Below are 57,671 nucleotides of genomic sequence, written 5' to 3' on the forward strand. Positions count from 1 at the left end.
TTGTTAAAGCGACAGTTTAACGTTGAAGCAATAAATCAGGTTTGGTGTGGTGACGTGACCTATGTTTGGTCTGGAACCAAATGGCTCTATTTAGCGGTGGTAATGGATTTATACGCGAGAAAGATTGTGGGTTGGGCGTGCTCTGACAGTCCGAATACTGATTTGACTTGTGCAGCATTAAGAATGGCATTTGAAAGCCGTGGGCGTCCAAGAAACGTAGTGTTTCACTCTGATCAGGGTTGTCACTACAGTAGCCTTCAGTATCGACAAATGCTGTGGAAATATCAGATAACTCAAAGCATGAGCCGACGAGGAAACTGCTGGGATAATGCGGTAATGGAACGTTTTTTTAGAAGCTTTAAAACAGAATGGATGCCTAAGTATGGCTACAACAGTTTTGATGAAGCAAAGCATGATGTGCTGAATTATATATTGAAGCACTACAATATAAAACGGGGTCATAGTTATAACAATTATATGACGCCAACAGCAGCCGAAATGGCAGCGTAAAGACGCAACTCCTGTTGGTGTACAGATTTAGTTGACCACATCAAACGCTTCCGATGGTACATCCTGTACCGCGCAAGCTAAGCTCACATCTGATAGGCAGGATGCCTGAATGCCTTGTAGCACATGGATGTGCGAGAAAGGCCATGTGAGCTTCACGCTATTTTCTTCAACGTCCTCAAGTTCAGAGTTGAACCCGTCCATTTTAAATTATAGCTGGCTGACTCATTTCTGCCCCAAAGTGCGTTAGAGCTTTAACTAAACCGCGATATATCCTGATCGATTTGCCATACATTTTCTCATGTTAGGAATAGAAGTGTTTTGTCATATCACAACTACTCACATTAACCCGATTGCGAACCTGCCAAAATTAGGTTGGATATTGCAAAGACGCTTTCGCCCCCATAGTGCGACGTGCATTCAATTGTCCTATTAATTCAAACCTAAAACTTACCCTTTACCTGTGCATTTTTTGCATAAGTGATATGCAACCTTGCTAGTTTTTCAATTAATTATTTTCTCTATAATCCACCTCAATCGCAAAGACGAACAAGTTATAAAGTTAAATACAGAGGAAATCGCTATGACAGAGAATAAATACAAAAATGCAGTATTAGATGACCAAGCACTTATCGCAGGCCTTAAATCAATTAACCCAGTTTGGGGCGATTTAACTGTCCGTGTTGCTGGGGAAGCATTTGCAATGCCGCTTATTAACCAAAAAACTAAAACGCTTATCACCATTGTCATCGACCAGATGGCTTTAAATGTTACCGGTGATGGGAATCCCTTCGGTGCCCATGTAGATATGGCACTAAAACAAGGCGCTAGCTATGAAGAAATTGAAGAGTTGATTGTATTTGCTTCTGTGTACACAGGTTTCAATAAAGGCGCGACTACGATGGGTGCATTAAACAAATTACGTCATGAACGAGGAGACATCTAATGGCTATTCCAGGATTAAAAAAATCAGATTATATCGGCTTTACTGTACCAAACATTGATGAGGGGATTGCGTTTTTTAGTCAACACCTTGCTTTCGAACTTACTTATGAATTCGATCCCTTTATTGCTGAAGATAACTGGATGGCGGAGCACTTGAATGTAAACCCTCGCGCTGAAATAAAAAAAATTGCAGTGATGAGTGCTAGCAGCATAAATCTAGAAATTTTTGATTACGCTGACAACATACATCGTAGTAAAACAGCACCAAACAATGCCGATATTGGTGGTCACCACATGGCATTCAATGTCGACGATATGGATAGCGCTGTTGCTTACTTAAAAGAACAAGGCATCGAAGTTTTAGGCTCGCCAAATGTAATGACTGATGGTCCAACGGCAGGTGAAAGCTGGGTTTATTTCATGTCGCCATGGGGAATGCAACTTGAGTTGGTCTCTTACCCTAATGGTAAAGCTTACGAGCATTCTTCATCATTGTCATTATTTGACCCACGATGAGAATTATAGTCATATTATTGGTAGTTTTTGCAGGCATGGGGCTATCTTTTGAGGCTGGACTGCTTGGGCCATTAGGGCATCAAGTTGGGCATCTATGGGCTACGTTAAGTATCTTTGGTGTTGGTGCCGCTTTACTTTGGTTGATCAGTATTTTCACCTCTACGGGTAAAAATCAAGACATGCGATCAATCCCTAAATGGCAATTAACGGGTGGCCTACTTGGACCTATTTATGTGGTGGTATTAACGCTTGCTACGCCCGTGTTAGGGGTGGCAATGACAATGATTGGAGTGCTTGTTGGACAAGTAGGGAAGAGCTTTGCCATTGATTACTTTGGTTGGTTTGGCACCTCAAAGCAACCTGTTGACCGCTTAAGAGTCACAGGCATGTTGTTTGTTATTGCTGCTCTTGTGTTAACTTATTTAGGAGTGCAATCATGATGTTATTTATGCTGCTTGCTGTTATCTCTGGTATGGCATTAAGTGCACAGGCTGCCATTAACGGTCAGCTAGGGGCAAAAGTAGGGGTTATACGCAGTTCATTACTGACGTTTTCTGTCGGAACGGTAGTGACTTTATTATTAATATTTTTCTTTGAACCCAGCTATGAAGCAAATCTACTCACGGTACCTAAATGGCAACTGATTGGCGCACTGTTTGGCATTGTTTATATGGTTGTGATGGTCGCTGCGGTGCCAAAAGTGGGTGTTGCAATTGCTACTGTAGCCACAGTGTTTGGTCAAATGGTAATGAGTTTAGTCATCGATACCCAAGGGTGGTTAGGCAATGCACCGATTGAGCTTAACTATTGGCGTCTAGCGTCCATGATTTGTATTGCATGCGCACTTATTTGTATTTATTTATCTAACAAACAACAGGAAAAATATAATGTCTCAACAAGCTAGAACATTGATTGTCTTTTTTAATCTTAAAGAAGGCGTAAAAGAGTCTGAGTACCTGAAATGGGCAAAATAAGTTGACTTGCCAATAGTCAGTAAACTCAATAGCGTGAGTTCATTTGAAGTGTTCAAAGGCATTGGCGTTTTCGGTGAGCAAAAAGCATCACCGTGGGACTTTTTTGAAATGATCAAAATTAATTCAGAAGACGAATTTTTAGCTGACATTCAAACAGACGTAATGTCGAAGGTTGTTGAACAATTTCAAGTATTTTCTAAAGATGACACGTTTGTATCAACGCAAGATATTACCACTCTTTAATCAAGTAAACGATTAGGGCCGTTATTATCATGCCGCAAAGCCGATATTATTGATGATACATTAAATATGAATATAAAAAATAGTAATGAAAATTATGGCATGATAGCTAAGGCACTTCATTGGTTTACTGCTTTTCTATTTTTAGGTGCCTACATAAGTGTTTATTATCGGCATTGGTTTACTGATGCAAAAACACTGGAAACTGGAATACGTTGCAACTGCATTTGCCCTTTGGGATATCTATTGGTGTTTTAGTACTATTAAGAATTATATGGCGATTGGTAAATATCCAGCCATCCAAGAAACCAGGAACACGATTGGAGCATAAACCAGCGAAGGTTGGGCATTACTTACCTTACGCAATAATGATTGCTATGCCAGTGACAGGGTATTTGGGTACGGGTGTTGTTACTGAATTCTTCTTTCTTTTTGATATAGCTAAATTTCCAGATACATGGGGGTTTACTTATTTTATTGAATAGGGGATGGGAGTAAACTTTTTAGATTTTGAAAAACCAATTGATTTTATACATAAAGAGATACTTGGAGCTTGGCTCGTTTGGATGCTTATTTTGGGTCATGTTTTCGCAGATTTCTATCATCATTTGGTTAAGAAAGATCGTACATTAAAGAAGATGTTCTTTAATGATTAAAATTTGAATTACGTATATCTCACCATGAGACATTTCCATTTTTAATAGAGTAAACGATTAAGGCAAGCTATTTATATGGTTTGCCTTTTTTAATTGATAATTAACACCTTAGCGATTAAATTCATGGGGAATGCTTATGAACTACGATGTCTCTCTTCTCGAGATTAAACTTTTTTTGATGACAAACCAGTTTGGAAATTTTTCTGAAGTCGCAAGACGACAAGATATGACACCGTCGTCGGTTTCTAGAAAGATGGCGCAACTGGAAAATAAGGTGGGAACCAAATTGCTCCACCGTCATACAAGAGCTATATCACTGACAGAAGAAGGCGTGGTTTTTGTTAAGCACTGTAGTGAAATAATCAGACAGTATGAGCAAGTGGCAGAACGGATCGAGCAAAAAGCCGATACGCCTCGTGGTACCGTTAAAATTAGTGCGCCAGTGGCATTTGGCCGGCTACATATTGCCCCTTACCTCCCTGAATTATTGGATATATATCCACTACTCAAAGTTGAGATACATCAAACAGACAACTTTATAGATCCAGTTCAAGAAGGTATTGATTTATTAATTAGGATCGGTGTGCTGCAGGATTCTTCAATGCGAATGAAAAGGTTTGGACAACAAAACTACGTTATAGCGGCTAGTCCAACTTACATTAAGTTGCACGGTGCCCCTGAGATACCAGAACAACTTGAAGGACACAACTGCCTGGTTTTTAAAGGAACAAAGGGCTTACAACGTTGGTTTATTGGTAAAGAGCAGCTAGCACCTTTTGAGGTAACCGGTACACTATATAGCAATAACGCAGAAACACTGGTATCAAGTGCCGTCGGTGGTGCTGGGATCGTGATGTTTCCGACGTGGTTAATAGGCGGGGAATTAAAAACAGGTAAGCTAATTCCAATTATGGGCGATCACAAAGTATCAACCACCGCAGAGACTCAAACGATTAATGCGCTGTATCTTGATTCGGATAACTTAGCACCCAAAGTGCGAGTAGTTATCGATTTTTTGACAAAAAAATATGGCACGCCATGTTACTGGGATACCGTTTGATTTAGCTAAATAGTTTGCTAGTCAGTTTATTAAGCATCGGCATAAAAATAAACACAGCCAAGCCAACTATAACAATATCGACTAACAGAATAGCGATGGGCGATGAGGCAGATAATCTCAATAGCTTCTTAAGTATTTCAGAACTTAGCCATACTTATCATCATCTGAACTTAATACTTAAGACTTTAGTGCTTCAGTTCTAACAAGCTTTGGTTAAAGTACGTCTGAGGGGATCAACCTAAGACGTTTCTGTCCAAAAGCGAGCTAGTTACTGCTTGAAAATGTCTAAATTCAGCTTTGAACTTGAGGCCGTTTAGACTGTTTATACAAGAATGCGTGAGCCTGACAGGACGTCTGGCTAGCTTTCGCGGTACAGGTCGTTCTTTGGCATCTGACCCATATGGATATGGGGAATGTCATTATGATGTCGGGAACATCATTGACCTTGCCATCACGACATTCGTGAATCCATTCACATCAGATTCCATCGGAAGCGTTAGCATTTTCACTCTTTATTACAAGACGGGCCGAAGACGGTTATAAACGAAGTCCAAAGCTGGATTACATTTCCGTCGCAATTTTTCGCTATTGTTGTTTGGTAAAAATGCGAAAATGTTGCCGGAACGCTGAGGGTTTGCAAAGGCTGATTCATAAACAAGAATGCACTTTACCCCTTTGGTCTGGTGTGGGCGACGCGCCAAGACGTTAGTGGCCGCAGGCCATAAATACCATAAGTACAATACAAAACAAACACCTGGATCCCGGCTCAAAAGCATTACCGGGACGACGTGAGAGTTGCGACAACGTGAGAGTTGCGACGACGAGAAGGGGTTAACAAGTTTTGTACAATAGTGAGTTTGATACTAATCAAAATTGATTATCAAAAAAGACATACATTCTCTGAAAAATTATCAAACGTTACCATGGTCGTAGAGTTAAAGCATAACGCATAGCTTTTATTGCTTGGTATAACTAATCCGATACACGGCATTGGCAAAGTCATCTGATACCAAGATAGAGCCATCTGCCAGGGTCATCACATCTGCAGGGCGGCCCCAGCTTTGTTCGCCTTCAAGCCAACCCGTGGCAAACGGCTTATAATCAATCACCTTATTCCCCTCAAGTGCCACCTGCATAATGCGATAACCCACTTTGTTAGTGCGGTTCCACGAGCCGTGCTGGGCAATTAAGATTGATTGTTTATAAGTAGCAGGGAATTGATTAGCTTGGTAAAACTCCATGCCTAATGCAGCAACATGTGCACCTAAGGTTAATACCGGAGGGGTGTTGAGTTTGGCGATTTTTGGGTTAGTAAAATCTGCATCGGCAATATCTGTGTTGTGAATATAAGGAAAACCAAAGTGTTGGCCTTTTTTGCTCACACGATTAAGCTCATCATCGGGTAAATCATCGCCCATCATGTCGCGGCCATTATCGGTAAACCATAACTCACCTGTTTGTGGGTGAAAATCAAATCCGACACTGTTGCGTACACCTTGAGCGACGATAGTGGTTTGTTTTGTTTCAAGATCTAATTGTAAAATACTGGCAAAGGGAAGCTCACTTTCACACACATTACAAGGCGCGCCGACGGGGATATACAGCTTTCCATCCGGGCCAAAAGTGATAAATTTCCAACCGTGATGGGACTTATTTGGCAGTTTGTCGTATACCAATTCTGGTTTAGGAATAGTGGGTAATGATTGTTCAATATCAGGATAACGCCAGACTTTATCCACCTCAGCGACATATAAACTGCCATTATGGTACGCAAGGCCGGATGGCATAAATAAATCCGTTGCGATAATGATTTTCTTATCAGCTTTAAAATCATTATCACTGTCTATCAGGGCATAAACATTGCCTGCTTTGCGACTGCCTACAAAAACAGTTCCGTTGTCACCAAGCGCCATCTGGCGAGCATTTTCAACATTTTCGGCATACACTTCAATGGTAAACCCAGCCGGTAATTGGATCTTATCCAGTGGTAATGCAAATGATGGATAAGAGACACCCATAGTTATGATTAAGGTTGAACATAAACTAATTGGTTTCATCATATTGGTGCCTCTTATGTAGATTTATTGTTAGCTATTGTTGAGCCAGTACTAAGGTCATTACCAGTCTTTAATGATCTGTTTGACCATATTGGCGGTATTTTCCGGTTGTTCTAGAGGGAACATGTGACCACCATTAGGGAGTGTCATTAACTCAATGTCATTCAGTTTTGCAAATCGAACAAAATGTTTAATCGGGAATATATTGGTATTTTCACCGTAAATCAGTTTTGCTGGCACGGTCAGTTTGTTTTTGTATTTAACAAGGTTGGTCGGTAAATGCCTAAAGATGTCGGCTTCGACGGCAGGAGAGAAGCTGAGCTCTAAACGTTTATTGCGTAGCACCACACTTGATGATGCATAGTCTTGTAAGCAACGAGAATCAAAGTTTTTAAACAATGTTTTCTGTGAAAAATAATCAACTAAGTTAGTGTTTTCCGGCCAGTGATTTTGGCGAGTGTTGGCTTTTCCTGCAGGAGAGAGCTTATCAATATAAGGTGTTCGCTTAATAAATCTCAGTAAATGCGAGAATGCGCCGGTGACGACAGGTGGATCGAGCATCACTAAACCTCGAAAAAGCTCAGGATGTTGGCAAGCAGCGATAAACGATATAACACCGCCGAATGAATGCCCAACACAAATGACTTTTTCATCTTGCTTCTTAATAAATTCAACAAGTTCAGTAACAAGGTGTTGCCAGTTATTGTGTATTGGATACAGAACATTATGGCCAAATTGATTATGGGCAACGGTACGGTAGTCGTTATCAAACTCTTGTAGAAATGTTTTATAGCTGCCAGCGGGGAAGCCATTGGCATGCACTAGGTTTATCAAAGGTTTTGTCATAGTTCACTCTAAAGGGTTAGCACTATTTGTGATTAAATTATTTCACACATAATTTGGTCTATAGCAAATAGTGCAATGATGCCCAATGCTTAGAATATTTTCAAAGGATCAATTTGAGTTAACTCTTCAAATTCTGGTTCACGGTTTTGCGCTTTTGCTTTGAAGATTTCCATCATGTCGTTCTGGGGTTGGAACATGCCGCTTTGCCATACCGACATGTAATGTAAACTGTCGGCGACACTGTGGTCACGTGCATAGTTGATCATCTCTTTGCAACCGGTAACGGCTAAAGGCGAGCGGGCGGCAATGTCTGCAGCAATGCCTAATACAGCAGTTAGCATTGATGCTTGGTCTTCATATACATGATTGACTAATCCGGCTGCTTTGGCTTCTGCTGCAGGCATTCTTCGGCCCGTGTAGGCTAACTCTTTAACTAATCCGATTGAAATCAATTTAGGTAAACGCTGTAACGTACCCACGTCGGCAGTCATGCCGAGTTTGGTTTCTTCGATGCTAAAAAAAGCGTCGCTGGTGCAATAACGGCAATCTGCCGCGGTGACCATATCTACAGCACCACCAATACAGCCACCTTGAATGGCCATGAGTACAGGCATACGTGCCGTCTCAAGCACGTTAAAGCAATCTTGTAGCTTGAGAACCAAGCGGCGTAATTGGTCGTGTTTACGGCCTAATTCGATATTCTCGTCGCGGTTACTCGCACTGAATACGGCTAAGTCCATACCCGCGCTAAAATGCTTGCCAGTTGAAGAAATGACAATGGCGCGAGCCGCCGATTGATTATTGATATCGTGTATTACGCTTGGAAATTCATGCCAAAAATCGACGTTCATTGAATTTAACGCGTCAGGACGATTAAGGATAATGTGAGCCACTTTATCGGTAATGTCGACAGTGAGCGTTTGATAGGTCTTTTGCGATATCATATTTATATCCTTATAATTTCAATGAAATTTGCTTATCTTGCTCGATGGCTGCATCCAATGAGGCGAGAATAGTCTTACGCTCTTTTAATTTGGTGCCTAAATGCGCAGCCATATTCAGCGTTTGCATATGTTTAGCCACGGCATGTGCAGTGTCCATGAGTTGTTCTGGCTCAACCACTTGATCGAGAAAACCTGCCATTACTGCTTGTTCTGGTGTAAATAACTCAGCATTGATTACCGCGCGCGACAGATAATTTTGCGGAATACGATTACGCGCGATTTCAATGCCTGCCTGATGCATAGTCATGCCAATAGCCACTTCGTTAAGGCCAATTTTAAACGGACCTGCGCTGCCAATACGGTAGTCGCAGCTGAGTAGTAAAAATGCGCCTTTGGCGATTGCATGGCCTGAACAGGCACCGATAATAGGCGTTGGGAATGCGAGCATTCTGCGGGCTAACGTTGAGCCTGCAGTGACCAAAGCAATTGCCGCTTCAGCGCTTTGCTTCATGGTTTTAAGGTCATAGCCACCAGATAAAATACCAGGTTGACCAGTTATTATTACCACTGCATTTTGCTGCTCTGCATGGTCCTATGCACTGTTGATTTGGGCGATGACTTCAGGCGATATTGCGTTCACTTTGCCATTGCTAAGGGTAATAACATGCACATTGTTTTCAATTACTACGGTGATCAGTTCCATTGTTTACCTTTTTTATTTTAATGATTAGTTTCGTCTAGGCGTTATCGGCAACCACTTCGCCATTATTTTTCGATTTAAAATACTTGGAATTTAACATACCCGCTAGAATCCCTGCGGTAAAGAGCATTGTGAGGGTGTAAATCGCCGGCGTGAATGACATCTTGTAATTAGCCAACAATGTTAACGCCATAAACATGGATAAGGTACTGTTTTGTAGGCCGACTTCAATGGTAATGGACGTTCTTTGAGCAAGATTTAATCCAAACCATTTACTTGAATAATATCCTAATAGCATGGTTGAAATATTAAGAATAATCGATACCGGTCCTGCGGCGATAAGTGCAGGAATAACGATATCTTGCTGAATATACGTTAAAAATATAATTAACAACGTCAGAAACAATATGCCAAAGCGTGATACATGGACTTGAGTACTTTCAGCAATTTTGGGAGCGTAACGTCTGATCAACATGCCCAGCAAAATAGGCACAATGGTCAGCTTCATTAAGCTAAACATGGTTGCCAGTATTGGTAACTGGAATTCATTGCCTTGCCCCATGAAGTGAATTAATGAGTAATTAAGCACCACGGGAATAGTAAACACGGTAATTAAACTGGCCACCGCCGTCATGGTGACCGACAGTGCCACATCACCTTTCGCTAAATGAGAAAACATATTGGATGTTGTGCCACCTGGACACAGTACCAGTAACATGACTCCTACTGCGTATTCTGGTTCTAATGGCATGATATTGGCTAATGCAAAGCCAATAATAGGTAACAAAAGTAGCTGGTTAGTTAATCCAATTGCAACTGCTTTAGGGTATTTAAGCACGCGTTTAAAATCGTCTGTCACTAAAGATAGCCCCATGCCCATCATAATTAAAAAGATGCACACTGGGATAACTTGCGAATTAACAAATGTCACTAATTCAATATCTTCCATAATAACCTCATTCAGATATGACCTTTATTGGGCCGATAACGTCCATTTTTATTTTTTAAACACGAGCTTGTTGATTGAGAGTTTGCCTATTGCTTACTTGGTTTGAGTGTATTTGGGTCTAACGATATGATTTGTCCAACAGATGCATCAGCTGTTCCGGCTAAAACCTGTTGGTAAATATCATTAACGTGGTGAAGATCATGGGTGTGGGAAATGGTGATAATGGATCTACAAAAGTCTATATAACGGAGTAACGATTGATTCATTTGTTTCATGGTTTCGCCAACCCCCCATTCAAGACTGCGTTTTTTCAATTGTGTTGGTGCAAAGAAGAATGTTGGAGGTGCACCTGGTAGCAGACCATCACTTTGTGTGTCTGTTAAGTCAATATCGCCATGATGGGTTGCACCGATCCGGCATGAATAGCGCAGTTGTTGGGTAAAGTGGTGATGAATGGCGGCTAAGGTGTTTTTACCACCGGCCATGTCCACTAAGATGGATGCCACATTGGCATCTAGGGTGGTGATGTCGTTATAGCTAATAACGTGATCGTAACAACCTAATGATTCAACAAAACTGAGATTGGCCATTGAGGTAATGCCAACCGTGCTACGTTGGCCTCTTTGCTTAATGGCAAAGGCGAGGGCGATACTGGTTTTACTGGATGCACTGGTAATCAGATATTGCGTGGCATCGAAATAATTATTGTCGAACATAAAGTCATCCACTAACCAAGATGTGGTGAACAGTCCGCGTAATAAGATGTCGTAATCTTCGTTATTTAGCTGATAAAAAGGATTGGTGCTAACCCGATCAAAGCGCGCATAAACCGGAGATAGGCCTTCTCTGCATGGATTGATATCTGAAAACCCGCTTGGGTTAACTTTACCAGCAATGATTTTGAAATGAGTCGCCATCGGCATAAATCCCCATACTCGTTCACCAACGTTGATATCTTTATTATTTGATGACACCACATCGGCAAACCCCATCACAGGTAATCGTCCCCATTGAGTTTGTTGAGCAGTATTCGTTGTAGACGTAATCGAATTTGAAGCTGTATCTGAAGGGACATTGTTAACAGGAAAGAATTGCCAATAACCTAATGCATCCCCAGTGATGCCATAGCTGATGTTATTTGCGGTTAACGCGAACTTATTCACCTTAAGCAATACTTCATTGTCAGCCAATGGCTGCTCAATATTCAGCTCAGCTACACGTGTCTGTGACAAGTCATTTTTAGCTACTTCAAATACAAGTGTCGGCTGAGCTTGTGATGTTAATGTCGTCATAAAATCCCTTTATCGTTATTATTATTTTGTTTGTTATTTAGCGCACTATATTGAGTTTGTTTTACAACGAGCCTTTAACTAAGGATGCAATTAACCTTTTGTTTTTAAATACTTTTAAATGTATTTAAATTGATATTAATCGTTTATAAAATTATTAATGGCGACATTCACTTCGTCTGGCCTTTCATGTTGTAGCCAATGACTGGTGTCTTGAAAACGCTTTATGGTGCAGTTATGCACATAGTGATGAATGTCATCGAGATTTTCATTAACGAAGGCAAGGTCTTGTTCGCCCCATAAAATCAATGTGGGAACATTGATCCGTATATTGGGTACTTTAAGCTGCGATGCTTGTTTAACGGGACTCGATTTAGTTGTGTCATTTTGAGTCGATGTTGTGTCTAGGGATGATGCCGTTGTTGAATTGCAACGTTGATTATCTGTGTCATTTTCTGCCAGTTGTGGCATAGCGCGATAATATTGCAACATGCCATTAATTGCGCCTGCTTGGCTCCACACTTGCTTATATTTCGCTTTTACAGCGGCGGTAAACACGCTTGGGTTGGTACTAACCATGATGTCTTCGCTTAAATAGCGATAATCATCTTGCGTTAATAATGACTCCCCCGATGCGCTGATTAATTGATGTATATAAGCACTTTTTTTGCGTTGTAGTGGATTGTTAATCATTTCTCGAGTGAAGGTACTTGGGTGAGCCGCATTAACAATTATCAGCTTACTGATTAACTGAGCATGAAACGCTGCTAATGGCCAAGCAATAGCACCGCCCCAATCATGGGCGACTAAAATAACAGGCTGAGTAGGGCTAATTGCAGCAATAAACTTGGCCATAAAGCCGATAAGATTGGGTACCGCATAAAAACTAACATCGTCGGGTTTGTCGCTTAAGTTGTATCCCGGTAAGTCAGGTGCGATAACACGATAATGTGGTGAGAAAAAACTCAGTTGAGCTGACCATGTGCCCCAATACTCAGGAAATCCATGCAAAAAAATTATTGTCGCTTTGAGCACAGTGATGTCAGCTACAGCAGATACGTTATTTGCTTCAGTAGATTGCCCTGATTCAACGTAATGAATATTGACGTTATCCACTAAAATATTTTTATGCTCTAGTTTCATATTCAATCTCATTAGTCATGACTGGTTAATCGAAAAATGCCACAGCGTTTTCAATGGATTCACGATCGGTACGGGTATTGTTTACCGCTGCACTGTCATCGGCGTAACCAAAAGACATCCCAAATAAAATACCGCGCTCGGCAGGGAGGTTTAATATTTCTCTTACTGGGTCGGGGAATTGCCCTAATGCACCTTGCATGCAATTTGATATGCCGTGATCTGCCATAATCAATGACAGTGTTTGAGCATATATACCTAAATCAACAGCGCCCATAATGTCTAAGTATTTATCCATAGTGAAAAACACCGCATGTGGCGCATCAAAGAACTGCCAGTTACGTACTATCGCCATTTGACGGGCTTTTTTGTCTTCTCGTGCTACACCGATTGCACTATACAACGCATTCGCTGAGCCAAATTGACGATCACGATGAATACCTTGATATTGCGGTAGCCAATTAAAGTCAGGATTTGGCGAGGCGCCGCTCATGAGTGTTTCCATAAACTTTTGTTTCAATGTGTCTTTTGTCTGACCCGAAACCACACAAGTTTGCCATGGCTGCACATTACAATTGGAAGGAGAAAGCTGTGCATGGGCAAAAATCAAATCCAAGGTTTCCTTGGCAACCGGTTTGTCGAGAAAGGCGCGTGCTGAGTAACGGTTTTTTAATATTGATTCTATAGACATATAGGACACTCTTATTGTTTTATTGATAGTGAGTTTATAGCGTTATTAGCGATATAAATCAGTTGCTTAATCTTGATGTTAATAAAAAATCCTACAGTGGCAGTAAAGCGCTATTACCGTCACTGCAGACTGTTTAGCTAGTTAAAATTGGTACGAAATATTGGCTCCAAAGGTACGTGGTTGATTTGGATAACCATTAAAACTGCCCGCTTGAATTGGAGGTGGGAATGCCGACAACAGATATTCATCATTGGTTAAGTTACGCACCCAAAGCTGTAAACTGACGCCATTATCAAATGCCAGTCCCGTACTTGCGTTGAAGGTGTTTACCTCGCGAGATAATGATTCAGGGGTGTTTTCAGCCAGCTTAGTATCACTTTCGAAAAGGTAATCGGTACGAACATAGCCATCGGCACCATTAAATACTTCAAAGTTATACACAATACCGGCAGTGATACTAACTTCATGAATACCAGCCGGTTTCTCGCCAGATAAATCAACCGGTCCGTTTAAACCTGATGCACCAACAAACGAGTCGTAAACAGGGTCGAGGAAGGTACCCGCTAAGGTAAATGACCAATCTTCAGTGAGGTTATAATTAGAGTCGAACTCAATACCTTGGGTACTTTGTTTACCCGCATTAGCCAGTACATAACCTGTGCCAATGAAAATAGATGACTGAAACCCTTCAATGGTTTGATCAAATATGGTTGCGCTAAATGATCCGTGTTCGAATTGAGTCTTAATGCCCAGCTCGTACACCATTGCTTCTTCAGGTGAGGCATAACGGCCGCCATAAACCTGATTGGGAAGTGCTAAGCCTGCCGTTTCTAATGCAGATTGATCCGCTGCGAAAGGGCTTGAATAACGCGATAAGTTCCAAGACGTTGCTTTAAAACCTGTTGCTGCTGTAGCGAATATATTGACATTGTCATTAATTTCGTAAGCTAAGCGTAGTGACCACGTGGTTTTACTATCATCTGATTGATTGTTTTCAACAGCATTTGGCAACCCCAGCATAGGGGGTAAAAACTGCAAACTTTTAATCACTGGTACCGCAGGTGCCAACTGAGGAATACTGCCAATAGGCACGCCATACAATGTTGGTACTGTGTCTAAATCGAGTGCAGAAAGGACATCGGAATGTTGTTGAGTGATGTTGATTTCTTTTTGGTCATTGGTGTAACTCACGCCAAATATGGCGGTAAAATCGTCGCTGATATGGTAATCAAAACTGGCAAATATCGAGTAAGCATCATTTTCTTGTTCAAACTCAGAACTTACTGCCGAGTCACCTGAGAAAAATGTGCCGGGATCCAAGCCATATACTCCTTCAACACCCGCTAATAAACCCGGAGCACCACCAGCAGCCATCAACACATCAAAGTAATTTCTAATGTCGTTACCATAATACAAGGTATCGCCAGTGGTCACTTCTTCATGAAAAATGAATGCGCCAAACATCCATTCGAGCTGACGTTCACCGGTAGAGGTTAAGCGAAACTCTTGGGTAATTGTTTCGATATCGGTGTAGCCGCCTTCGTTCAAAATATCGAGAGAAGTGTAATCGACATCATTCATAAAATCAGAATCGTTGGTACGAAATGCACTGATTGAGGTAAATGAATAACCATCAAAATCAACATCTAGCTGCAGTGATACTCCACCATCTTTGACGTTGTTATCGGGATTGGAATTAAGAGTAGATTGATAAGCAAATGAATCTGTTTCATCAAGGTCCATGCCCCCGAGCGCACGCACAGCGCCAGTAGTAGGGCCATTAATTGAATTCTCTACGGTACAGCATGCTTCTTCAATTTTACTATAGTCAGCAATTAATCGAAGTTTTACGTCTTCAGTTGGTTCGTACAGTGCCTGACCTCGAATATTCCAACGGTCACGGTCGTTAATATCGTCTAATCCCACCACACTTTCAGTGTAACCATCTCGTTTGTTCAATCCACCAGAAACACTAAATGCTAAATTATCGGTTATGCCATTGGTGTAATAACCTTTAATTTCTTTTTGGTTGAAATTACCTACGCCAACTTCAATTTTACCTTCTTGATAATAAGCGGGTTCTCGCGTGGTGACGCTAATGACCCCAGCAGAAGCATTTTTACCAAACAAGGTACTTTGTGGTCCACTTAGCACTTCAATTTGCTGCAGTCTTGGTAAGTCACCTATTTGAGATGCCGCACGAGAGCGATACACACCATCGATAAATACCCCAACAGAAGGCTCAATACCCGTATTGTTGGTGCCATTACCAAAGCCACGAATTGAGAAGTTGGTGTTAGTTGAACGTTGTAGTGGGGTGACGCGTAGAGTTGGTACCAGAGTTTGTAAGTCTGTTATGTCCATTACTTTAGCTTGCTCTATTGCTTTGCTACTCACTACCGTAATGGCCACAGGAGATTCCTGTAATCCTTTGGCACGTTTAGATGCCGTTACGACGATTCTTTCTATATCGTCTGCACTTTTTTGTGCTTTTGGTTTTTCATCTTCAGCATTTGCAGCTGAGCTCATTACTCCCATAATCGCAAATGCGAGTAAAGAATGCTTAAAATATGTTGATTTATTATTATTCATTTATTTCCCCAGACGATGACTAATCGTTATTAAACAAGCTTGCCAATACATTGATTTACAAAAGATATGTATGACGCTTAAGCGTTCTTATTTGTAACCTGTAAATATATAGCGTTGTAAAATTAGCGTTATTCAATAACATCAAGGGGGGATCAATCAGCTTAATTTTCTATGTTGAAAAATTATCCTGAAAATACGTCATTACCACTTTAGTGAACAATTAACCGCCAAATCATGCTAGGGGGTGTTTTATAATTAAACAAATCAATTATTTTGATAAGCAACTATTCATATAACGAATAATGCACTGAGGAATTTCACCGTCTGAGTGTTTTTAGTTATGCGTAGGATGAATAATCGTCGAGGGCTGAGGCGGTTTTGTTGCGAAGTTGTTGCTGAAAGTCTAACAATACCGACAAACTATAATTCAAACGAATGTATACATATAATTATTATGCATTTGGATAATACTTGTAGTTAACTTAGCATCGGTAGTAACAAATATTATTTGCATGGAAAAATTCATCCAAATAATCACTAACTAGATATAGATTGATAATGACATGGAGAGTAACAATGCCTGAATATAAAGCCCCCATTCGTGACGTAAAATTTGTTATGCAAGAACTGCTAGATTGTGAAGGGCACTATCAGCGTTTGGGTTACCAAGATGCCAGTATCGATATGGTTGATGCGATTATTGCTGAAGCGGCAAAATTAACCGAACAGGTTGTGGCACCATTAAACCAAATAGGCGATCAGCAAGGTTGTACATGGAACGACGGTGTGGTGACCACACCAGATGGTTTTAAAGAGGCGTACGCTCAATATGTAGAAGGTGGTTGGCCAACGTTATCTCAGTCTGAAGAGTTTGGTGGCCAAGGATTACCGCATTCATTAAATATCAGTATTGCTGAGATGTTTTCCAGTGCTAACCATAGTTTTGCCATGTATCCAGGGCTAAGTCATGGCGCTTTAGCCACCATTGAAGCACACGGCACAGAATCTCAAAAACAACAATTTATGCCAAAGTTAGTTGAAGGTAAGTGGACTGGCACAATGTGTTTAACTGAGCCGCATTGTGGTACCGATTTAGGTATGTTGCGCACCAAGGCTGAGTTACAGGCCGATGGCAGTTATTCATTGAGCGGCACTAAAATCTTTATTTCGGCAGGTGAACACGACCTGTCAGATAACATTGTCCATATCGTTATTGCCCGTATTCCTGGCGCGCCAGAAGGTAATAAAGGTATCTCGTTATTTATCGTACCTAAATTCAACGTTAACGAAGATGGCACCATTTCAGATAGAAACGGCGTGAGTTGTGGTTCTATTGAACACAAAATGGGCATTAATGGTAACGCGACCTGTGTGATTAATTTTGATGGTGCAACTGGGCATTTGATTGGTGAACCGAATCGCGGCCTTAAGTGCATGTTCACCTTTATGAATGCTGCCCGTATTGGCGTTGCTAGTGAAGGTGTTGCGGCTGCTGAAGCCTCATTCCAGGGGGCTTTGGCATACGCAAAAGATCGTCTACAAATGCGTTCAATCAGCGGGGTTAAAAATCCTAACGGCCCAGCTGACCCAATCATTGTTCATCCAGATGTTCGCAGAATGCTGTTAACTCAGAAATCGATTGCTGAAGGTGGCCGTGCGTTAATTTCGTATCTTGCCCAGCTAGTTGATATTGGCCATGCCGAAAAAGACGAAGCCATTAAAGCTGATGCTGAAACAAAGTTAGCCTTATTAACGCCGATTGCTAAAGCATTCCTTTCAGAGCTGGGTTTTGAATGTACCAGCCACGGTGTGCAGATTTTTGGTGGTCATGGCTTTATCAAAGAGTGGGGAATGGAACAGTTAATGCGCGATACCAAGATTAGCTGTTTATATGAAGGTACTACCGGTATTCAGGCATTAGACTTACTGGCTCGTAAAATTATTGGTACTCAGGGTGAAGTATTAAAGCCTTTCTCTAAAGACGTTACCGTATTCTGCCAACAAAACATGGATAACCCAGCCATGGCTGAGTTTATTAAACCGATTATGGCTTATGCCAAAGAGTGGCATGAACTGACCGTGTTAATTGGTGGCAAGGCGATGAAAAACCCGGATGAAATCGGCGGGGCGTCTGTGGATTACTTGATGTATGCCGGTTACGTCACACTCGCTTTCTTCTGGGCGAAAATGGCTAAAGTGGCGCAAGATAAATTGGCTGCAGGCACCACCGAGCCAGCGTTCTATGAGGCTAAAATTAAAACAGCTCAGTTCTTTATGCAGCGCATGCTGCCAAGGGCTAAAGGCCATGCGGCATGTATTGCCAATGGTGTCGATTCTATGATGGCACTTGATAGCGAAGACTTTGCTTTTTAATTGAGCAATTATATCATCCGCTAAAATCGATTATATTCTCGATAGAACAAGCCGCAGCGTCAATCGCTGCGGTTTTTTATTGGCTGCGAAGTAACAATACAGATGTAACTCATGTACTGACTGTTTTTCTAATCATTACTTTAAAAGGGTCTACTTTATAACCTGATTTGTTGATCACTATTCGTTACAGATTAGTTAATTCAGCGCTCATCACTTTAGATCTTTATTCGGTTATAGTAATCACTTCATAATAAAAAAAGGACTAAGCCGATGTCAGGCAAAATACTCACGTCTGTGATTCCACTACTTGCTCTTATTCCGTTGACATCATCAGCGGAATCCTGGGTTGATGTCAGTAATGCATACACCAACAAACAAATTCAGGTAACGAGTCAATTTCAACCTGAAATGGCAAGTTCAATTGGCATTACTGAAACCGATAGTCAATGCAGCAGCATTACTAAGGCACAACAAGATAAGTATATTCGTACTCTTGAAACCAGTAAAAAGACGTTGTTACAAGCGCTTAATACTGAAAAATCATTGCAGGTTCGTCAAGACCTCAACATTATTATCAACAATATTGATCAGACCATTGCCTCAGGTAAATTAGAAGACAAATACATGTTGCCTTGGGTGGACGTGCCGTTAATTATATTTAGAGGCGTGTCGGCATTATTAGATGATCAAATGTCAGATACACGTAAACAAGCGGCTAATACTCGTTTAGCGTGTTATGTCGGTAAAACGGGTCAACCTGCGTTAACTGAACAAGCAAAAACCTTGTATGAAGCCGCATTAGCCAACAAAAAATTAATGGGGCCAACAAAAGAAGAAGTAAACCAAGCCCTGGCAAGAATCGATACCTTATTGCAAGGTTTGCAGCAGTTGTTTGAGAAAAATGAATTCATAAAAGCCGATGATAATCTGTCGCTACTAAAGCAGCAAATTGCAGATTACCGTCAGTGGGCAGAAAAAACCGTTATTCCAACTAGCCGAGATGACTTCCGCTTACCGTCAGAAATTTACGCTTTAAAACTCAAAACAGTTGGCATTGATATCGAACCTGAGTTGTTAATTGAACGCGCGAAAGCAAGCTATATGATAACCAAAGCCAACATGCAGGCGTTAGCGCCGTTGGTTGCGCAAAAGTTTAATATGCCATCAAGTGATTATCGCGATGTGATAAAAGCACTTAAAAAAGACTCTTTAGACAACGATAAGATTGAAGATCATTATCGAGCCATTAATAAAAAACTTGAAGCGTTAATCACTCAGAAAAAAGTGGTCAATTTACCTGAGCGCGACATGATTATGCGATTGGCCAGCGAAGCAGAGGCTGCGGGCAGTCCAGCGCCTCATATGTTACCGCCACCGTTTATTGGTAATACGGGTGAACAAGGGCAATTTGTACTGACAACCGGTAACCCTGCATTAACCGGGGATGCTGCTTACGATGACTTTAATTTTAATGCCGTTGCTTATACATTAAGTGCTCATGAAGGCAGACCTGGCCATGAATTACAATTTGCGGTCATGTTGGAGCAGGGCGTGTCACTCGCTCGTGTTTATTATGCTTTTAACAGCGTAAACGTTGAAGGTTGGGCACTGTATGCCGAAGCTGAAATGTTGCCATATCTTCCTATTGAAGCACAGCTTATAGCGCTTCAGCATCGACTATTACGTAATGCTCGCGCCATGTTAGATCCGATGTTGAACCTAGGTCTAACAACAAAAGAAAACGCCTATGCATTGTTACGCAATGACGTGGTATTTTCAGAAGCGGCAGTGAAACAAGAAGTGGATCGATACACCATGAGAATGCCTGGTCAGGCTGGCAGTTACTTTTATGGCTTATCACGATTATTGGAGATCAGGGCCGACGTCGAAATAGCCCTAGGCGATAAGTTTGATCGCTTGGCATTTAATAACTTTGTGTTAGAGCAAGGCTTAATTCCACCCAATTTAATGGCAGAAGCCGTTAAAGAACGCTTTTTAACTAAAAAGTAAAATACGTTGATATTGATAAATCCCATTTAGTTAAATGGGATTTATCAAATACGACTCGTATTCTGGCTATTTTATGCAGCCGCACATACTATAAATTAGCTTAAGCACGATAAAATTATGTCACCGCTATTTTTTAGCATAAGGCAAACGAGCCAGTTTATTGCCTGTGTAGTAACAATCGAGCCCGCTAATCGCTACCGTATCAATAGTGTGTAAATCTATAAACCCATCAGTTTGAACCGCATCATCGTCTACATAAACGTCAACTATTTCACCAATAACAAACTCGGTACCATTGATAGCTAAATGTTGATGCTCTACTAGCTTAACTGAATATTTTAGGCGGCTTTCTTTTACAAAAGGCGCGCTAAAGTCTGATAGGTATTCAGGCGTTAATCCCGTCGCTTCAAACTCTGATTCATCTTTATCATAACGAGCAGATGTTTGATGAGCTTGCTCATAAATAGATTGATTGACTTGATTAATAGTATACAAGCCGGTTTGTAAAATATTTTCAAAGGTATGACGCGGCACACTGTGAGGGCGGATTATCATACCAACCAGCGGCGGATTGGCACCTAGGTGAATAACCGAACTGACAATCGACAAATTAGTGTTGCCCTGTAAATCTTGTGTACCTATTAAATTAGCGCTTTTAAATCCTGACAGTGAATTGATTAAATGGCTACGGGTGTGTTTTTCAAGCGCGTCTAAGCGCTCTTTAGTAAAATGCATTAAAAGTCCTTAACACTAACTAGTGCAACCTTATCAATCAAAATTGGCTGCTTCACCAATTAACGCTACATCTGGGATATTGTTCGTCAATTTGCATTATATGATATCTAGGCCATAAATTATTGCATCTGAGTGTGTTTTTGCTTGTAAATGACTCATTAGCTTTATGGTTATAATTCATTGATATTAATGCTAAATAAATCAAACCAATATACCTCTAGTATGATTTATTCATGTTAGTTTGTTTCTAGCTACTGTATTTCGATACTGCGCAGTGCTCAATTGCCTTGATAAATAACCATCATGTATCTCATGTATCTCATATAACAGCTTAAATTTTTTAATCGCAGGCTTTTTTACGAGCAAAGGTAGCAAATAGATCCATTAACATATCTTCATAACGATATTACATGAACAAGCAATAATGAGGCAGAAGTGAGCAATATGCCGCCTTGCGTGGTAACGTAAATTTAGGCTGGTAAATTTATGCCGGTAAATAATCAAATATGCTGAGGCCCAGTGATTCAAATAAACTAGAAACACTTAAAATGTATAGCGTATCCAATGTATTTAAAAGGACAATCATTATGAGTAAGAAACAAGCATACGAAAAGAAATTGCAAGCGCAGCTCGACGAGTGGAGCGCTGATATCGACAAACTTAAAGCAAAAGCTGATGCGGCCGCAGCTGATGAGCAGCTTGAATACTACAAACAAATAGAGGAACTTCAGTCTATGAAGGACACTGCCAATAAAAAGCTTACTGAGCTTAAAAAGGCCGGTGACGATGCTTGGGAAGACATAAAAGTCGGTATTGACAGCGCCTGGGATTCGCTTGGTTCGGCATTTAAGTCTGCGACGTCAAGATTCAAATAAGCATGCTACATAATAGAAACTCGAGTTAATAGTATCCCTACATTATGGCGGCCAATCATTAATGAGTTTATGCATTAAATGATACAAGCAAGTATCAATATTGGATGAACACCATCGCTTCAAATGTGTGTACACATTAATAGCTGAATGGGCCACGTTGGTTGATAAATTCTTAGAGGGAAAAAATATGAAAAAACTGTTTAATAAGATTTTCGCTGGAGTTCATTTGTTCGCAGCTGTAGTGCTTATCATCTTATCTTTGATAATTATGCTGTGGTCCATTTATGAGGTCATTTCTGGCATACAGTATGACTCTGGATTTATTCCATTAATGCTTCAATCTGTCGCTGCTATCATTATTGCAGCAGCCATTATTGATGTAGCACAGTATATGATGGAAGAAGAGGTTTTTAAGGACAAAGAGCTGCGAGATCCCAAAGAGGCAAGACGAACAATTACAAAAATTATTGTCATTATTACTATAGCAGTCAGCATTGAAGGACTGGTTTTTATATTTAAAGCAGGAACGAAAGACCTTAGCCTTTTGCTCTATCCAGCCTTACTTATTATGGTATCAGCTATCTTAATTGTCGCACTTGGTATATATCAAAAATTAAGCGCTACTATAGAAAAAAGAGAAGAGGAAAGTATATAGTCATTTGTGAACAATGGTTTTTATGTATCGCTTAGATAAGTATTTATTCGCCGCTATAAGCGGCGATTCTCTTAAGGGAAAATGGCTAGCTAAATAGAGAGGACATCAACACACTATATTTCTTTGTTTAGCTATTTTTCAGGAATATCTTCAAGTAATTTTATGATAGTACGATTATTGTTTAGATGGGCTAGGTCAAGGAGGTAGCTTTTCTCAAGCTCTTGCATCGGTTCATCTGCCAATAATTCCTTTACTAACTGCTCTTCATCATTTGCAATGGCGGTTTTCAAGGCTGCAAAAGTCGCGATACTGTGTTTATGTTGATCAGTATTGTTAGATCCCATTAGTTTCGCTCCGTTAATTGTTCGATATTTATGTCATAGCGGGTTACCACACTAACAATATAACCGTGTATTTTGCAATCATAGTGATGGTAAATATACCGAAACAGACCAGAATACATAGTCAGTTGATTAAACCGATTACAGTCATATTCTCAGGCGTGTCTTGACAGTTTATCAGCAATGTTAATCGCTTAGCTCCGCTGGTTTGGCAAACGTGATGCTAGGTTAGCATTAAATTTCAGCGCGATTGACAGGATATAAAGCCGTTTTGTTAGCAAAGATGGTATCGTATTTACTCGATGTTTAATGTATTGATTATAAAGGGTTCTGGATACATTCTTCGGTTAAAAAATCATGCAATAACGTGATGGAGACAAGTTATGGGTTACGAAATAAAGGAAGAAAATCGTGATCATGCTCCGTTAGAGCGTGGTTTTCTTAAGTTTTCATTACCTGTGGAGTCATTCATCGATAGCCAGATCGTAGCTGGAATCGTGTTACTGGTTTCGGCAATAGCCGCAATTCTTATGGTTAACTTAGGATGGCAACACAGTTATGAAGCACTCAGTACACTTAAATTAACTATTTCTCTTGGCGATTGGTCAATAAGTCATTCCTTACATTATTGGATCAATGATGGCTTGATGGTGTTGTTTTTTTTCATTTTAGGGTTAGAAATAAAATATGAATGTTTGGTCGGCGCTCTTAGCGATTTAAAAGATGCTGCATTAGTTATTGTTATGGCATTAGGGGGCATGGTGCTCCCAGCACTGATATATTCAAGCATTATTTGGATTAGTGACTCGTCCAATACGTATCAAGGTTGGGGTGTTCCTATGGCCACAGACACGGCATTTGCTATAGGTATTTTAACACTGTTAGGCGCTAAAGCACCTCGGGCTGCTTACATTATTCTTACGGGTTTAGCCATTGTAGATGACATGGGAGCCGTTGCTGTTATTGGATTATTTTATACTGAACAAATCGAAGTTCTGTCATTATTGTGGGCTGCTCTGACGTTATTAGTGTTATTTTTTATCAACATTCTGGGCATAAGAAAACCTATTTTCTATTTAATGGGCGGTTTTTTTCTTTGGTGGTTTATTCTTCAATCAGGCGTACATGCAACCACGGCCGGTCTTTTAGCTGCAATGATGGTACCGACGCGTCCTTATACCAATAAAGTTTGGTTTCGTCGTAAAATGCAAAATGTCATTCAAGAATTTAAGGACGTAGACAGTGTAGACACTCCTATCCTTGAGAATGAAAAACAACACGCACTTGCTGTAAAGGCCGAAGATATTGCCAAGCAAAGTACAGCGCCGATATTACGTTGGGGCTATACGCTAGACAAACCCGTTAGCCTTATTATTTTACCTTTGTTTGCTTTTTTGAACGCAGGTGTAATGTTACCCACAATAATTCCTGAATTTAAAGATACTGTGGTCACACTAGCAATAATACTCGCATTGGTGTTGGGGAAAGGCATTGGTATTAGCCTTTTTGCTTGGTTAGGGTTAAAAGTGGGTGCGGTAAGGTTACCTAATGGGGTTACATTTCCTCATATCATAGGTATCGGATTTTTAGCGGGTGTAGGCTTTACAATGTCATTGTTTATATCAGCCTTAGCATTTGAGGGGCAGCCCGCTTTAATCGAACAAGCTAAGCTGGGTATCCTTTTCGGTTCATTATTAGCCGGGATAATAGGGGCTACTATATTGTTTTTGGTTTCTGATGATTAAGTTAAATTAGTTAGCCCCAATTAGCGTATCGAGACGAATAGATAATAGTCAATTTCAATAATGTCAACGTCAACGTCAATAATGTTAACGTCAATAATGTCAACGTATTGATAGGTACTGGAAATGGGCCAACAGTGATGGCAAAGAACGTTTGCTACAAGCAATATTAGATTTAATGTGGCAGAGCAGCTATGGCACTCTCACTATTGATGCTATATGTGAGCGAGCCGGCGTCAAGAAGGGCTGCTACTATTTTTTCAAATCTAAATCAGAACATGTTACTGAGGCCATCCTCGACGGATTGGAGATAAAAAAGCCGAAAATGAACACCTTTTTCGCTAACCAGGCCACCTTTAGAACGACTTAAAGCCTACCTTGACGATATACAACAAACACTAATTGAAGCTATCGAGAAACATGGCCGCGTGTTGGGTTGCCCACATTTCTGTATGGATGATGAAATAAGCAGTATTGAAACTGTTGATTGTCACGCGCGTTAGGATTTATTTAAAAACGTAGATGCTTATCTATTTATCTATTTATCTATTTATCTAACTATTTATCTAACTATTTATAAATTTCAGAATTGTTATTAAGTTAATCTTATGTGGCTAATAACATACGCTGATTATTGTTAGTCCCTATCATCATTTTTATACTTAAACAAAACTTAATCCCAATCGTTAGTATTGTTAAAAGGATGTACTCAATTACATCATTTTAGTCTGAACTGTTTACAATTATTAAGATTTATTGGTCTAATTGGAAAGGCTAACATTGGTATGTTAGTGTAACTAAACAGTAAAATATAATTTGGTTTATTTAAAGCACCGCACTAACAGTGATTTTAATCATCTGGTTTTAATATGATTAGCGTCATGCTGAAAATATATTTTAATATTATATCTAAATATAAACATCTTAAATCAGAGATAATAACGAGTTTTATATTTAAATATCGTATTGACATATTCAAGTGGTTACTTTAGGTGGTTTACTCATTTAATTATAGTTGACCATTTAGTAAAGAATAACAATGTAGATATCAAGCAAGTGAATATGATCAACGCATTTTATTCCATCTAGGCAATTGCCATGAACGGCAAAATAGCGATATTGGCGATGCTGTTAAGTCTCTTTTTTATCGCCGCAGTTACAAGTTGTCGCAGTATATGTGTTCATCAGGTCTGCCTATATTCGAATACTAGACACAGAAAAATCGACGTATGTCAGCATAAACGTACGCCTTCACATTGAAACAGAAGGAAACATAGAATATGAACAACTTTGACTTTCACAACCCGACAAAAATTCTCTTTGGTAAAGGCCGAATCGAAGACCTTAACGATCATATTCCAGTAGATGCAAAAGTATTGATTATCTATGGCGGTGGTAGCGCGGAACGAACCGGTGTATTAGGGCAAGTGAGAACAGCACTTACTGGTCGCACATTGGTCGAGTTTGGTGGCATAGAACCAAATCCTCGTTATGCAACGACCCTTAATGCCGTCAAAGTAATTGCTGATAACAACATCACCTTTTTGCTAGCCGTGGGTGGCGGATCTGTCATTGATGCGACTAAATTTATCGCGATGGCGGCGCTTTATGCTGGTGACCCCTGGGAGATCCTTACTGCCGGCACGGCAAAAGTGACCGCGGCGATGCCGTTCGGAACGGTGCTAACATTGCCTGCAACAGGATCTGAAATGAACAATGGTGGGGTGATAACCAACCCGGAGAAGATAGCCAAGCTTCCTTTTAGAAGTCCGCATTGCTACCCAATTTTTTCGGTCCTCGATCCTGAACTTACCTATACGCTGCCTGCGCGTCAGATTGCCAATGGCGCTGCAGATGCCTTTGTCCATATTATCGAGCAGTATCTAACTTACCCCAGTGGCGCACACGTGCAGGATGGTTTTGCCGAGTCTCTGCTACGCACCATTATTGAGCTTGGCCCTAAAGCGCTAGAGACACCAGAAGATTATGACATTCGTGCAAGTCTGATGTGGACAGCCACACTGGCTTTGAATGGATTAATCGGTGCCGGAGTGCCACAAGATTGGGCTTCTCACATGATCGGACATGAGATTACTGCGCTCAATGATACAGACCACGCCCGTACTCTTGCTGTCGTGTTACCGTCACTATTGAATGATCAGCGTGGCCACAAGCACGAAAAATTACTCCAATATGCTAGTAATGTCTGGGGCATCACCGAAGGCACAGATGCTGTGCGAATTGACGCTGCAATAGACGCCACGCGGGCGTTTTTCGAGCAATTAGGGATCAAGACTCGATTGAGCGACTACGGTATTGCCGCAGCAGAAATTGAACTTATTGTTCGCGCCTTGGAGGAACATGGCATGACAGCCCTTGGCGAACACAAAGACATCACCCCAACTGATGTCCGTCGCATTCTTGAAGCGTCACTTTAAAGGAGATTGAATATGACACAAACAAACACAACTAATCGACAATGGGTTCTTGCAGAACGTCCTAAAGGCGAACCTACGCTAGACACGTTAACTTTGATTGAGACCGCTATCCCTGTTGCTAACGACAAACAAATGCTACTGCGGACTGAATTCCTTTCGCTCGACCCCTATATGCGCGGGCGGATGAGCGATGCACCATCTTATGCAGACCCTGTCGAAATAGGCGCGGTGATGATAGGCGGTACGGTGTCTCAAGTTGTTGATTCCAATATCGATGGCTTTGCTCCAGGCGACTTCGTGCTTAGTTTTAATGGTTGGCAAGACTATGCTGTTTCCGATGGCACCGGGCTCACTAACCTCGGTAAGTCTTCGACCCATCTTTCATGGGCGCTGGGTATTTTAGGCATGCCTGGCTTTACTGCTTGGGCTGGCCTAAAGCATATTGGTGCCCCTAAAGCTGGCGAGACCATTGTTGTGGCAGCTGCGACCGGCCCGGTCGGGGCCACTGTTGGCCAAATCGGCAAGCTACTGGGCTGTCGTGTGGTTGGAATTGCAGGCGGCGCGGAAAAATGTGCCTATGCAGTAGATGAGTTAGGCTTTGACGCGTGCATCGACCATAAGGTTGCTGACTTTGCAGACCAACTTGCCAAGGTGAACTCAAACGGCATCGATGTCTATTTTGAAAGTGTCGGTGGTAAGGTCCTTGATGCCGTCATCCCGCTATTAAATCCGAACGCTCGGATCCCACTTTGCGGGCTGGTGTCACAATATAACGCAACCGAATTGCCAGAAGGGCCAGATAGAATGAACTGGCTGATGGGTCAGATCCTGCGTAAGAAAATTAAGCTGCAAGGTTTTATTATTTTTGATGACTTTGGCCATCTGTATCCCGACTTCGCCGCCGAGATGACTGGTTGGGTTAAAAGCGGCAAGATTAAATACCGAGAAGAGATTATCACAGGGCTCGAAAATGCTCCTCATGCATTTATAGGCCTTCTTAATGGCGAAAACTTCGGCAAACGTACAATCCATGTTGGTCAAAAGTAACAGGTCAATATTTTACCATCTTGATGGTTCTGACTTCGCCCTCGGGCGATAGCTTTTGCAAAACAACACCGGGGGCCGGTTGTTAAATACCCGTCTCCTGTTGGTACATTACCCAAAAAAGGTAAATATTATGACATATGAAACACGCAATCCTTACACTGGTGATCTTCTGGTAACGTTCCCAGATGCAAGCGACTCAGAGGTAAAGCAAGCAATTGAAAATGCGCATGATGCTTTTTTACTTTGGAAAAATACTGGGTTTACTGATCGTGCGCGCATAATGCACGCCGCCGCCGAATTATTACGCCGTGACGTTGATTATTATGCCAATCTGCTCACCATTGAGATGGGTAAACTTATATCCGAAGCCAAAGCAGAAATAGCGTTGTCAGCAGATATCTTCGACTACTATGCAAATAATGCACAGAAATTGCTGGCTCCACAAAAGCTACCGGTTGCCGACGCTGATGCGGAAATTTTGTGTGAGCCGCTGGGTGTATTATTGGCGATTGAACCATGGAACTTTCCTTTCTATCAGGTGGTTCGTATCGCTGCACCACAAATATCTGCTGGTAATACACTGTTGCTCAAGCATGCGTCTAACGTTCCGCAGGCCGCGGCTGCATTCGAAAAATTAATGCTCGATGCTGGTTTACCTCAAGGTGTGTTCAAAAATCTATACGCTACAAGGTCGCAGATAGAAACGATCATTAACGATCCGCGCGTTCAGGGCGTAGCATTAACAGGGTCGGAAAGGGCCGGTGCAGTCGTTGCGGCCCAGGCAGGCAAGGCATTAAAGAAATCGACTCTTGAACTTGGCGGTGCTGATGCATTAGTTGTTCTAGCCGATGCAGATATGCAGAAAACAATTAACTGGGCGGTTCTAGGACGACATTGGAATGGTGGTCAGGTCTGTGTGTCATCAAAACGAATGATCATTGTGGATGAGGTGTATGATCGGTTCCTTGAAGGATATATTGGTGGTACTGCGAATCTCAAAGCGGGTGATCCGTTCGAGCCAAGCACAACGCTAGCGCCACTTTCATCTAGGGCGGCAGCCGATGAAATCAAGGATAAGATTCGCCAGGCGATTTCTTACGGGGCTACCGCAACTGAGGTTGGGCCAATTGTCCCTGATTCAGGCAATTTTGTTCAGCCGACCATTTTGACTGACATTGCAGAAGACAACCCCGCACGTTATTGGGAATTCTTCGGTCCTGTTTCTATGATGTTTCGCGCCAAAGATGAAGATGACGCGGTCCATATAGCCAATGATTCACCGTTCGGTCTGGGCGGTTCGGTATTTACTGCCAACCCAATCCATGGTGCAGAAGTGGCGAAACGAATATCCACAGGTATGGTCTTCGTCAATCACCCGACAATGGCTAAGGCGGATTTACCATTCGGTGGTGTTAAACGTTCAGGTTACGGCCGCGAGCTAGTCGGTCTCGGCATCAAGGAGTTTGTTAACCACAAACTTATCGCCATTGTTGACATCGACGCTCCGTTCTAGCGCTAATTGCCAATCCGATGTCTAGTCGGATTGGCTTATCCAGTAAGGACATAAATCGGTAAATAGTGAGTTGTTTAGCGATATCAACATAAACACTTCTAAGCATGCAAAAATATCAAAATAGTTAACTCATTTTGCTAGCGACCTTTAGTTAACTTTGCAACGTTTAGCGCCCTCGGCAATTAATTTTCGTTAAATAACTTAGCCAATCAAGCAACACTGTCGACTATCACCACATCATCGGAGCCAGTAACCGAGACTAAAAGTCTTAATGCAAAACATATCCCCAATTCAGTACTGGCCAGCCTTGTTTGCGAAAACTGAATAAGCCTCCAATTGTCCTTATTTCAAGCACTTCTAAAGCGCTAGCATCAGCATGACACCGTCTTTTCATCATGAGAGATGAGGCTAACATTAACAAATCATCCACACGTCATCATCGTATGTGTCATCATCGTATGTGTCATTGATTATGTGTTATTGATTATGTGAATTTGTTCAAATCTAGAAATCGATTAGTGTTATTTGAAATTAAAAGATATAACTTTTTCGTCACGATAAACCCAGTGCTATTTTTGCAGCTAACGATGATATGGCTGCTGCGGTGATGTCTATTGCACAAAGCCAGGGGATTAATGTGCCAAATGATTTATCGGTTGTTGGCTTTGATGATACAACCCTCGCAACGGTCGTGTGGCCAAACATTACCACGGTAAGACAGCCTATTGATGAAATGGCAACGTTAGCTGTCAGCTTATTTACCTCAAATAAAAACAAAGACTTTTCAGGACTAAAAAACAGTCAGTTGCGTCATATTCTCGAATTTGAAATTATTCAAAGAGAGTCGAGTAAATCAATTGTCTAGCAATGACCTATTCTACGGATGATGAAGTGTTTGTTTACGAAAAATACAAATACAATCAATAATTTAAGCAGGTTAATTTGTGGTGATCGTTGATAAAACGCATCTAAGCCACAACGATGATAAGTATTGTTGTAATATTGTGCATTGGTGATGTGCAGTAGAAATTGATTTTGTTTCATGCATTTACAATTATGTTTTTGGTGAGTAAAGTGATTATCAACGTCTGTTGAATATGACTTTTTTACTACTACACAGTTGTTCAACGGCAATCTCCAGAGTGTGTATGTACAACCAAGCTCGCTATATTAAATTGGATCTTACCTGTGAATTTTATAAACGAAGTTATTGATGAAGAAACCATCCCTGCTGATTGTATTAGTAACTTAACCGTTGATAATCTTATTTTTACCCTTCATGACAGCAAACTTAAAGTCTTATTGATTAAATACAATAAATGCCTAGCAACCAATAAATGGGGCTTAGTCGGTCACTGGGTTCGCAGTGACGAAAACCTCGAGACTGCGGCATCGCGAGTTGTAAAAAACACAGCCGGGGTCGAAAACTTATATTTAGACCAACTAGGTGCCTTCGGTGATGTTGACCGTTACCCAGCCAGACGAATTATTACCATTGCGTTTTATTCGTTGGTCCGCTTTGACGAAACCAATTTATCGCATGGTCCAAATGCCATAGAATGTGAATGGTTTGATGTAAGACAAGTCCCTAAACTGATGTTTGACCATGATAATATTTTGGCCAGTTGCCTTAATCACTTAAAATACAAAGTCAGACATGAACCGATCGGTTTTAGTTTGTTACCTGAAAAATTTACCTTATTACAACTACAAGATTTATATGAATCTATTCTCGGTGTGACATTAGACAAACCCAATTTTCGCCGAAAAATATTAAAGATGAATTTATTAATTGACTGTAATGAGAAGCAACGTAATGTTGCCCACAGAGCAGCGTCATTGTATCGATTTGATGTGCATGTTTATGAAAAACTGACTCAATTTGGTTTTACGTTCGAATATTAATATTCCCTAATCTCAGATGCATCTGCAGAGCAGCAAAATCAAGTATGGTATCAACATATCTATCAACCATTACAAAATGACCCACTAATAAAAGATGCCCACAAAGCATTACTCCTATGGCGTGACAGTATGACTGTGTCATTGGTTACTGGGCTGTTACTGGTAATTGGAGGGCTAAATGTACCTTGGGTCGCAAAAATATTTGATCACTATTCTCTAAGCGTTCCCTTCTGTTTTGCCTTTGCCTGCGGACTTGCTGCGAATAATTGCGGTAAAAGAATGGTGACTAATACGGTTACCATTTGCTACGGCACTAAATTTCACAATCTAAATAGAAAACCGCAGGTGTTCAAATTAACCAAATAGTAGAGTTAAGTCGCTTGCCCTGAGTTGGCGGATCAGAGCTGTGGTTGAAAAGAACAAGCCATTTTGAAAAAGTACATTTATCTACTTGGTGTACATCAGGTGTTAATTGAAAGTACGTCAACTGGCTTGTGTGACTGTAAATTATTCATCGTGCCAGTAATGGAAGTTGTAGTTGTCATTCATTTCAGGTTCAAAAATCACTTGTGCCAACATGTTTGGCACGAGGTTAATGCGATTTGGCGCAGATAAATTTTTACGTAGAGAATTTGGTAATAAAAAAAGGTTTTTAAAACGAGGAGTTACTGCAAGAAATGGTACACCCGAGTGGACTTCGCTTTACCACATGAATACCGACCCCTACCGCCGCCGTTAACTAAGAGAGGGTAGTGCTCTAACCAGCTGAGCTATGGGTTTATTAGCTTGTGAATATTAACTATTAATTTTAGACACAAAAAAACCAGCTTTCGCTGGCCGTATTCTCTTGTATAAGAGAATTGGTACACCCGAGTGGACTCGAACCACCGACCCCTACCATGTCAAGGTAGTGCTCTAACCAGCTGAGCTACGGGTGTATTGTTTACTTTTATTACAATTCCAATGTTTAGACTCTTTGAAAAGAGTGGTACACCCGAGTGGACTCGAACCACCGACCCCTACCATGTCAAGGTAGTGCTCTAACCAGCTGAGCTACGGGTGTATTGTTAACGCTTGCTTTAAATACTTTTGCTTCAAAGCGGACGCTATCTTAATGGGGATAGGCTGTTGCATGCAAGCAAAAAAAACATTTATATGTCTAAATGGTGATTTGCTGTGCAACTTGATTCAAGCTTAAGCAATGTGAGTCGCTTAAGCTTCAAAAAATCAATTAGATTCGCCAATCTGTTGAAACTCAAATCCTTTCTTTTGAATGTATTTCAATCTAATAGCAAACAAAATTGCTGCAGAAGTTAAGCCAGCAATTAATCCAATCCAAAATCCGTGTGCGCCCATAGGTTCAAAAATAAAATTGGTATAACCTAAAATGTAACCTGTAGTAATACCAATCACCCAATATGAAAACAAGGTGATATAGAAAGCACTACGAGTATCTTTATAACCACGTAATGCTCCAGCAGCGACTACTTGAATTGAATCTGATATCTGATAAAACGCAGCTAACATCATTAAACTACCAGCCAAAGCGACCACTTCAGGGTTATCGTTATACAACAAGGCGATTTGATGCTTAAAGGTGACGGTTAATAGGGCGGTAAAAATGGCTAAGGTGAATGATAACCATAAACCCACTTTTGCGACTAAAGCCGATATTTCTGGTTGCCCACGGCCAAGGTAATAACCAATTCGTATCGAGACAGCAATACCTATAGATAGTGGCAGCATAAAGACAATTGACGAGAAGTTAAGGGCAATCTGATGGCTTGCAACAACATTAGCGCCTAATGGAGCTAAAAATAACGCGATAATAGCAAACAGGCTGACCTCAAAAAATAATGCCATCGCAATTGGCATACCCAATTTAGTCATAGACCACATACTGGCTAAATGAGGACGGTAAAAATGCTTAAATGGCGCGAGCTGTTTAAATTTTTTATCAACTAACATGTAAATAATCATCGCAACTAACATGGCCCAAAAGACTAATGCAGTTGCAACACCACAACCAGCACCGCCCATTGCAGGAATACCAAAACCACCATAAATAAACACGTAATTAGCGGGTATATTGACTGCTAACCCAATGAAGCCTATCACCATTGTCGGCATGGTATAAGAAATCCCCTCACTGCAACCGCGTAATACTTGATACAACACGAAGGCTGGGGCACCCCACAAAATGGCATCTATGTAACCTACTGTTAATAAATGCAGTTTTGGCTCTAAATGCATAAAGTCGAGCAAATATGTTGAAGATGCGAGAAATAACATCACCCCAATACCACCTATTATGGCAATATAACCCGCCTGAAAAATGAGTGATGGAATGATTTGTTGATTATTAGCCCCATGATGCTGTGAAAATACAGGGGTAAAGGACATTAACAAGCCTTGAACAAATAAGATTGCAGGTAACCACAGACTGGTGCCAACAGCTACGGCAGCCATATCTACTGCACTCACTCTACCAGCCATCACTGTGTCAATAAAACCCATCATGGTTTGAGTCACTTGAGCTATCAGCACAGGAAGCGCTAATTTTATCAAGCGTGAAATTTGAAAACCTGTATTATTCATTAAAAAACCTATAACGGAACGAGAGAATTATGTTTACTGGTATAGTTCAAGCCACTTGTGAAGTGGTATCGATTAACAATGCTGCAGGTCTTAAAACCTTTGAAGTCGCAATGACACCACCGTTAACCCAAGGATTAGTGACAGGTGCTAGCGTAGCTAATAATGGGGTTTGCCTTACCGTAACCAAGATACTAAATGATAAGGTTTTTTTTGATGTAATGGAAGAAACATTAGCCGTAACTAACCTAGGTAATACCAGTGTCGGTGACATGGTTAATATTGAGCGCTCGTTAACGTTTGGAACTGAGATCGGTGGCCATATTTTATCTGGCCATGTACATACTCTGGCCACGGTTAAGGCTGTCAGTAACACCGACGAGCATTACAATATTGAATTACAGGTTGACTCACAATGGATGAACTACATCTTTTATAAAGGATTTGTGGGAATAAACGGTTGTAGCTTAACGGTAGGTAAAGTCAGTGACAGTGGTTTTGTACTGCATTTAATTCCAGAAACCTTAAAGTTAACTAATTTGAATCATTATAACGTTGGCGACAAGATTAATATCGAAATAGACAGTCAAACACAGGTTATTGTTGATACTGTGGAGCGAATTCTTGCTAAAAAGCAACTCGCCTAATCACCCAACATAATCACCCAACATAATCACCTAAAATAATTATCTATATTAACTTGCCTGCTTTGAAGATTAAGCAGGCGAGCTAGGCATTAATAAATTTGTTCATCGTCAGAATCGATATGAAGTTCAATTGTTCGGCGGTTATCATCTAGGTGCATTCGAATGTGTATTGGATTACAGCAAATACGGCAGTCGTCGTAATATTCTTGATCTCCAGAACTTGCATCTAAAGTGACATATTGATGATGCCCGCAATGTGGGCAACAAATGGCACGCGAAAGTAATCTCATTGCTAGTACTCCTCACTGACTCATTTCAGTAAGTATAGTGAGCATTTTATATTTTGGGTCATCCCTAAGCATGATTTAGATACAAATCAATATTATTCACTCACAACTAAGATTAAAATCTATTTTTACGTTTTTTAGTTATGAATCAGGGTTTAATGCAATCAATATAGTTAATCGTCACTAAATAGTCATCTTTAAAACAACAAACACCCTCTAAGGCAAGACACAATAAAGGTGGGCTAAAGTCATATTCACTGCTGACCAATACAGTTATCTTAACCAATGAATGTTGTTGAATACCTCATATATTGCAGTTATTCATCGCACCATGGTTGCGCAATAATCCGCTTATCACATAGAATAGAGACTTGCGTTTTTGGGTAACTAAGACTCCTGTACTGTCTTGATTTCATTAACGTGCTCTCGTTCAAAAAGAACATACTTAATTACCATGTGGCCCTACGTGTGGGTCACCACTGGAAAAGGAATTTTTAATGCCTATTATTACATTGCCTGATGGCAGCAAACGTGAGTTTGCCAATCCTGTATCGACTCTTGATGTTGCATTAGACATCGGCCCTGGTTTAGCAAAAGCGTGTATTGCTGGCCGCGTAAACGGTGAATTAAAAGATGCAACTGACTTAATCACTGCAGACTCAGAGTTAGCTATCATCACGGCCAAAGACGAAGAGGGTGTTGAAATCCTTCGCCATTCTTGTGCGCATTTATTAGGTCACGCGATCAAACAAATGTGGCCTGAAACCAAAATGGCAATCGGCCCGGTTATCGACAACGGATTTTATTACGACATCGACTTAGATCATAAGCTGACGCATGAAGATATAGAAGCCTTAGAAAAGCGTATGCTTTCGTTAGCTAAAACTAACTACGATGTGGTTAAAAAAGTTGTATCTTGGCAAGACGCTCGTGATGCTTTTAGCGAACGCGGTGAAGAATACAAAATAGCTATTTTAGATGAAAACATCAGTAAAGACGCAACACCAGCGCTTTATCACCACGAAGAATACATCGACATGTGTCGTGGTCCACATGTGCCAAACATGCGTTTTTGTCAAAACTTTAAGTTAATGAGCATTGCTGGTGCGTATTGGCGTGGTAACTCTGATAACAAAATGCTGCAACGTATATACGGCACAGCATGGGCTGACAAAAAAGCCCTTAAAACGCATTTAGTGCGTTTAGAAGAAGCTGCTAAGCGTGATCATCGTAAAATTGGTAAGCAACTAGATTTGTACCATATGCAAGAAGAAGCGCCAGGAATGGTGTTTTGGCATAACGATGGTTGGAGCATATTTTTAGAACTTGAGAAATTCATTCGTCAAAAGTTAGGTCAATACACTTATCAAGAAGTGAAAGGCCCTTTAATGATGGACCGAGTTTTATGGGAACGTTCTGGCCACTGGGATAAATACGCAGAAGCCATGTTCACCACTAACAGCGAAAACCGTGAATACGCGATTAAGCCAATGAACTGTCCAGGTCATGTACAGATTTTCAACCAAGGGTTAAAATCTTATCGCGACTTACCATTACGTATGGCAGAGTTTGGTTGTTGTCATCGTAACGAACCATCAGGTTCACTTCATGGTCTTATGCGTGTACGTGGCTTTACTCAAGACGACGCTCATGTTTTTTGTACTGATGATCAAGTACAAGATGAAGTCAGTGCATGTATCCAAATGGTATACGACACATACGCTACATTTGGTTTCGATAATATCGTGGTTAAACTGTCAACTCGCCCTGAAAAGCGTATTGGTGATGACGATATGTGGGACCGAGCTGAAGACGCTTTAAAGCAAGCTCTTGCCAATAATAATATTAAATATGAAATATTACCGGGTGAAGGCGCTTTTTATGGTCCAAAAATCGAATTTACTTTGCATGACTGTTTAGATCGTGCGTGGCAATGTGGTACAGTACAACTCGATTATGCATTACCGACTCGTTTGGGTGCCACTTATGTCGCAGAAGACAACAGTCGCCAGACGCCAGTAATGATCCATCGTGCTATTTTAGGTTCTTTAGAACGTTTCATAGGTATATTGATAGAAGAATACGCAGGTAAATTTCCAACATGGCTTGCTCCAATGCAAGTTGTTGTAATGAACATTACCGATAAACAAGCTGATTATGTTGAAGAAATCGTTAAATTCTTCAAAGAACAGGGTATTCGAGCATCTTTTGACTTGAGGAATGAGAAAATAGGCTTTAAAATACGCGAACACACCCTAAGACGTGTGCCTTATTTATTGGTCGTTGGTGATCAAGAAATGGAAAATAAGGAAGTAGCGGTGCGTACGCGTGACGGTATCGATTTAGGCAAGTTAAAACTAGAAGATTTCGCCGCGATGATACGTCAACAGATTTCGCTCCGTAGTCTCAAATTGTTGGAGGAATAGGTCATAAAGATCAAAAGAACAGCAGGGCGACAGCCAGCCCCTAATAGAATCAATGATGAAATCACTGGTGTACCTGAAGTCCGTTTATCAGGTTTAGATGGTGAGCCAATTGGTATATTAAGTATAAAAGAAGCTCAGAACGTTGCAGATGAAGCCGGAGTTGATCTTGTAGAGATCAGTCCCAATGCTGAGCCACCTGTCTGTCGCATAATGGACTACGGTAAGTTCCTTTTTGATAAAGCGAAAGCTCAAAAAGAACAAAAGAAGAAGCAGAAACAGGTCCAGGTTAAGGAAATTAAATTCCGTCCTGGCACTGATGAAAACGACTATCAGGTAAAACTACGCAACCTGATTCGTTTTCTAGAAGATGGTGACAAAGCGAAAATTACGCTGCGTTTCCGTGGTCGCGAAATGGCACACCAAAACCTAGGTATGGATCTTTTGAACCGTATCAAGGCTGATTTGGAAGAGTATGCGGTTGTTGAATCTTTCCCGAAAATGGAAGGTCGACAAGCAATTATGGTGCTAGCACCTAAAAAGAAATAGTAGGGCAACCCTAAAGTAGCAAAAGTCTCTTGAGGCTTTTGCTCGCCTTACGTTTATTAACGTCCCAATGCGGAGTTTTAGAAATGCCTAAAATGAAAACAGACAAGGGTGTAGCGAAGCGTTTTAAGAAAACCGCTAATGGTTTCAAGCGCAAGCAAGCACACTTACGTCACATTTTGACCAAGAAAAGCACTAAGCGTAAGCGTCACTTACGTGCTAAATGTTTAGTTGCTAAATCTGACGTTCCAGCAATCGCGCGTCAACTACCATACGCTTAATTTAGGAGTTTAGAAAATGCCAAGAGTTAAGCGTGGTGTAACCGCACGTGCTCGTCACAAGAAAGTTTTAAAATTAGCTAAAGGTTATTATGGCGCTCGTAGCCGTACTTACCGTGTTGCTGTTCAGGCAGTAACTAAAGCTGGTCAATATGCTTACCGTGACCGTCGTCAGAAAAAACGTCAATTCCGTCAGTTATGGATTGCACGTATTAATGCAGCGTCTCGTCAAAATGGTCTGTCTTACAGCCGTTTCATTAACGGCTTGAAAAAGGCGTCTATTGAAATCGATCGTAAGATTTTGGCTGACATCGCTGTTTTCGACAAAGTTGTTTTTGCAACTTTAGTTGAAAAAGCAAAAGAAGCGTTAACTAAGTAATTAGTTTAGTCGCTTTAAAAAGAGGAACCTTCGGGTTCCTTTTTTTATATCCGTTAAACGACAAGATGGACTTAATAAAGTCCTCGCAATTCTATAACTGTTTTTTTGTAATGTAATATTAACTACAGAACAAGATATTATCTGATAGTCATCCATATCATATCGAAACTTTCATTTTACTATCTTCTGACAGAAGTAACGCTAAATCACTTAGCTATTAAAAATGAATCTAACGTTACTCACCAAATAAAAAGCAATTAGCAGTCAGAGTCGTGTTCCCTGTTCTGGTGGGGAGATAATACTAATGGCAGGAAGTGACAGGATAACTAACGAAATAACCATTATCGTGTACATAAATTTGAGGAATGTTCACTTTATCATAAAATTATCTCAACTATTAAAAATCTCACTACTCACTGTCGGCATACAATGGTATAACTAAACAAAATTAGTCTCTTCACCTCACTTAGGATAGTTGTAATGATCTTTTCTCAAGTCACGCTTGCGCCAGCAGACCCGATCTTAGGCTTAACAGATGCTTTCAAAGCAGATACTCGCTCACACAAAGTCAACTTAGGTGTCGGCATTTATAAAGATGAAGCAGGGCAAACGCCGATATTATCTTCTGTAAAAAAAGCTGAAGCTATTTTACTTGAAACCGAAAAGACCAAGAATTACCTCGGTATTGAAGGTGTACAAGCTTACAATCAAGTGGTTCAAGAATTACTCTTTGGGCCTGAGAGCCAAATTATATCGGATAAACGAGCTGTAACAGCTCAAGCACCCGGTGGAACTGGGGCATTACGGGTAGCATCAGAGTTTCTAGTCCGAAATACCAAATCAACAACCATTTGGGTTAGTAATCCTACTTGGGCTAATCACCAGAATATTTTTGAAACCGCAGGATTAACCGTTAAAGAATACCGTTATTACAAAGCTGAAACACACGATATGGATTTCGATTCAATGTTAGTTGATTTAGCCAATGCGGATGCCGGTGATGTGGTTTTACTTCATGGTTGCTGTCATAACCCAACGGGTATCGATTTATCGATTGAGCAATGGACACTCGTCGCCAAGGTTTGTTTAGAAAAATCATTGTTACCGTTATTTGATTTTGCTTACCAAGGTTTTGGTGCTGGTCTAGATGAAGATGCACAAGGTCTACGTACAGTTGCTGCTATAGTACCAGAGTTATTAATTGCAAACTCTTTTTCTAAAAACTTCGGTTTATATAACGAACGCGTCGGTGCGGTAACCATCGTTGCTGAAAATCAAGATGATGCAGTAAAAAGCTTTAGCCAAATTAAAAAAACTATCCGCGCAAATTATTCTAATCCTCCGGCACATGGCGGATTGATTGTAAGTACCATTTTAGCGGATGCTGCACTGCGCCAAGAATGGGAAATAGAATTGACGCTAATGCGTGAACGCATTGCTGAAATGCGCAGTTTATTTGTCGAAAGTCTAAAAGCTGAAGGTGTCGAACAAGATTTCAGCTTCATCTCTCGTCAAAACGGTATGTTTAGTTTTTCTGGTCTGAACAAAAGCCAAGTTGCTCGTTTAAAAGATGAGTTCGCTATTTACATTGTTGGTTCTGGTCGTATTAGTGTGGCAGGGTTAACGAAAAATAATATCCCAGCGGTGTGTAAAGCCATAGCTCAAGTGATTTAGTCTTAGCTATTGGGATATAAAAATGGCTGCATTATGCAGCCATTTTTGCGTTGACCATTTCAATTTTCATATCTGACAAAGTTGCACGTTAGCCAAATGTTTAATTCCATCAAATCAAACCACTTCTGCGAGCAGTCTGCTCCATCAACAGAATTCATAACGAATGTTAAACACCATGAGCTTCGATATGACTATAGCCAATATCGATAAGTTTTATGTCATATTGCAATGACGGTATTCAGCCAAATCAATCGGCTTAAGGTGTAAGTCACAAACTTGGCTAATCGCTTCTGCTAATGCTGTTTTGTCATGTAACCCTGGATGATGTTGGCTGATTAATGGAAAGTGATTAAAACGAACACCGTTAATGTTGGAATGAGACAACTTAATTTCATTTCCATGCTGAATAACATCAGCAATCACTTCTTTGCCTATTACCTGGTTAAACCAAGCAATTTTATCTTCAATACTAAACGTGCTTGCAGGTGAATACTCAGCGGTTAAATTATCAATTAACATAACATGTGCGTTCGACTCACGAATGCTCTTGGCTATTTGTGGCAGCAATAAAGGTGGCAGTATACTGGTTAAAAAACTCCCTGGGCCGATAATAATTAAATCAGCATTTGCTAGTGCACTACATGCCTCTAATGTCGCTTCAACTTCAGGTTCTAATGATAATGCAATCGGCGCTTCCTTCATGCCATCGACATTAAGTTCACCAAACACTTTATTACCACAGTGGGTTAGTGCCACAAGATGAGTAGAAGCTTCCGACATTGGAATAATTTGTGTCTCAATTTTAAGTAAGCCACGAATTAAGTTAACCGCTTCAAGTGGTCTTACACAAAGTTGATCAAGTGCGTGTAATACGACGTTACCTAAATTATGCCCCGAAAGTTCATTGTCACCCGTAAAACGATGATCAAATAACATTGAACCTAACGATGGACGATGTGCAAGATGGGAAAGACAATTACGTAAATCCCCCCAAGCAATAGTTTGTTGATCTTGCCTAAGCCTACCAGTAGAACCACCATTATCAGTCGTTGCAACAATTCCCGTTAATCTCGGACCTAAAAAAGATAATGAGGCAAGAATTCTGCCTAATCCATGCCCGCCACCGATGGCTACCACATGATGATAATTATTGAACTTTTGATTCAACATAATGTGTTCTCAAATCCTTGAGTTGTTGAATAAGACGATTCACAGTCATAAATGACTGCCCCGTAAACACGTATAATGATTTTAACTGGATATGGTCATGAAAGTGTAATTAATTTTAGTTTTTGTAGACGCTGACTTAACGTATCGTGATCAATAACGGATAAGCACAGACTCTACAAAAGTGGTTTACTGTATCCTATCGTTTATTAAGGTTATAATTAGCGGGATTTATAAGTTGAAATGAATTTTTGATAAGGCAGGTACTGTTGAAGATAGGCAATGTGGGTCAAGTGACTTTTGCGTTAGGCTTAGCCGTTGTTGCTTTGTTGGCGATGCGACTCTTTATTTTTCCTAACACTAGCCAGATATCTGTAGCACCTGGTGAACGTCAGTTGAATAATATTGATCTAGGTAAGGTGCCGTTATTTGCTGAAATAGAAGATATTGCCACTAAAAAGCAAATATTTTTTGATTTTTTACGTCCGGCCATTGAAGCACAAAATCAGATTATTATTCACGATCGTCAATTTTTACTGGCTGTTATTGAGCAAATTGATAATGGCTTAGGACTGAGTGAAAATGATAGTGATAGGCTAACAACCATTCTTGAAAAATATCAATATGATGTTAAAGCAATTACTCGCATAACCTTAATGCCATTATTAAAGCGTATCGATATTATTCCGGTTGATATGGTATTAGTTCAAGCTGCCAATGAAAGCGGTTGGGGCAGTTCACGTTTTGCTGTCGACGGGTTTAACTTCTTTGGTCAATGGTGTTTTATTGAAGGCTGTGGTTTAGTGCCATTAGCGCGAGCTGATGGAAAAATTCATGAGGTTGCAGTATTTGATTCACCCAAAGATTCCATTATTGCTTACATGATCAATTTAAACACCAATTCCGCGTATCGTTTATTTCGTTCTATTCGTGCCGATTTACGGGCTCAAAAAGTTAAACCAACAGCCGAGAAATTAGTTTATGGGTTAATGAATTATTCAGAACGAAAAGATGAGTACATTGATGAACTCCTCGAAATGCTTAAACACAATAAGCCATATTTACAAGGGAACAAAGCTAATGCGTAATCGTACGCTACTTAACGGATTTATTTTTATATCGACTATTTTTATAGTGAATAGCAGTTTTGCTGAAACGGTTTCTTTAGAGTACAACGGCTTTTATGATCGATTAAAGCAAGTGAATAAGCAAAACTATCCTTTAGTTGAGCTAGCCTTTAGTGTTCCTATCACACCTGATTGCATCATAGTGTCAGGCAGTATTACCACTGAAAAAGAACAGTTCCCGTTAACATATACCAAACAACAACGTTTATTTATTCCTTACGATCCACAGCTGAAATCAGACCGCGGCTTAGTCAATATTAATGTGGTGGGTGATGCAGCACAGTGTGGGATTGCCATGCAAGTTCGCGCTAAAGAAACTAAACAACGTTTTACTCAAACAGAACTATTAGCATTAACCGATGACATGAATAAATTACTTGATGGATTACAAGGTTTTCCAATGAAGTATTTTAGAAAACCGATTAATGGACTCACGTTTGAGTTTGCTGAAATACAAGCAGATGGCATAACAGTTAAGGTTGTTGTTGATAAAGTAGAATCAATAGCTGACGAAAAATACACTTTAACACTCGAACAAATCAATCAGATAAAAAACATTTCATTTACCCACAAACCCAGTGTTGTGAGTCCTCTCGTAACCCAGTAGTCTGAACTCGGGATAAATAATAAAAGAAAGGCGTTGATATCAACGCCTTTTGTTTATCTATTAACAGCTAGTCTATTTATTATGGCTTAAATGTCGCCACCACATCGATTCGATTACTAATGTCTAAATTGATGTGACCATTATTACTGATATCGACAAAATCAAAAGCAGGTAAGTCGGCATCAGCTACGTCACCAGTATTTACGGCATCTGGGTTACGCTTTAATGATTTAAAATCAAAATGTTCGCGATCAACACCTTGTGATGGTGAGGTATTTTGCATTGCAGTAAAAATAGTTTCAATACGCCCAGGATGTTGCTTATCCCACATTTGTAACATGTCTTTAACTGCGCCACGTTTTAAATTTTCTTGTGAGCCACATAAGTTACAAGGAATAATAGGAAATGATTTTAGGGTCGAATATTCTTCAATATCTTTCTCACGGCAATAGGCCAATGGACGAATGACCATATTGGCTCCGTCATCAGACAATAGTTTAGGCGGCATGGCTTTTTGTTTGCCAGCATAAAACATATTCAAAAACATGGTTTCAATAATATCGTCGCGATGATGACCTAAAGCAATTTTTGTGGCGCCAATATGTTGGGCAAATCCATAAAGAGTACCACGACGTAAACGAGAGCAAAGTGAACATGTCGTTTTGCCTTCAGGTATCTTTTCTTTAACGATAGAGTAGGTATCTTTTTCGAGAATATGATAAGCCACGCCTAACTTATCTAAGTAAGCAGGCAGCACATGCTCAGGAAAACCTGGTTGCTTTTGGTCTAGGTTAACGGCCACAATTTCAAATTTGATAGGGGCACGTTGTTGAAGGGTTAATAAAATATCCAGCATGGTGTAGCTGTCTTTGCCGCCGGAAAGGCAGCACATAACACGATCACCATCTTCGATCATATTGTAGTCTGCAATGGCTGAACCGACTTCATGTCGTAGACGCTTTTGCAGTTTATTCATACGAGTAATATTTTGTTTAGCGATTGTATCAACTTCAGACATAAAAATGCGCCCAGTAACCAAGTGTTTCAGGGCGCGTATTATTCCAGTATTCGAGGTCAGGGTAAAGTAGTTAACCTATTCTATTGGAGACTAATCTTCTAAAGGTGATTTATATCCATCAGGTTTAATCGCTAACAAATCGCAATTAATGCTGTCGATGACATGTTCAGCAGTATTACCAATTAATGCCGCTGAAAAACCAGTGCGACCAACTGTACCAAGGACCACTAATTCTGCATCTAATTTTGTCGCCATTTCTGGAATCACATCTTCAGGCAAACCTTCTTCAACATGGCAATTTTCAAGCGGAATATTATAGGCTTGAGCTAAATATTGTACTCGTTGCTCATGTTGCATCCGCACGGTGTTGTTATACACATTGGCATCAAAGTCGGGTAATTCAATGGCTAAATTTACTGGCGTACCAGGGTAACCATTGACTAAATGAACACTAGCAGAGAATTTTTTGGCTAGATCGAGTGCATGATTAATGATTTTGCCATTAAGCGTTTGATGATCTTCATCTTCACTCACCACATTAACCGCACAAACAATTTTTCCAGCCACTGGCCAATCGTGTTCTTTGACTAATAAAACAGGAACCGGAGATTTACGCATTAAATGCCAATCTGTAGGTGTAAAAATTACAGCTTTTAATTTGTCGTGTACGTGGGTGCTTTTAACAATTAAATCATAATTGCCTTTCATCGCATGATTAATCACACTTTCGAAAGGGCGGTTATGCCACACAACTTCGGTATTAATTTTTATATTGAATTTACTAAAACCATCTATGGCATTTTCTAACCAAGCGACACGTTGATCAATAACACCTTGGCGCATCGCTTCACGTTCTTGACTGGACAAAATTGAAGTCATTTCATATGAGAAGTCAAAAATGGATAAAAATGCAGTTATCTCTGCCTGACTTTTTGACGCTAATTCAACAGCACGTGCCAATGCGGGTTGATGATCCGTTGTAGGATTAATCACCACTAATATCTTTTTATAATCCTTCATATAACCTCCAAAGCTGTTGAGTTCTTATTTACATTACCTATTGATAGTATTACCGTTTGCTAATAAATAAACTTTGAGATAGATCATATATATCAAATTTAAGTGGCGATGCGAGCATTTCCAGCAAGGGTACTTAACGATGAGTGATCGATAATAGAAATATACTTACCCTTAACCTCAATTAAACCAGACTTTTGAAACCGACCTAATAAACGGCTAATTGTCTCAACTGTTAAGCCTAAATAGTTGCCGATATCACCACGAGTCATTGTCAGACGAAATTCATGAGGCGAGAAACCTCTATTACCAAAGCGATTAGCCAGGTTATTAATAAATGCAGCTAAACGTTCTTCAGCATTTTTCTTTGAAAGCAATAGGATCATCTCTTGATCACTCATAATTTCATTGCTCATTAAACGCATAATTTGCTGGCGTAGCTTAGGCATAGATCCAGATAAATCATCTAAAGTTTCATAGGGGATTTCACAGACCATTGAGGTTTCTAAGGCTTGGGCAAAGCTTTGATGACGTTGTGCATGAATACCATCAAAACCAATGACGTCACCGGCCAAATGGAATCCAGTAATTTGCTCATCACCTTGCTCAGTAATGGTATAACTTTTGATTGTACCGGAGCGAATTGCATACAATGACTTAAGCACGTCACCGGACTTGAAGATAAGGTCACCTTTTTGAATGGGTTTTTTACGTTCAATAATGCTGTCGAGTTTATCAAGCTCATCATTGTTTAACGTAAAAGGGATACACAGGGCTTCCATACTGCAGTCGTGACAATGAATGGCGCAACCGGTAGTAGATGGACGTCGAGCTTTAATCAAATCTGAAGGCATACCCAATCTCAATTTATGAAGACGTTACTATGTTATACCATTCTGCATTAATAAGGTACTCTTCAACATCAGAGTCGCACTTACTATATGAAGAGAATGGACGCTGCAATCATGGCATTTTAAAACACAGTTGTAACTCACTTCGTTTCAACACATTGTAGATACCAAAGTTTGTCAGTAAAATGTATTTAAAAATGATTCTACATACTTAACAGCTTAACTTATAACCATTGATTTTAAACATAAAAATCTTTAGATCAATATCTGTGAAGCCACTTAAAAATAGCCTCTAGCTTAACGACAATAAATGCATATTTGACCGTTATAAACTAGTTTAGTTGATTAAAAGCGATGTAAAGCGTTTGCAATCCAAATAACACTAAAAGCCCGCCACTGAATAATCTTACTGCCCGTTTTTGTACCCATTGAGCCAAGGTTTTAGCGGCTAATCCTGCAGCGAATAGAGCAGGTAAAGTCCCTAAACCAAACGCAAACATAATTAAGCCACCTTGTAATGCACTACCAGATGCAACTGACCAAGTTAATGTACTGTACACAAGGCCGCAAGGGAGCCAACCCCATACCATACCAGCCATAACAGCTTGCAATGGATGAGTAATAGGTATGAATTTACGCGTCAGTGGTTGTAAATATCGCCACAATATTTTGCCGACTTTTTCAATGTGTACAATGCCAAACCATATCTGAGCAATATAAAGCCCGGTAAGAATCATCATGATGCCAGCAACAATTCGCAAAAAAATTAAATAACTATCAACATCAAATAAATGACCAAGGGCTGAGACACTGCCACCGACAATCGCACCCGCTACTGTGTAACTAAAAATACGTCCAAAATTGTAGCCACACAGAAATGTGAGTTGAGTGCCTAAGCGGGTCTGGCCATTGGTGGGTATATTGGCTGAAAAAGCGCCAATCAATCCACCGCACATGCCAAAACAATGTGCAGCGCCCATTAACCCCACGATAAATGCACCACCAACATTATATTCAATCACTGGGTTTACTCTGGTTTAGTGTGAGTAGTAGATGAAGCAGCAGAACCAACTGTATTTTGTTGGGCAACATCGGTAGTAGCAGAACGGTTAATTGGAGAGCTGTTAATTGGAAAATCATTAATTGCAGAGCTGTCGTTAGAAGAGTCGGCTTTAGCACTGCTGTTTTTGTTCATGCTGTTTTCGTCTTCATCAAATAAAATAGACACGCTTTGTCTATCTAAATCATCAAATTGCTCAGACTTTACTGCCCAAAAGAAAATAGAGACTGCTATCAATACAAACAACATCGCAATAGGTATTAATACGTAAATGATACTCATAACTTTATCCTAAGAAGGCGTAAGCTGTTGCTCACCACAATAAGTGAACTGACAGACATGCCAATCGCAGCAATATAAGGAGCAACATGCCCAGTAACTGCCAATGGCAAAATAATCATGTTATAAGCAAAAGCCCATAACAAATTTTGATGAATTATTCGCTGGGCTTGCTTAGCGACAAAGATAGCATCATTAAAACGTGATAAGTGATCGCCCAGTAAAATTAAGTCGGCACTGTTTTTAGCAATAGCACTGCCGCTTCCCATCGCAACAGACAAGTTTGCTCCGGCGAGCACTGGCGCGTCATTAATACCATCGCCAAACATAGCCACATTGACCTGTTGTTGTAATTGATTCACTAACGCTAACTTATCTTGCGGCGATAAACCTGAATGCACATCAGAAATACCAAGTTTACTTGCTAAAAACTCAACATGACCCGAATTGTCGCCACTGGCAATACTGAGTGTTATGTTAGCTGCCTTTAAGACATTTACGGTGGCTAAACTATCAACTCTTAGCTCATCTAGCATTTCAATTTTAGCGACCAAATTATTATCGATGGAAAGATAAATCCACTGACTTTCTATTGCCTTCGAAGCCGCTATATTTGCCTCTGGGGTAACAAATTGTACCGTACCAATACAAACTTGCTGTTGGCCGATACTGGCCCGAATACCCAATCCAATATGATGGTCAACATTTTCAACAAAGTGTTTATTATCAAAAAAGGGCTTAAATGCTAATGCGATGGGGTGTAAAGAGCCTTGTTCAATTGCAGCAGCCATCGATAGGACTTGCTCTGAAGAATATTTGCCAAAGGTTTGTACTTCACCAATCGATAAATGGCCACAGGTTAAGGTTCCCGTTTTATCAAACACCACATGATTAATTTTAGTCAGTTTTTCGAAAACTCCGGCCTTGCGCGGAATCACACCTAACTTGGTAAAAATAGCCGTCGCACATGTCACTGCTGTCGGCGTAGCAAGGGCTAGGGCACATGGACAAGTGGCAACTAATACCGACAAGGTGATCCAAAAGGCATCATCAGGAGAAATAAATAACCAAACACAATAAGTTATTGCTGCTATCGATAATATGGTCGCGGAAAAGTATCGAGCTAAACGGTCGGCCACCAAAGCGATGGCAGGTTTGTTGTTTGATGCAAGTTCTTGTAAACGAATAATTTCAGCCACTAGCTGATCTTGACCTAACGCAGTGACTTTAACCTCAAGAGGTTGTTCTACATTAATGGTTCCAGCATACACAGTATCTGATACCTGTTTGCCTATTGGCATTTGTTCACCGGTTAACATCGCTTCGTTGACGCTTGATAGGCCTGCAACCACCTCGGCATCTGCTGCAATCACCTCACCAGGTTTGACCAAAATAATATCGCCAATGACGAGCTGTTTAGCAGCGATCTCTGTAATTTCGCCGTCACGGTATAAATGTGCGGTCAAAGGGACCAGCTTATGTAAATTACTCGAACTGACGGAAGCTTTTTGTCTGGCTGTTTGTTCAAAATAACGGCCAAGTAATAAGAAGAAGGTAAACATGGATACTGATTCAAAATACACTTCGCCATTGGCCTGAATTGTCGCGACACAGCTGGCGATATAAGCACCTAAAATCGCGATGGAGACAGAAACATCCATATTAAGCTTGCCACTTAATAGACTACGAAGCGCACTGAAATAAAAGGGTTGCGCAGAATACAATACCACTGGAGTAGCAAAAATTAAGCTAACCCAACGAAAATAATCCCGAAACTCAACATCTAGGTCGGTAAAGTATCCAGTGTATAAGGCGAGGGCAAACATCATCACCTGCATGGTGGCAAAACCTGCAAGTCCAAGGCGGAGTAAAAATTTACGACTGTCTGCTTTTGATTGTTTTTCTTGCTCATCAACTTGATAGGGTGCCGCTTGATAGCCAATTTTACTGATAATCTGCAAAATTTCACTGAGTTGAATAATTTGACTATCCCAACTCACTAATGCGCGTTGTGTGGTTGAATTAACCAATACATTAGTGACACCCGCAATGGGTTTGAGTTTATGTTCAATTAACCATGCGCAAGCTGCGCAGGTAATACCGTCGATAGACAAAGAGGTTGAATCAATAGCACCTTGTTTATGAACAAAGTCTTGTTGTACTTCAGGTAAATCATAAGCACTGTACTGCGATAATTGCTCAGGGATCAAAGCAGTTTGACGATTGCCTGGCTCACTACGAAATTGATAATAGCTGCTTAAGCCAGCATCCATAATCGCTTGTGAAACCGCCTGACAACCTGGGCAACACATAGGTTGTGGTTGCCCATTAATCACGGTTGTAAACTGTTCACCCGTTAGCACCGGCTCATTGCAATGAAAGCAAGATGTCATCTATTTATACCAGCTTAATTAAATATGTCATCATTCAAAGACTTAATGGATTTACTATTAATTTAGCCAATATTCAACGTCATCTTTAATATCAATACGTTGTTGTATACGCCATTTAGCATCAAAGCCTTCTATGCGCACTTCCCAAGGGCCGGTAATCGCAGCATCTAATGGGATGTGATAAACATAATTAGCATCGGCAGTTGCATTAAGGCTGAAATCTTTTTCTTCAATCGTTGGATGATAAAACTGAACATTCAATGCCGCACGATATTCAGGACCGCCTTGTTGAGTAATTTTTAATTCTTGATCGGCAACGGTAACTAAAAATTTCATCCCAATCTGTTGAGCGTACTTTATCTTACGCAAATCCATGTTAATGGCTTTGCCTTGTTTATAATAATCTTCAGCAACTAATGAGTCAGAATTATCTAAAGCAATCTTTAATGTAGTTAAACTAGCGATAACCGCACACATTGGCAAAATGATTAAAAACCAAGGCCAAAACTGCTTATACCAAGGGAGTTGATCCGACATAATTCGTCCTAAAATGGTGGTAATAATTCGGGGGCTATTTTACCCCTTAATGGCTTAATAATCACTTAAAAAAAAGGCCTCGATAATATCGAGGCCTAGATGTTACTTATAAGTAACTATTTGTTTGATAAGCTATAAACATAAGCTGTAATGACATGGACTTTCTCTTCACCAAGAATGTCTTTCCATGCTGGCATAACACCTGCACGGCCATTAATGATAGATTCAGCAATCACACCACGGCTGCCGCCGTATAACCAAACATTATCAGTCAGGTTAGGCGAACCCATGAACTTGTTGCCTTTTGCATCCATACCATGGCATGCAAAACAACCTTTCATAAATGAACCTTGACCTTGAGCAGCTAACGCTTCGTCATGTTCGCCACCAGATAGTTTAATCACGTATTCAGCTAGACCTTTAATCTCGCTGTCTTCGATAGGTAAACCACCTTTTGGAGGCATCATGCCGTTACGACCGTTCATCAGAGTAGTTTTAATAGTGGCTAAATCACCACCATATAACCAATCGTCATCGGTAAGGTTAGGGAAGCCTTTAGAACCGCGAGCGTCAGAGCCATGGCACTGTGAGCAGTTTTGTAAAAACAAACGTCCGCCCACCTTCAATGCTTCAGGATCTTTCACTAACTCTTCTAACGGTGTCGCTAAATAAGCCGCAAAAATTGGACCGTATTTTTCTTCAGCGTGTGCCACTTCGCGGTCATACTGAGATAAACGGTTTTCCGATTTTGCTGCTTCAAGCGCTGCAGCTGAGTCAGCTTTAATGCCATTTTCAGTACCAATACTTTGGTTTGAACTTGTCCAACCAAACAGACCTTTGTAGTTACCTAGGCCTGGATATAGAGCTAAATAGATCACACCGAATACGATGGTTAAATAGAACATGTACGCCCACCACTTTGGTAGTGGGTTGTTCAGTTCTTCAATACCATCAAAACTGTGGCCCATTGATTTACCTTCTTCTACACCGGTGTAATTATTATTAACCAGTTTAAGAAGGATAAAACAACCAGCAATGACCACAATCGTCAGTACAGAAATCCAAATGCTCCAGAAGTTACTCATAATCATTACTTCTGATCTCCCGAGTCTTTTGACATTTTTGCAAGTTCATCTTCTGTAAACACCAAGTTAGCCGCTTCGTCAAATTTTGACTTGCTATGCTTACTGTATGCCCAGAAGAAAATCCCTACAAAAGTCACCATAACAACTATGGTTAAAATACCTTGAAAAGTACCGTAATCCATTATTGCCTCCTATTTGAGTGCGTGACCCAAAGATTGCAAATAAGCGATCAGCGCCTGCATTTCTGTCTTGCCTTCAACCGCTTTTTTAGCGCCAGCAACTTCTTCATCAGTGTAAAGATCATTACCTTTGTAACCGCCTTTATGCAGGTTACGCAGAATAGTCATCTTGTCACCAGTGAGTTCGCCGTCTAGCTTATTTTCAGCTAACCAAGGGAAACCAGGCATGTTTGACTGTGGTACAACGTCACGAGGATTAAGCAAATGCACTTCGTGCCACCTATCACTGTAACGTCCGCCAACACGGGCTAAATCAGGACCAGTACGCTTAGAACCCCATTGGAAAGGGTGATCCCAAACAGACTCGCCAGCAACAGAATAATGACCATAACGTTCTGTTTCAGCACGTAAAGGACGAATCATTTGGCTGTGACAGTTGTAACAACCTTCACGAACATAAATGTCACGACCTTCAATCTGCAAAGCAGTGTAAGGAATAAGACCTTCAACGGCTTCAGTAGTGTCTTTCTGAAATATCAGTGGTGTAATCTGCACCAAACCACCAAAACTAATGGCGATGACAGTGAAGATAGCAAGCAGGCCGACATTCTTTTCAATTAATTCATGATTAAATTTCATCGAATCTGCTCCTTAAGCTTCTGCAATAGCAGGTAATGAATCTTTAGACGCTTTAACGGTACGAATAACGTTATAGGCCATAATGAACATACCAGTTAAGAAGAAACAACCACCAATAAAGCGTACAAAGTAGAATGGGTACGAGGCTTCTAAACTCTCGACGAAACTATAAGTTAGTGTTCCATCAGAGTTAACCGCACGCCACATAAGACCTTGCATAACACCAGAAATCCACATACTAACGATATATAAAACAGTACCGATAGTCGCTAACCAGAAATGGACGTTAACCAGCTTCATGCTGTACATACGACCATGACCAAATAGCACTGGAATTAAGTGATATAAAGAACCAATAGACACCATTGCCACCCAGCCTAGCGCGCCAGAGTGAACGTGACCAATAGTCCAGTCAGTATAATGAGATAATGCATTAACTGTTTTGATTGCCATCATTGGGCCTTCGAAGGTAGACATACCGTAGAAAGACAATGAAACAACTAAGAAACGTAATACAGGGTCTGTACGCAGCTTATGCCACGCACCAGACAAGGTCATAATACCGTTAATCATACCGCCCCAAGAAGGTGCGAATAGAATTAATGACATTACCATGCCTAATGACTGAGTCCAGTCAGGAAGGGCAGTGTAATGTAAGTGGTGAGGACCGGCCCAAATGTATAACGCAATCAACGCCCAAAAATGGACAATGGATAAACGGTACGAATACACTGGGCGACCAGCTTGCTTAGGCACGAAGTAATACATCATCCCCAAGAAACCAGCAGTAAGTAAGAAGCCTACCGCATTATGACCGTACCACCACTGAACCATCGCATCGACTGCACCGGAGTACAGAGAGTAAGACTTAAATAAGCTTACTGGTACCGCCATTGAGTTAACAATGTGAAGTACTGCAACAGTAATGATAAAGGCACCAAAGAACCAGTTGGCCACATAAATGTGGGACGTTGTTCGTTTAGCGATTGTGCCAAAGAATACAATTGCATAGCTAATCCAAATAATCGCAATCGCGATATCGATAGGCCATTCTAGTTCTGCATATTCTTTGCCTTGGGTAAATCCCATTGGTAAAGTGATAGCAGCTGCAATAATAACGGCTTGCCAACCCCAGAACGTAAATGCGGCCAATTTGGGCGCAAAGAGACGGATTTGACAAGTGCGTTGCACAACATAGTAGGATGTAGCGAAAAGAGCTGATGTTCCGAACGCGAAAATCACCGCATTGGTGTGTAATGGTCGTAAACGACTATACGTTAACCAAGGAGTGTCGAAGTTCAGTTGTGGCCAGATTAACTGAGCCGCAATCAATACACCCACTGACATGCCAAAGATTCCCCACAAAACTGTGGTTAGTGCAAATTGGCGGACAATAGTGTAGTTGTAATCAGCGCCTGTAGACTGGGAATGGTTCATCATAATGCTTCCACGGCTTATTACTTATACTTTTAATATTTAGTAAAGCGAACTTTACCAGTTAGATTAACATGTGGTCATAAAATCAGCTGTTTAATGCTGTTTTTAATGCCATATGTCAAGGTGTTACCTCATGTTAATTCTCTCTAGCATGAGACGGTGTAATGATACTTGAGCTAAGTCAAAAAAGATACTTACCAAAAGGCATCAAAGTTGATCTAGATCAATCTGTGAAAGATAATGTTACTAACTCAACTCTAAAGGTTAAAAATTGTGCACAAACTTGTCCGAATTATCATTTTAAATATTTTGTTAATGTTTTTAGTAGCCTGTGACAAACCACAAACACAAGAACACGCTAATTTAGTCATCGATAAAACGTTATGTCAGTTTTCTGTTGGGGAATGTTACAAAAAGGTGGCCGACTTGCAAGTCGGTTTACTGATTGACCCCATCAATACCCCAAGCGAAAAACCGTTAATAGTTACGCTTTCCAGTAATCAAAAGATCACTAATATTTCAATGAGAATAGAAGGTCGCGACATGTTCATGGGTATTATCCCAGTTTCATTGTCCGAAATAAAAGATAATGTCTATCAAGGTCCAGTTATTTTTGGCTCATGCAGCAGTAATTATATGGTGTGGCGAGTATTTGTTTCATTTGATTACCAACAACAGCCACGTACACTAATGTACGATTTCTTAGCCGATAACGATAACAACTAACGATAACAACTAACGTTATCGCTAACTTATATATGCAGATGACTATACCTTTGTGGGCTAGGGCAGAGGTAATTTAATGGCTTTAGGCATTTCATTTCACTATAGCAAAGGTCTTAAATAGGCCTATTTAATAGTCATTATGGTTAGTTTCAGTGTCATCCCGTCAAAAACTTCACTCCTACTGTCTATATTTCATTTCACTTCAAATCTTATGACTAGTACTGGCATCATATTGCATTAATGCTCAACAGCACTTGTCGATTAAACATTTCAAGTGAGCCTTATATGCGCTTATATATGATCAACAGCACAGAAGTGGTTAGAACAGCTACAATGCAATTGATAACTATTCTCATTAATGTATTATTAAGCTACAGCATTCATCTTTCCAGGGTGAGTAGGGAATAGAGCAATAACGTTATGAAAAAGAGTAGCGTGAAATAAGGAGCACACATGAACAGAATAAATGTGTCTATCGATGCAGATAAAGTGGCCCAATTAATCAAAGCAGGTCATTTATGTGCTGCAGACTTACAGTGCCTAGACAGGGCAAGCAAACAAACGGTTTGGCAATTGTGTTTATGGAGCTGCCAAAAAAGGTCTACGTGCCACAACAAGCAATGCCAGCAGGCGTGCAAGCCAATAACAGCAGTAGATTATTGTATGCAGCAGTTAATAACAGACCAAGATATTGCAGTATCAACATATCCAAGACTCATCATTAAAAATCGCTACGATTGATGCCGATAAATAACATTATCGGCATCAAGCAAAAAATAGTATAATAAGGCAATATAATCAATAACCTAGACTTAATCATATGACCGACAATATCATTGATGAACTGCCACCAGTATTACCACTATTTGATGCTGCAGAGCATGTTTTACAAGGTAATGCATCCGTTAATCAGTACATTACCCGAATTTCAATAGATAAAGTGGCCGATGCAGGGCTCATCATAGAGCACTGTGCCGATTGGTTATTTGAGCAAAAGCAGTCTGAAAACAACTATAAAGCCTACCGCAGCGAGTTAACCACATTTCTTCATTGGTGTTTTGACGTCGTCGCATTATCGCCAATCGCGGTAACGCGTAAAGACATCGCCAAATACATCGATTACTGCCAATCGCCGCCACAAACACTGATAGGCTATTTCAATGTAGCGCAATTCAAACTCGATAAAGCCACCGCAGAGCGATCGCCAAACCCACAATGGCGGCCATTTATCGGTAAAAAACACCTCGGTAAATGCCTACCATATCTACTGAGTGATAATGCATTGAAGACTAAAATAGCAATATTATCCTCATTTTATGGCTATCTAATTAGCGAAGAATACACCGAGCGAAACCCAGCTCAGTTATGGCTTAAACACAGCCGATTCTCCATTAAACGTAAATTTACCATTGACGAAGACAACAACCATCATGCGTTTACAGAGTTACAATGGTCGTATGTTATTAGCACCGTAAGCCAATTAGCAGACACTCAACCAGAGCAGCATCAACGCAGTTTATTCCTCATCACACTATTATATAGCTGCTACTTACGCATATCGGAAATAAGTGCACGCGCAGGTTACGCGCCGATCATGAGCCAGTTTAGACAAGATCCACATTCTGGTATCTGGTATTTTCACGTGCCATTTTCTAAAAGCGGCAAAGCACGTAATATTGCTATATCAAAAGCGTTGCTGGCTGGACTAGTTGATTATCGACGTTATCTGCGTCTCAGTGATTTACCCAACATCAACGATCAACATCCTATATTTGTCCGTCACAAAGCAGCAGCCCATGGACGTGAATCTGGAGTCATCAATGCCAATCTTGGTATTCGCCACATACGTGACGAAATAGACAAACTGATTAACTTAGCTGCAGACAATGCCGCTAAAGATGGTTTTGATCACGACAGCCAACTTATGCGAAAACTCAGTGCGCATAATATTCGTCACACTGGGATCACGCATGACATCAATATCAACCGACGCCCATTGTCACATGTCCAGGCCGATGCCGGTCATGAGAGCATCGACACCACATCACAGTATTTACACACCACACAAACTGAACGACATCAAAGTGCATTCAACAAACCGTTAAATCATCTTGCTGAGATTAAATAATTGGCAGGCACAAGCCGTAAAAAGTTAAAGCATGCAATCTAAGCACGATGCTAAACAACACATTAAGCAACATTAGGCTGTTAATGAACAATCAATGCCTACAAAGACTTAGTATTGAACATAAGTTCTAATGTGCGCATAAGTATGCGCACAATGTATATTATGTTAAATAGAGTATTTGTGTAAGCTAATCAAATACTGTTTTTGTGGTTTCTCATACCAAATGACTTTTGTCTCACTTCGTGGATCTGGCCTTTTAGTATTTAGAATCATATGGTTATATTGGTACGAACGATTTTTTTGAACTATTACGGTGCAACAACCTAATCAGAGCGCTTTTTGTTGTCAATTTTTACCACCTGACTTTTTAAAATCCTGTGGTATGTTTTTTGTCGTTAGACCTACTTTATAAAGCCTGGTGTCTAGTAACTCCAATCTTCATACGCTAATGGCAAGCTGTTCAGTAAGCTGCGCCTTTCTCTCCAATTAGGAAGATGCTTATCCATAATCCCTTTGAAGCGTTCATTGTGATGACGCTCTATTAAATGCACCCTAGGTTTGTGATACAGCACAATATCAGCAGACTTAACCGTTTTGCGCACACCCAATTGACCACGCACAATGACTTTACCGTCGCGCAATTTCACCTCTTGGCGAATTTGCGACATATCATCCCACCCAGCATTTTTGATAGCTGGCATGATGTATTTAGAGATAATATCGGTTTCGGTAAGCTTGGCTTTATTGATACTCATACGAGATCTAGATCCTTCTAGCGCGATTGCAAACGGCAATAATATTAAGTTTGCCACATAACCTTGTTAACACCAATGATTACATACAGATACAGAA

52 protein-coding genes, 2 tRNA genes and 4 pseudogenes are annotated in these 57,671 nt (G+C 40.5%); 29 read left to right on the top strand and 29 right to left on the bottom strand.

Annotated features, from left to right (window positions below):
* The 8 genes and pseudogenes from CXF88_RS18280 to CXF88_RS18315 form a co-directional block, all read left to right on the top strand.
* Positions 1-510, top strand: a 510-nt coding sequence (locus CXF88_RS18280; RefSeq protein ID WP_157822836.1) for an IS3 family transposase, incomplete at its 5' end; no start/stop codon positions are given.
* A gap of 580 nt (positions 511-1,090) precedes the next feature.
* The gene (locus tag CXF88_RS18285) at positions 1,091-1,453 is read left to right on the top strand and encodes a carboxymuconolactone decarboxylase family protein (RefSeq protein ID WP_101088235.1); all 363 of its coding nucleotides are present in this window, start codon (positions 1,091-1,093) and stop codon (positions 1,451-1,453) included.
* A complete protein-coding gene (locus CXF88_RS18290; protein ID WP_101088237.1) occupies positions 1,453-1,968 on the top strand; it encodes a VOC family protein in 516 nt (171 codons plus the stop codon). Before CXF88_RS18285 ends, CXF88_RS18290 begins: the two co-directional genes overlap by 1 nt.
* Positions 1,965-2,408 carry a DMT family transporter gene (locus CXF88_RS18295; protein WP_101088239.1) on the top strand — a complete coding sequence of 148 codons (444 nt, stop codon included), beginning with the start codon at positions 1,965-1,967 and terminating at the stop codon, positions 2,406-2,408. The genes CXF88_RS18290 and CXF88_RS18295 overlap by 4 nt, the downstream gene beginning before the upstream one ends.
* On the top strand, positions 2,405-2,872 hold the full coding sequence (locus CXF88_RS18300; RefSeq protein ID WP_101088241.1) for a DMT family transporter: 468 nt from the start codon (positions 2,405-2,407) through the stop codon (positions 2,870-2,872). The genes CXF88_RS18295 and CXF88_RS18300 overlap by 4 nt, the downstream gene beginning before the upstream one ends.
* Positions 2,873-2,948: 76 nt before the next feature.
* Entirely contained in the window at positions 2,949-3,185 is a 237-nt protein-coding gene (locus CXF88_RS18305) for a hypothetical protein (RefSeq protein WP_197708468.1), read from the top strand.
* A gap of 224 nt (positions 3,186-3,409) precedes the next feature.
* Positions 3,410-3,838: pseudogene (locus CXF88_RS18310) on the top strand (cytochrome b/b6 domain-containing protein).
* A gap of 136 nt (positions 3,839-3,974) precedes the next feature.
* Positions 3,975-4,898 carry a LysR family transcriptional regulator gene (locus CXF88_RS18315; protein WP_101088243.1) on the top strand — a complete coding sequence of 308 codons (924 nt, stop codon included), beginning with the start codon at positions 3,975-3,977 and terminating at the stop codon, positions 4,896-4,898.
* A 956-nt stretch (positions 4,899-5,854) separates the two neighbouring features.
* Here CXF88_RS18315 and CXF88_RS18320 read toward each other — a convergent pair.
* The 9 genes and pseudogenes from CXF88_RS18320 to CXF88_RS18360 all read right to left on the bottom strand — a co-directional run bounded on the left by CXF88_RS18320 (position 5,855) and on the right by CXF88_RS18360 (position 16,106).
* The gene (locus tag CXF88_RS18320; protein ID WP_197708473.1) at positions 5,855-6,955 is read right to left on the bottom strand and encodes a PQQ-dependent sugar dehydrogenase; all 1,101 of its coding nucleotides are present in this window, start codon (positions 6,953-6,955) and stop codon (positions 5,855-5,857) included.
* A 60-nt stretch (positions 6,956-7,015) separates the two neighbouring features.
* Entirely contained in the window at positions 7,016-7,801 is a 786-nt protein-coding gene (locus CXF88_RS18325) for an alpha/beta hydrolase (protein ID WP_101088245.1), read from the bottom strand.
* 89 nt (positions 7,802-7,890) lie between these two features.
* Positions 7,891-8,745 carry a crotonase/enoyl-CoA hydratase family protein gene (locus tag CXF88_RS18330; protein WP_101088247.1) on the bottom strand — a complete coding sequence of 285 codons (855 nt, stop codon included), beginning with the start codon at positions 8,743-8,745 and terminating at the stop codon, positions 7,891-7,893.
* Between the two features lie 10 nt (positions 8,746-8,755).
* A pseudogene (locus CXF88_RS18335) lies at positions 8,756-9,325 on the bottom strand (crotonase/enoyl-CoA hydratase family protein); the annotation flags it as partial.
* A gap of 157 nt (positions 9,326-9,482) precedes the next feature.
* Complete coding sequence (locus CXF88_RS18340) at positions 9,483-10,394, bottom strand: bile acid:sodium symporter family protein (RefSeq protein WP_101088248.1); 912 nt, start codon at positions 10,392-10,394, stop codon at positions 9,483-9,485.
* 86 nt (positions 10,395-10,480) lie between these two features.
* Positions 10,481-11,686 carry a DUF2855 family protein gene (locus CXF88_RS18345; RefSeq protein WP_101088250.1) on the bottom strand — a complete coding sequence of 402 codons (1,206 nt, stop codon included), beginning with the start codon at positions 11,684-11,686 and terminating at the stop codon, positions 10,481-10,483.
* Between the two features lie 135 nt (positions 11,687-11,821).
* Positions 11,822-12,826 carry an alpha/beta hydrolase gene (locus CXF88_RS18350; protein WP_242445201.1) on the bottom strand — a complete coding sequence of 335 codons (1,005 nt, stop codon included), beginning with the start codon at positions 12,824-12,826 and terminating at the stop codon, positions 11,822-11,824.
* 25 nt (positions 12,827-12,851) lie between these two features.
* Entirely contained in the window at positions 12,852-13,514 is a 663-nt protein-coding gene (locus tag CXF88_RS18355) for a nitroreductase (protein WP_101088252.1), read from the bottom strand.
* Positions 13,515-13,655: 141 nt separating this feature from the next.
* Complete coding sequence (locus CXF88_RS18360; RefSeq protein ID WP_101088253.1) at positions 13,656-16,106, bottom strand: TonB-dependent receptor; 2,451 nt, start codon at positions 16,104-16,106, stop codon at positions 13,656-13,658.
* A 576-nt stretch (positions 16,107-16,682) separates the two neighbouring features.
* Between CXF88_RS18360 and CXF88_RS18365 the strand changes: the two genes are divergently transcribed.
* Together CXF88_RS18365 and CXF88_RS18370 are read left to right on the top strand one after the other, a co-directional pair.
* Positions 16,683-18,479: an acyl-CoA dehydrogenase C-terminal domain-containing protein gene (locus CXF88_RS18365; protein ID WP_101088254.1), complete on the top strand. Its 1,797-nt coding sequence runs from the start codon at positions 16,683-16,685 to the stop codon at positions 18,477-18,479.
* A 270-nt stretch (positions 18,480-18,749) separates the two neighbouring features.
* Complete coding sequence (locus tag CXF88_RS18370; RefSeq protein WP_101088255.1) at positions 18,750-20,489, top strand: DUF885 domain-containing protein; 1,740 nt, start codon at positions 18,750-18,752, stop codon at positions 20,487-20,489.
* Between the two features lie 126 nt (positions 20,490-20,615).
* Here CXF88_RS18370 and CXF88_RS18375 read toward each other — a convergent pair whose 3' ends face one another.
* Entirely contained in the window at positions 20,616-21,224 is a 609-nt protein-coding gene (locus CXF88_RS18375) for a flavin reductase (RefSeq protein WP_101088256.1), read from the bottom strand.
* A gap of 587 nt (positions 21,225-21,811) precedes the next feature.
* Here CXF88_RS18375 and CXF88_RS18380 point away from each other — a divergent pair.
* Together CXF88_RS18380 and CXF88_RS18385 are read left to right on the top strand one after the other, a co-directional pair.
* Positions 21,812-22,099, top strand: a complete 288-nt coding sequence (locus CXF88_RS18380) for a coiled coil domain-containing protein (RefSeq protein WP_101088257.1) — start codon at positions 21,812-21,814, stop codon at positions 22,097-22,099.
* Positions 22,100-22,286: 187 nt separating this feature from the next.
* Positions 22,287-22,754: a hypothetical protein gene (locus CXF88_RS18385; protein ID WP_101088258.1), complete on the top strand. Its 468-nt coding sequence runs from the start codon at positions 22,287-22,289 to the stop codon at positions 22,752-22,754.
* A 131-nt stretch (positions 22,755-22,885) separates the two neighbouring features.
* Here the strand turns inward: CXF88_RS18385 and CXF88_RS18390 are convergent, their stop codons facing one another.
* Positions 22,886-23,098, bottom strand: a complete 213-nt coding sequence (locus tag CXF88_RS18390; protein ID WP_011637494.1) for a hypothetical protein — start codon at positions 23,096-23,098, stop codon at positions 22,886-22,888.
* A 380-nt stretch (positions 23,099-23,478) separates the two neighbouring features.
* Between CXF88_RS18390 and nhaA the strand changes: the two genes are divergently transcribed.
* From nhaA to CXF88_RS18425, 6 genes and pseudogenes are all read left to right on the top strand, one after another.
* Complete coding sequence (nhaA, locus tag CXF88_RS18395; RefSeq protein WP_101088259.1) at positions 23,479-24,840, top strand: Na+/H+ antiporter NhaA; 1,362 nt, start codon at positions 23,479-23,481, stop codon at positions 24,838-24,840.
* Between the two features lie 1,277 nt (positions 24,841-26,117).
* Entirely contained in the window at positions 26,118-27,275 is a 1,158-nt protein-coding gene (locus CXF88_RS18405) for an iron-containing alcohol dehydrogenase (protein WP_101088261.1), read from the top strand.
* 12 nt (positions 27,276-27,287) lie between these two features.
* Positions 27,288-28,322, top strand: a complete 1,035-nt coding sequence (locus tag CXF88_RS18410; RefSeq protein WP_101088262.1) for an NADP-dependent oxidoreductase — start codon at positions 27,288-27,290, stop codon at positions 28,320-28,322.
* Positions 28,323-28,452: 130 nt separating this feature from the next.
* The gene (locus CXF88_RS18415; RefSeq protein WP_101088263.1) at positions 28,453-29,835 is read left to right on the top strand and encodes an NAD-dependent succinate-semialdehyde dehydrogenase; all 1,383 of its coding nucleotides are present in this window, start codon (positions 28,453-28,455) and stop codon (positions 29,833-29,835) included.
* Positions 29,836-30,400: 565 nt separating this feature from the next.
* Positions 30,401-30,700 (top strand): annotated as a pseudogene (locus CXF88_RS18420) (substrate-binding domain-containing protein); the annotation flags it as partial.
* 323 nt (positions 30,701-31,023) lie between these two features.
* Entirely contained in the window at positions 31,024-31,740 is a 717-nt protein-coding gene (locus CXF88_RS18425; RefSeq protein WP_101088265.1) for an NUDIX domain-containing protein, read from the top strand.
* Positions 31,741-32,601: 861 nt separating this feature from the next.
* On the opposite strand, the gene CXF88_RS18435 is transcribed toward CXF88_RS18425, so the two are convergent.
* From CXF88_RS18435 to CXF88_RS18445, 3 genes are all read right to left on the bottom strand, one after another.
* A tRNA-Val gene (locus tag CXF88_RS18435) sits at positions 32,602-32,678 on the bottom strand.
* A gap of 48 nt (positions 32,679-32,726) precedes the next feature.
* Positions 32,727-32,803, bottom strand: a tRNA-Val gene (locus tag CXF88_RS18440).
* Positions 32,804-32,967: 164 nt separating this feature from the next.
* Positions 32,968-34,338: an MATE family efflux transporter gene (locus CXF88_RS18445; RefSeq protein ID WP_101088267.1), complete on the bottom strand. Its 1,371-nt coding sequence runs from the start codon at positions 34,336-34,338 to the stop codon at positions 32,968-32,970.
* 29 nt (positions 34,339-34,367) lie between these two features.
* Here CXF88_RS18445 and CXF88_RS18450 point away from each other — a divergent pair, with 29 nt between their 5' ends.
* Positions 34,368-34,982 carry a riboflavin synthase subunit alpha gene (locus tag CXF88_RS18450; protein ID WP_101088268.1) on the top strand — a complete coding sequence of 205 codons (615 nt, stop codon included), beginning with the start codon at positions 34,368-34,370 and terminating at the stop codon, positions 34,980-34,982.
* Positions 34,983-35,071: 89 nt separating this feature from the next.
* Here the strand turns inward: CXF88_RS18450 and CXF88_RS18455 are convergent, their stop codons facing one another.
* Entirely contained in the window at positions 35,072-35,272 is a 201-nt protein-coding gene (locus tag CXF88_RS18455) for a CPXCG motif-containing cysteine-rich protein (RefSeq protein WP_101088269.1), read from the bottom strand.
* Positions 35,273-35,766: 494 nt separating this feature from the next.
* On the opposite strand from CXF88_RS18455, the gene thrS reads away from it, so the two are divergent.
* The 5 genes from thrS (at position 35,767) to CXF88_RS18480 (ending at position 40,569) form a co-directional block, all read left to right on the top strand.
* Positions 35,767-37,695: a threonine--tRNA ligase gene (gene thrS / locus CXF88_RS18460; RefSeq protein WP_101088270.1), complete on the top strand. Its 1,929-nt coding sequence runs from the start codon at positions 35,767-35,769 to the stop codon at positions 37,693-37,695.
* 3 nt (positions 37,696-37,698) lie between these two features.
* Entirely contained in the window at positions 37,699-38,241 is a 543-nt protein-coding gene (gene infC / locus CXF88_RS18465; RefSeq protein ID WP_081430133.1) for a translation initiation factor IF-3, read from the top strand.
* A gap of 83 nt (positions 38,242-38,324) precedes the next feature.
* Positions 38,325-38,519 (top strand): 50S ribosomal protein L35, encoded by a 195-nt coding sequence (gene rpmI / locus CXF88_RS18470; RefSeq protein WP_011496149.1) that lies wholly within the window; start codon positions 38,325-38,327, stop codon positions 38,517-38,519.
* 16 nt (positions 38,520-38,535) lie between these two features.
* Positions 38,536-38,895, top strand: coding sequence for a 50S ribosomal protein L20 (gene rplT / locus CXF88_RS18475; protein ID WP_011637486.1), 360 nt, complete (start codon positions 38,536-38,538; stop codon positions 38,893-38,895).
* A 480-nt stretch (positions 38,896-39,375) separates the two neighbouring features.
* Positions 39,376-40,569, top strand: coding sequence for an amino acid aminotransferase (locus CXF88_RS18480; protein WP_101088271.1), 1,194 nt, complete (start codon positions 39,376-39,378; stop codon positions 40,567-40,569).
* A 213-nt stretch (positions 40,570-40,782) separates the two neighbouring features.
* On the opposite strand, the gene yvcK is transcribed toward CXF88_RS18480, so the two are convergent.
* Complete coding sequence (gene yvcK, locus CXF88_RS18485) at positions 40,783-41,739, bottom strand: uridine diphosphate-N-acetylglucosamine-binding protein YvcK (protein WP_101088272.1); 957 nt, start codon at positions 41,737-41,739, stop codon at positions 40,783-40,785.
* 266 nt (positions 41,740-42,005) lie between these two features.
* On the opposite strand from yvcK, the gene CXF88_RS18490 reads away from it, so the two are divergent.
* Positions 42,006-42,824, top strand: a complete 819-nt coding sequence (locus tag CXF88_RS18490; protein WP_101088273.1) for a glucosaminidase domain-containing protein — start codon at positions 42,006-42,008, stop codon at positions 42,822-42,824.
* Positions 42,817-43,470 (top strand): DUF2987 domain-containing protein, encoded by a 654-nt coding sequence (locus tag CXF88_RS18495; protein WP_101088274.1) that lies wholly within the window; start codon positions 42,817-42,819, stop codon positions 43,468-43,470. Before CXF88_RS18490 ends, CXF88_RS18495 begins: the two co-directional genes overlap by 8 nt.
* A gap of 79 nt (positions 43,471-43,549) precedes the next feature.
* Here CXF88_RS18495 and ttcA read toward each other — a convergent pair whose 3' ends face one another.
* The 11 genes from ttcA to ccoN all read right to left on the bottom strand — a co-directional run bounded on the left by ttcA (position 43,550) and on the right by ccoN (position 53,968).
* Entirely contained in the window at positions 43,550-44,488 is a 939-nt protein-coding gene (gene ttcA / locus CXF88_RS18500; RefSeq protein WP_101088275.1) for a tRNA 2-thiocytidine(32) synthetase TtcA, read from the bottom strand.
* Positions 44,489-44,578: 90 nt separating this feature from the next.
* Complete coding sequence (gene uspE / locus CXF88_RS18505) at positions 44,579-45,508, bottom strand: universal stress protein UspE (RefSeq protein ID WP_101088276.1); 930 nt, start codon at positions 45,506-45,508, stop codon at positions 44,579-44,581.
* A 98-nt stretch (positions 45,509-45,606) separates the two neighbouring features.
* On the bottom strand, positions 45,607-46,359 hold the full coding sequence (gene etrA / locus CXF88_RS18510; protein ID WP_101088277.1) for an electron transport transcriptional regulator EtrA: 753 nt from the start codon (positions 46,357-46,359) through the stop codon (positions 45,607-45,609).
* Positions 46,360-46,688: 329 nt separating this feature from the next.
* A complete protein-coding gene (locus CXF88_RS18515; protein ID WP_101088278.1) occupies positions 46,689-47,378 on the bottom strand; it encodes a sulfite exporter TauE/SafE family protein in 690 nt (229 codons plus the stop codon).
* A gap of 5 nt (positions 47,379-47,383) precedes the next feature.
* Complete coding sequence (gene ccoS, locus CXF88_RS18520; protein ID WP_101088279.1) at positions 47,384-47,698, bottom strand: cbb3-type cytochrome oxidase assembly protein CcoS; 315 nt, start codon at positions 47,696-47,698, stop codon at positions 47,384-47,386.
* Complete coding sequence (locus CXF88_RS18525) at positions 47,695-50,088, bottom strand: heavy metal translocating P-type ATPase (protein WP_101088280.1); 2,394 nt, start codon at positions 50,086-50,088, stop codon at positions 47,695-47,697. The genes ccoS and CXF88_RS18525 overlap by 4 nt, the downstream gene beginning before the upstream one ends.
* A 57-nt stretch (positions 50,089-50,145) precedes the next feature.
* Complete coding sequence (locus CXF88_RS18530; RefSeq protein ID WP_101088281.1) at positions 50,146-50,625, bottom strand: FixH family protein; 480 nt, start codon at positions 50,623-50,625, stop codon at positions 50,146-50,148.
* A 116-nt stretch (positions 50,626-50,741) separates the two neighbouring features.
* Complete coding sequence (gene ccoP, locus CXF88_RS18535; RefSeq protein WP_101088485.1) at positions 50,742-51,710, bottom strand: cytochrome-c oxidase, cbb3-type subunit III; 969 nt, start codon at positions 51,708-51,710, stop codon at positions 50,742-50,744.
* A gap of 5 nt (positions 51,711-51,715) precedes the next feature.
* A complete protein-coding gene (locus CXF88_RS18540) occupies positions 51,716-51,892 on the bottom strand; it encodes a cbb3-type cytochrome c oxidase subunit 3 (RefSeq protein ID WP_011637473.1) in 177 nt (58 codons plus the stop codon).
* 9 nt (positions 51,893-51,901) lie between these two features.
* Positions 51,902-52,528 carry a cytochrome-c oxidase, cbb3-type subunit II gene (ccoO, locus tag CXF88_RS18545; RefSeq protein WP_101088282.1) on the bottom strand — a complete coding sequence of 209 codons (627 nt, stop codon included), beginning with the start codon at positions 52,526-52,528 and terminating at the stop codon, positions 51,902-51,904.
* Positions 52,529-52,540: 12 nt separating this feature from the next.
* Positions 52,541-53,968: a cytochrome-c oxidase, cbb3-type subunit I gene (gene ccoN / locus CXF88_RS18550; protein ID WP_101088283.1), complete on the bottom strand. Its 1,428-nt coding sequence runs from the start codon at positions 53,966-53,968 to the stop codon at positions 52,541-52,543.
* Between the two features lie 270 nt (positions 53,969-54,238).
* Between ccoN and CXF88_RS18555 the strand changes: the two genes are divergently transcribed.
* From CXF88_RS18555 to CXF88_RS18565, 3 genes are all read left to right on the top strand, one after another.
* On the top strand, positions 54,239-54,691 hold the full coding sequence (locus tag CXF88_RS18555) for a hypothetical protein (protein ID WP_101088284.1): 453 nt from the start codon (positions 54,239-54,241) through the stop codon (positions 54,689-54,691).
* A 453-nt stretch (positions 54,692-55,144) separates the two neighbouring features.
* Entirely contained in the window at positions 55,145-55,432 is a 288-nt protein-coding gene (locus tag CXF88_RS18560; protein ID WP_101088285.1) for a hypothetical protein, read from the top strand.
* A 79-nt stretch (positions 55,433-55,511) separates the two neighbouring features.
* Positions 55,512-56,819, top strand: a complete 1,308-nt coding sequence (locus CXF88_RS18565) for a site-specific integrase (RefSeq protein WP_101088286.1) — start codon at positions 55,512-55,514, stop codon at positions 56,817-56,819.
* A 422-nt stretch (positions 56,820-57,241) separates the two neighbouring features.
* Here CXF88_RS18565 and CXF88_RS22205 read toward each other — a convergent pair whose 3' ends face one another.
* Together CXF88_RS22205 and CXF88_RS22140 are read right to left on the bottom strand one after the other, a co-directional pair.
* Positions 57,242-57,391, bottom strand: coding sequence for a YgjP-like metallopeptidase domain-containing protein (locus tag CXF88_RS22205; RefSeq protein ID WP_277949101.1), 150 nt, complete (start codon positions 57,389-57,391; stop codon positions 57,242-57,244).
* Positions 57,374-57,574, bottom strand: a pseudogene (locus CXF88_RS22140) (restriction endonuclease subunit R); the annotation flags it as partial. The gene CXF88_RS22205 and the pseudogene CXF88_RS22140, both read right to left, overlap by 18 nt.
* Positions 57,575-57,671: the final 97 nt, after the last annotated feature.

It is taken from the genome of Shewanella sp. ALD9 (genome assembly GCF_002836315.1).
Classification (GTDB): Bacteria; Pseudomonadota; Gammaproteobacteria; order Enterobacterales; family Shewanellaceae; genus Shewanella.

Coding starts and splice junctions, on each gene's coding strand:
- CXF88_RS18410 (WP_101088262.1), top strand. CDS start 27,288: ATGACACAAACAAACACAACTAATCGACAATGGGTTCTTGCAGAACGT.
- CXF88_RS18340 (WP_101088248.1), bottom strand. CDS start 10,394: ATGGAAGATATTGAATTAGTGACATTTGTTAATTCGCAAGTTATCCCA.
- CXF88_RS18300 (WP_101088241.1), top strand. CDS start 2,405: ATGATGTTATTTATGCTGCTTGCTGTTATCTCTGGTATGGCATTAAGT.
- CXF88_RS18480 (WP_101088271.1), top strand. CDS start 39,376: ATGATCTTTTCTCAAGTCACGCTTGCGCCAGCAGACCCGATCTTAGGC.
- CXF88_RS18325 (WP_101088245.1), bottom strand. CDS start 7,801: ATGACAAAACCTTTGATAAACCTAGTGCATGCCAATGGCTTCCCCGCT.
- CXF88_RS18380 (WP_101088257.1), top strand. CDS start 21,812: ATGAGTAAGAAACAAGCATACGAAAAGAAATTGCAAGCGCAGCTCGAC.
- CXF88_RS18355 (WP_101088252.1), bottom strand. CDS start 13,514: ATGTCTATAGAATCAATATTAAAAAACCGTTACTCAGCACGCGCCTTT.
- nhaA (WP_101088259.1), top strand. CDS start 23,479: ATGGGTTACGAAATAAAGGAAGAAAATCGTGATCATGCTCCGTTAGAG.
- ccoN (WP_101088283.1), bottom strand. CDS start 53,968: ATGATGAACCATTCCCAGTCTACAGGCGCTGATTACAACTACACTATT.
- CXF88_RS18455 (WP_101088269.1), bottom strand. CDS start 35,272: ATGAGATTACTTTCGCGTGCCATTTGTTGCCCACATTGCGGGCATCAT.
- thrS (WP_101088270.1), top strand. CDS start 35,767: ATGCCTATTATTACATTGCCTGATGGCAGCAAACGTGAGTTTGCCAAT.
- CXF88_RS18285 (WP_101088235.1), top strand. CDS start 1,091: ATGACAGAGAATAAATACAAAAATGCAGTATTAGATGACCAAGCACTT.
- ttcA (WP_101088275.1), bottom strand. CDS start 44,488: ATGTCTGAAGTTGATACAATCGCTAAACAAAATATTACTCGTATGAAT.
- CXF88_RS18415 (WP_101088263.1), top strand. CDS start 28,453: ATGACATATGAAACACGCAATCCTTACACTGGTGATCTTCTGGTAACG.
- ccoP (WP_101088485.1), bottom strand. CDS start 51,710: ATGAGTAACTTCTGGAGCATTTGGATTTCTGTACTGACGATTGTGGTC.
- CXF88_RS18295 (WP_101088239.1), top strand. CDS start 1,965: ATGAGAATTATAGTCATATTATTGGTAGTTTTTGCAGGCATGGGGCTA.
- CXF88_RS18330 (WP_101088247.1), bottom strand. CDS start 8,745: ATGATATCGCAAAAGACCTATCAAACGCTCACTGTCGACATTACCGAT.
- CXF88_RS18370 (WP_101088255.1), top strand. CDS start 18,750: ATGTCAGGCAAAATACTCACGTCTGTGATTCCACTACTTGCTCTTATT.
- CXF88_RS18385 (WP_101088258.1), top strand. CDS start 22,287: ATGAAAAAACTGTTTAATAAGATTTTCGCTGGAGTTCATTTGTTCGCA.
- CXF88_RS18345 (WP_101088250.1), bottom strand. CDS start 11,686: ATGACGACATTAACATCACAAGCTCAGCCGACACTTGTATTTGAAGTA.
- CXF88_RS18445 (WP_101088267.1), bottom strand. CDS start 34,338: ATGAATAATACAGGTTTTCAAATTTCACGCTTGATAAAATTAGCGCTT.
- rpmI (WP_011496149.1), top strand. CDS start 38,325: ATGCCTAAAATGAAAACAGACAAGGGTGTAGCGAAGCGTTTTAAGAAA.
- CXF88_RS18290 (WP_101088237.1), top strand. CDS start 1,453: ATGGCTATTCCAGGATTAAAAAAATCAGATTATATCGGCTTTACTGTA.
- CXF88_RS18540 (WP_011637473.1), bottom strand. CDS start 51,892: ATGGATTACGGTACTTTTCAAGGTATTTTAACCATAGTTGTTATGGTG.
- yvcK (WP_101088272.1), bottom strand. CDS start 41,739: ATGTTGAATCAAAAGTTCAATAATTATCATCATGTGGTAGCCATCGGT.
- ccoO (WP_101088282.1), bottom strand. CDS start 52,528: ATGAAATTTAATCATGAATTAATTGAAAAGAATGTCGGCCTGCTTGCT.
- CXF88_RS18390 (WP_011637494.1), bottom strand. CDS start 23,098: ATGGGATCTAACAATACTGATCAACATAAACACAGTATCGCGACTTTT.
- CXF88_RS18560 (WP_101088285.1), top strand. CDS start 55,145: ATGAACAGAATAAATGTGTCTATCGATGCAGATAAAGTGGCCCAATTA.
- CXF88_RS18405 (WP_101088261.1), top strand. CDS start 26,118: ATGAACAACTTTGACTTTCACAACCCGACAAAAATTCTCTTTGGTAAA.
- uspE (WP_101088276.1), bottom strand. CDS start 45,508: ATGAAGGATTATAAAAAGATATTAGTGGTGATTAATCCTACAACGGAT.
- CXF88_RS18530 (WP_101088281.1), bottom strand. CDS start 50,625: ATGTCGGATCAACTCCCTTGGTATAAGCAGTTTTGGCCTTGGTTTTTA.
- CXF88_RS18565 (WP_101088286.1), top strand. CDS start 55,512: ATGACCGACAATATCATTGATGAACTGCCACCAGTATTACCACTATTT.
- ccoS (WP_101088279.1), bottom strand. CDS start 47,698: ATGAGTATCATTTACGTATTAATACCTATTGCGATGTTGTTTGTATTG.
- CXF88_RS18495 (WP_101088274.1), top strand. CDS start 42,817: ATGCGTAATCGTACGCTACTTAACGGATTTATTTTTATATCGACTATT.
- CXF88_RS18525 (WP_101088280.1), bottom strand. CDS start 50,088: ATGACATCTTGCTTTCATTGCAATGAGCCGGTGCTAACGGGTGAACAG.
- CXF88_RS18350 (WP_242445201.1), bottom strand. CDS start 12,826: ATGAAACTAGAGCATAAAAATATTTTAGTGGATAACGTCAATATTCAT.
- CXF88_RS18375 (WP_101088256.1), bottom strand. CDS start 21,224: ATGCATTTTACTAAAGAGCGCTTAGACGCGCTTGAAAAACACACCCGT.
- rplT (WP_011637486.1), top strand. CDS start 38,536: ATGCCAAGAGTTAAGCGTGGTGTAACCGCACGTGCTCGTCACAAGAAA.
- CXF88_RS18315 (WP_101088243.1), top strand. CDS start 3,975: ATGAACTACGATGTCTCTCTTCTCGAGATTAAACTTTTTTTGATGACA.
- etrA (WP_101088277.1), bottom strand. CDS start 46,359: ATGCCTTCAGATTTGATTAAAGCTCGACGTCCATCTACTACCGGTTGC.
- CXF88_RS18360 (WP_101088253.1), bottom strand. CDS start 16,106: ATGAATAATAATAAATCAACATATTTTAAGCATTCTTTACTCGCATTT.
- CXF88_RS18365 (WP_101088254.1), top strand. CDS start 16,683: ATGCCTGAATATAAAGCCCCCATTCGTGACGTAAAATTTGTTATGCAA.
- CXF88_RS18320 (WP_197708473.1), bottom strand. CDS start 6,955: ATGAAACCAATTAGTTTATGTTCAACCTTAATCATAACTATGGGTGTC.
- CXF88_RS18450 (WP_101088268.1), top strand. CDS start 34,368: ATGTTTACTGGTATAGTTCAAGCCACTTGTGAAGTGGTATCGATTAAC.